Below are 55939 nucleotides of genomic sequence, written 5' to 3'. Positions count from 1 at the left end.
CGCCGCGCTCGCGCGCTTCCGAGTAAGCAAGTCGAGCGAGGGCCTGTCCTCCTCCCCGAAGGGAGGAGAACAGGCCCTCGCTGACACATATTTCAGTTCTCGGCTCTATTCTCCTGCGAGAAAATCGCAGCGGGAGAGCCGGCAATGGTCTTCGATCTCCTCATCGTCGGCGGCGGCGTCAATGGCTGCGCCATAGCGCGCGACGCCGCCGGGCGAGGGCTGAGCGTCCTTCTGCTCGAGCAAAAGGACCTCGCCGCCGCGACCTCCTCCGCTTCCACCAAGCTGATCCATGGCGGACTGCGCTATCTCGAGCGCTATGAGTTCCGCCTCGTCCACGAGGCCTTGGCCGAGCGCGAGCTGCTGCTGGCCGCCGCGCCGCATATCATTCATCCGCTGCAATTCATCCTGCCGCACGAAGGCTCGATTCGCCCCGCCTGGCTGGTGCGGCTCGGGCTCTTTCTCTATGACCATCTGGCGCGGCGAAAGCGCATCCCCGGCTCCACGACCGTCGCGCTCGCCGGAACGCCTTTCGGCGCGCCGCTCACCGCCGATCATCGCCTCGGCTTCTCCTATTACGATTGCCGCGTCGACGATTCGCGCCTCGTCGTGCTGGAGGCGCTCGACGCATTCGCGCGCGGCGCGGACATTCGCATCGGCGCGCGGCTCGTCGGCGCGCGGCGCGCGGGCGGGCGATGGCTCGCCAGCGTCGCCGCCGCCGATGGAAAGCTGGAGGACATAAACGCCCGCGCGCTGATCAACGCCTCCGGCCCTTGGGTGTCGGAGACGCTGGAGCAGCGTCTCGGCCTGCGCTCCCGCAAGCATGTGCGGCTGGTGAAAGGCTCGCATATCGTCACGCGCAAGCTCTATGAGGGCGCGCAGGCCTATATGCTGCAGCGGCCGGACAAGCGCATCATCTTCGCCATTCCCTTCGAAGAGGATTTCACCCTCGTCGGCACCACCGACATTCCCTTTCCCGGCGCGCCCGGACCGGTGGCGATCGACGCGGCGGAGACCGATTATCTTCTCGCGGCGGCCAATCATTTCTTCAAAGAAAAGATCACGCCCGGCGATGTGGCGTGGAGCTATTCGGGCCTGCGCCCGCTCTATGACGATGGCGCGCTCGAGGCTTCCGTCGTCACGCGCGATTATGCGTTCGATCTCGACAACGCCGACGGCGGCGCGCCGGCGCTGTCGATCTTCGGCGGCAAGATCACCACCGCGCGCCGCCTCGCCGAACATGCGCTGGATACGCTCGCGCCCTTCTTCCCGCATATGCGCGCAGCCTGGACGGCGGGCGCCGTTCTGCCCGGAGGCGACATCGGCCCCGGCGGCTTCGACGGCTTCGTCGCGGAGCTTTGGCGCGCGAAGCCGTTTCTCGCGCCGCGCCTCGTGCGCCGGCTGGCCGGCGCTTATGGAACGCGCGCGTGGCGCTTTCTGGAGACGGCGCGATCACTCGCCGATCTCGGCGCGGATTTGGGCCGCGGCCTGACGGAAGCGGAGCTCGATTATCTGCGCGCGCAGGAATGGGCGCGCACGGCAGAGGACGTGCTGTGGCGTCGCTCCAAGCTCGGCCTGCGTTTCGACGCCGCGCAGACGGAGAGACTGACGCGCGCCCTCGCGCAGCGCAGCGTGTGAAGCTCGCGCTTCAACTCATCGATCACGCCGCCGGAGCGAATCGCAGACGATCGAGAATCCTTGCCGTGAGCGCGGCCTTTCGACGGCGGCGCAGCGCTCACGGCGGCGCATTTCGGCGCGGCGCGCCGAGCGGCTGCAGCGTCGCCGACAACATCTTGCTTTTTATCGAAATTTTCGACGCTTCGCAGCGCTGTGCAAACATGGGCTTCACCACTGTTTCCGCGGCGTTTCGTCCCTGTCGGGACGATAGGTGATTTGTGTCGCGATCATGTATATAAGACGACACGGAATGTGAAACCGTCGGTCCCTGTTCCGGCCGGCGTCATGCGAATGGCCGAGGCCAGCCACATTTCGGCCGCCAAGGCGCTGGAACGTGGCGACCGAACGGCGATGTTCCAGAGCGGCGCAGTCAGCGAGCCGCCGCGCAGGCGTGTAGAGAAAAGCGCGCGCCTTTCGATTCGAACATCGAGCCCGATATCGGACGTAACAGTAAAGGTTGAAGATGCCGACAATCGCTCTCGTCGACGACGACCGCAATATTCTCACCTCCGTCTCGATCGCTCTTGAAGGCGAGGGCTACCGCGTTCAAACCTACACCGACGGCGCCGCGGCGCTCGACGGTCTGCGCGCCAATCCGCCGGACCTCGCCATTTTCGACATAAAGATGCCGCGCATGGACGGAATGGAGCTGCTGCGCCGTCTGCGGCAGAAATCCGACCTTCCGGTGATCTTCCTCACCTCCAAGGATGAGGAGATCGACGAATTGTTCGGCCTCAAAATGGGCGCCGACGATTTCATTCACAAGCCGTTCTCGCAGCGCTTGCTGGTGGAGCGCGTGAAGGCCATTCTGCGCCGCGCCAATCCCAAGGAAGCCGCCGCGCAGAAGGAATCAGAAGCCAAGGTGCTGGAGCGCGGCGCGCTGGTCATGGACCCGGAGCGCCATACCTGCACCTGGCGCGGCGATCCCGTCGTGCTGACGGTGACGGAGTTTCTCATCCTGCAAGCGCTGGCGCAGCGCCCCGGCGTGGTGAAGAGCCGCAATGCGCTGATGGACGCCGCCTATGACGATCAGGTCTATGTCGACGATCGCACCATAGACAGCCACATCAAGCGGCTGCGCAAGAAGTTCAAGGTCGTCGACAATGAGTTCGAGATGATCGAGACGCTCTATGGCGTCGGCTATCGCTTCAAGGAAGCCCCATAACGGCTCATGACAGTCACGATCGACAATGAACATGGCGTCGCCGAGACGCAGGCGCGGCAAAAGCGAATCGGCCGCGCCGCGTCGGTTCGCTTCGCGCGGCTCACGCGCGCCATTCAGTCACGCCTGTCGTCTTCGCTCACGCGTCGCATCGTCGTGCTCAATCTCGGCGGCCTCGTGGCGCTGCTCGGCGGCTTCCTCTATCTCAACCAATTTCGCGAAGGCCTGATCGACGCGCGCGTGCAGAGCCTGCAGACGCAGGGCGAGATCATCGCCGCGGCGATCGCCGCCTCCGCGACGGTGGACACCGACGCCATCACCATCGATCCCGAGAAGCTGCTGCGGCTCGCGCCGGGCGAGAGCTACAGCCTCGCCGAGGGCAGCCAGCCCTCTATGGAGTTTTCGCTCAATCCAGAGCGCATCGGCCCGCTGCTGCGGCGTCTCGTCTCGCCGACGCGCACGCGCGCGCGCATCTATGATCGCGACGGCTATCTCCTGCTCGATTCGCGCTCCGTCACCGGACGCTCCAATATTCTGCGCTTCGAGCTCGGTCCCGCCGGCGGCGCCGAATCGTCGAGCTATCTCGAGCAGGCGATCAATGCGCTGCGCCGCTGGACGCGGCGGCCGGAACTGCCGCTCTATGAGGACATCGGCGCCGGCAATGGCAAAGCCTATCCCGAGGTGGCGGCGGCGCTCACCGGCGGCGCGCTCTCGGTGGTGCGCGCCAACGCCAAGGGCGAGACCATCATCTCTGTCGCCGTGCCGGTGCAGCGCTTCCGCTCGGTGCGCGGCGCGCTGCTGCTTTCCACGCTCGGCGGCGACATAGACGCCATTCTCGCGCAGGAGCGCTGGGGCATCATCCGCATCTTCCTGGTCTCGGCCGGCGTGATGCTGCTGCTGTCGCTATTCTTCGCCGGCACCATCGCCGAGCCCATGCGCCGTCTCGCCGAGGCCGCCGAACGCGTGCGCCGCGGCGTCAAATCGCGGCAGGAGATTCCCGATTTCTCGCAGCGCCAGGACGAGATCGGCCATCTCTCCGGCGCGCTGCGCGACATGACGCGCGCGCTCTACAATCGCATCGAGGCGATCGAGCATTTCGCGGCGGATGTCGCGCATGAGCTCAAAAATCCGCTCACCTCTCTGCGTAGCGCGGTGGAGACTCTGCCCATCGTCAAGGACGAGAATGCGCGCTCGCGCCTGCTGACCATCATCAAGCACGACGTCGGACGTCTCGATCGTCTCATCAGCGATATTTCCGACGCCTCTCGTCTCGACGCCGAGCTGGCCCGCGCCGATATGGACATTGTCGATGTCGCCGGCGTGCTGAAAACCGTCGTCGGCATGGCGCAGGACGTCGACCGCGGCGACGGCGTCACCATCACGCTCGACATTCAGCCCGCCGATCCGCGGCGGCGCTGGCGCATCCTCGGCCATGATTCGCGGCTCGCGCAAGTGTTCGACAATCTCATCGCCAACGCCCGCTCCTTCTCGGCGGAGGGCGGCGATGTGCGCGTCCTGCTGCGGCCGGAGCAGGCGCTGGGGCCGGGCGGGCAGCCGATCGACGGCTATGAGATCATCGTCGACGACGACGGGCCGGGCATTCCCGCCCATGCCTTCGAGCGCATTTTCGAGCGTTTCTACACGGATCGGCCGGAGCAGGGCTTCGGCCAGAATTCCGGGCTCGGCCTCTCCATCTCCCGCCAGATCGTCGAGGCGCATAATGGCCGCATCCGCGCGATGAACCGCACGCGGGCGGAGCCGGAGGGAACCGACGAGATCGAGCCGGACGATGTCGTGCTCGGCGCACGCTTCGTGCTGTGGCTTCCGGCGGCCAGATGACCGGCGCGCCTCTCCCACAGGAGCAGGCCGGCGACCGCGTCATGATTCACGCCAATGCTCTGCTCATCGGCGCCGCCGGCGCGCTGCTGCGCGGCCCCTCCGGCGCCGGCAAGAGCGGCCTCTGCCTCGAGCTGATCGATTTTGCGCAGGGGCGGGGCGTCTTCGCCCGCCTCATCGGCGACGATCGGATCGAGATCGTCCGCCGCCACGGCCGGCTGGTGGCGCGCCCGCATCCGGCCATCGCCGGGGCGATAGAGGAGCGCGGCAGGGGCGTCGGGCCCACCCCTTACGAGCCCGCCGGGACGCTGCGCTGCCTGGTCGATCTGCGCGGGCCGCGCGACGAGGCCCCGCCGCGATATCCGCAGGAAGGCGAGGCCGAGGCGATTTTATGCGGCGTAGCGCTGCCGCGGCTCGCCGCGGACGCCCGCGAGGCCGGGGCGACGCGAAAGATTTTTTCGTTTGTTCATCAGTTTGCGGCATTTTAACGAGGATAGGAGGTTTTCGCTTGCCAATTTCGCCGCAACGCACAAAATGGCGCCCGAAACGCTGCGAACGTCGGGGCGACATTCGCGTTAGTGAATTGGTGAGCCGCAATGCCGGTCTGCTTCGGTTCTCCGGTTTCGACGATCTCGTTCTCTCGCGAGACGGTCTTCATGAGCGGTAGCTGCGAATGATCGGAATGGTCCTGGTGACCCATGGCCACCTCGCCACGGAGTTTCGCGCGGCCCTCGAGCATGTGGTCGGCCCGCAGAAACAACTCGTGTCTATCTCGATCGGCCCCGAGGACGACATGGAGCGTCGGCGCCGAGACATTATCGACGCCATCGCCGAGGCGGACAGCGGCGACGGCGTCGTCGTCCTGACCGACATGTTCGGCGGCACGCCCTCCAATCTGGCGATTTCCGTGATGAACGGCGGCAAGGTGGAGGTGCTGGCGGGCATCAACCTGCCCATGCTGATCAAGCTGGCCTCGGTGCGCGAATCGGCTCCGCTCGAGCAGGCGGTGTTGCAAGCCCAGGACGCCGGGCGCAAATATGTCTATATCGCCAGCCGAGTTCTCAACGCGAAATGACCGATCAATCCGTTTCCGCCATCGAAGGCGGGCGCATCGCCCGCGATCTCGTCATCGTCAACCGCAAGGGCCTTCATGCGCGGGCGACGGCCAAATTCGTCCAGTGCTGTGAGGCTTACGAGGCCGAGATCACCGTCTCCAAATGCGGGGACACGGTCGGCGGAAGCTCCATCATGGGCATATTGACGCTGGGCGCGGCGCAGGGCTCCACCATCACCGTGACCGCCGCCGGCCCACAGGCCGCGCAAGCGATAGAGGCGCTGGCGGCGCTGGTGGGCAACCGCTTCGGAGAGGACGAGTAGAAGCTGCGGCGCCCACCCTCCCCTTGAGGGGGAGGGTCGCCGGCGATAGCCGGACGGGGTGGAGTCCACCAGCAAAGACTCGGGGCGTCGCCCCGTCCCGAGCGCCTACGCCGCTCGACCTCCCCCTCGAGGGGGAGGTAGAATCGGCTTTCCGGCGCGCATCCAGTTCGCCCGGTCGGCCTCCGCTACGCGTCCCCCCGCCTCGGCTTGGACAATTCGCTCAAATCCGGTTCCCCGCAGCGCGCGAGGATGGCGGCGCGGACATGGTCGCGCAGCCGCAGCGCGCAGAGAAAATCGCTCCCGCCCGCCCGTATCGGCGGCAGAATGGCGAGCGACAGAGCCGAGCGGCGCGGGAACCATTGCTCGCCGCGCAACATGCCGCGGGTTCCACGCAAGACGCCCGGAAAGACCGGCAGCTCCGCCTCCGCGGCGATCTTGAACGCGCCGAGATAGAAGCCGCAGAGCCCGGCGCGGCGCGTGAATGTCCCCTCCGGGAAGAAAACGAGATTGCGCCCCTCGCGCGCCGCCGCCGCGAGCTTCTCCGCGTCGGCCACGCTCGCCGCAATGTCGAAGCGCTCGACGAAAAGGGCGCCGAGCCGGCGCAGGAACGGCCCGGCGAAAATCTGTCCGGCCAACTCCTTCTTGGCGACGAAAGCCGGCTCGCCCGGCAGGCGGGCGGCGAGCAGCATCACATCGACATAGCTCGAATGGTTGAAGGCGAGTACGGCGCCGCCTTTCGGCAGACGCTCGAGCCCTTCGGTCGTGACCTTCGCGCCAATGGCGCCGAGCATTGTCCCGGCGATCTTGCGGACGGCGGGCCAGCGCGAGCGGCAGGGCAGAGTCATGACCGCCCACCAGGCGGCGAAATAGCCGGCGCAGACGACGATCCACCACCAGGACGCGTAGGCGAGCTCGCCCACGCTTTTCGCCGCGCCGCGCATCGCCGGCCATAGGCCGAGCAGCGCCAGCCGGCCGATCTGCAGCCACACCGGGCCGCGCGGCTCGCCGAGCCGGCCCTCTTCGAACAGCGCCTTGGCGGCGCTGCGGCGAATCTTGCCGCTCGAGGTTTTGGGAGTCGAGCGTGGCGGCAGGAAGCGGACCTCCTCCGCCGGCGCGCCGCAAACTGCGGCGACCGCGGCCTGAACCTTGGTCTCGAGCGCGCCGAGGGCCTCCGGCGCGGTCTCATAGGTCTCGGCGACGACGATCAGCCGCTCCGTGCCGGTCTCGACGTCGGGCGCGCCAAAAGCGGCGACGCAGCCTTTGCGGATTCCGGGGAGCGTGGCGACGGCCTCTTCTATCTCCTGCGGATAGAGATGACGCCCGGCGCGTATGACGATGTCCTTCACCCGCCCGGTGACATAGACCTCGCCGCCGGCCGTGTAGGCGCGATCGCCGCTGTCGAGCCAGCCGTCCCGAATCAGCGCCTTGCTCTTCTCCTCATTGCGGAAATAGCCGGCGGTGGCGGAAGGTCCGCGGAACTCGAGCCGGCCCTCGCGCCGCTCGGCGAGCTCGCGGCCGGCGCCGTCGACGACGCGGATTTCATGGCCCGGCAGCGGCGCGCCGCAGGAGACGAACTCAAGAGCCGCCGTCGCGTCCCCGGCCGGCTCCGCGCGACCGTCGGTCGCCAGCAAATCACGGGAGATGCGGTCTATCAGCGGCGCGCGGCCGGGCGGCGGAAAGGCGAGGCCGACGGAATTTTCCGCGAGACCATAGACAGGCGCCATGGCCTCCGCCCGGAAACCATATTTGGCGAATTTCTCGGCAAATCGCCGGATGGTGCGCGGGGAGATGGGCTCCGCGCCATTGGCGACCATGCGCAGCGAGGAGAGATCGAGTCCCTCGATCTGGGCCGGATCGATCTTGTCGAGGCAGAGCTCGAAGGCGAAATTGGGCGCGGCGCTCAGCGTGCCGCGATGGCGGTCGATCGCCTCCAGCCAGCTCGCCGGCCGCGACAGAAAGGTCAGCGGCGACATGACATAGAGCGGCGCGCCGAAATGCAGGCAGCCGAGCCAGGCGCCGATCAATCCCATATCGTGATAGAGCGGCAGCCAACTCACGAAAGTGTCGGCCGAGGTCGCGCCTATGGCGAGGCCCATGGCGCGCACATTGGCGAGAAGATTGGCGTGGCTCAGCACGACGCCTTTGGGATCGCCCGTGCTGCCGGACGTATATTGCAACATGGCGGTCGCGCCCGCCTCGCGCGTCGGCGGCAAAGGCGCGCCATCGGCGCCGCTCACAAGATCGGCGACGGCGACGATTTCTTCCAATGTCTCCACCCGGCGGCGGGCGAGGCCGGCGAGACGAATCCCCTCGGCGGCCGTGATGAGCAGCTTCACCCCGGCGTTGCGCAAAATGCCGATCTGGCGGGTGAGATGCTCCTCGATCTGCGCCATGCGCATCGGCGGATAGATCGGCACGGGAATGGCGCCGGCGTAGAGCGCTCCGAAAAAGGCCACGAAGAAATCGAGTCCGGTGGGCAGCATCAGCGCGATGCGGTCGCCGGGCGCGACGTCGCGGGCGACGAGGCCTTCCGCCGCCCGGCGCGCCTCGTCGGCCAGCCGCCAATAGGTGAACGCGCCGGCCGGCGTCGCCGCGTCGCGCAGAAAAGTCAGATGCAGCCGCTCGGGATTATGCGCGGCGTGCCAGTCCAGCGCTTCGGTCAGCGTCCTCGCCTCGAAGGCGGCGCGAATATGCGGCAGCGCCTCGCCCGCGGCAGGCTCGACGACGGGCGGCGGCTCGGCGCCGGGCGCTTTCTCCAGCGCCGTCAGCAGATCGCCGACCGTATCGGCGCGGCCGAGCTCCTCGATCGGCAGATGCGCATGAAAAGCCTTTTCGAGCCGCATGTTCAATTCGGCGCGCGCCAGGCTGTCGACGCCGAGATCCTGCTCGAGCCGGCTGGACAGGGAGATTTCCGCCGGAACGCTGCGCTGCGGATGCATTTCGCGCGCGAGCGAGCCGACGACGGCGAAAACCTCGCGCCGCGCCGCCTCCTGCGTCGCGCGGCGACGCCCCGGATAATTGGAGACCGCATACATTCGCGCCCCTCCTGCTCCCGAGGCAGATAGAGCGAGGTCGGCGGCATTCGACTCTTTTCTATAACCCGGCGTCGAAGACGACCTGCGAATAATCGCTCTGGTTGCGCTGGCGTCAGCTTCGCGCAAGCCGGAAATTCCAATCTGCGCGCGCGTACGAAGCGACGCGCCATGGGTGTCACGAATCATGGTATCGCCGATTTCCGCCGTTACATCCCGAGCGCCCGGCGTGCGCGCGCTGTCGCGCGTCGCGCCTGTCACAGCAAAGGCCGAGCCGGTCGAAGACGCGAGCGTGGCGACGACGGCGGCCGTCAAAACACCGCCGCCCGGCCCCGGCCTTCGCGATGCACTTCCCGCCGGCTATCGAAATTTCGCCATGCCGCTCGGCGCCGCCTCCGGCGAAGAAATCAGCGGCGAGGACGCCAATCTGACCTCGGCCTATGGGCCGAGCGCGGCCGCGCTCTCCGACCTGCCGCGCCTCGTCGGCGAACGCGTTCCGCTGCGCATCATCGTGCGGAAGGCGCAGGCGGCGGCGCGCTCCGCCGCGGAGGCGCGCGGCGAAACGACGAAGGAATTCCTCGAGGAGGCGGACGTCGTTCCACGCTCGCGCCTGCCCTCGCGCAACGCCGACGATGCGGCCGCGACGATTCGCGCCGCTCTGCTGGTCCGCGACGGCGAGCGCGACACCGCCACCATCGACATCTATCTGGCCAAGACGGGGCCGGGCGCCTTCGAGGCGACCACCTATGACCGCGATTTCGCTTCGCCCTCCGGCGGCTTTCCCTATTCGGCGCCGCCGCTTTCGATCGATCGAATCATTTTCGATCCCGCCTATCAGGCGATCGTCTCGGCCGTCGCCGGCCAGCCGCGGCGGGGCAGCGCGACGGCAGCCGGCTCCGCCTCGCCGCTCGGCGCCTTCATCGTCACGTCGGTGATCGGCGTCGCGACCTTCGTCGCCGTCGTGCTGACGCTCGCCGCCGGCCAGCCGATCTTCGCCGCGACGATCGCGCTGCTCGGCGCCGCCGGCTTCGTCTACGCCCTGCGCTCGCGCTCGGCCTGAAGCGGCGCGGCGAGAACGGCGGCGAGAGAACGGCTTGCGCTCCGGCGCGTCGCCCGCTAACCCTGCGGCCAGCCCATTGCAGCCGAACCCCGAGAAAGCCGCCGCATGAAAGCCCGCGTCATCGTCACCTTGAAAAACGGCGTGCTCGATCCGCAGGGCAAGGCCATAGAGGGCGCGCTCGCCTCGCTCGGCGTCGCGGGCGTCGGCGGCGTGCGCCAGGGCAAAGTGTTCGACATAGAGCTCGAGGGCTCCGACCGCGCGCTCGCCGAGGAGCGGCTGCGCGCCGCCTGCGAGAAGCTGCTCGCCAACACCGTCATCGAGAATTTCCAGATCGAGATCGCGAGCCCATGAGAGCCGCCGTCATCGTCTTTCCCGGCTCCAATCGCGAAGGCGATATGGCGCGCGCGCTCGCTCGAGCCACCGGCCACGAGCCGGCCATGGTCTGGCATTCGCAGACCGAGCTGCCCGCGGGCACCGATCTCGTCGTGCTGCCGGGCGGCTTCTCCTATGGCGATTATCTGCGCTGCGGGGCCATCGCCGGCCGCGCCGCCATTATGGACGCGGTGCGCGCCCATGCCGCGCGCGGCGGTCTGACGCTCGGCGTCTGCAACGGCTTCCAGATTTTGTGCGAGGGCGGCCTGCTGCCGGGCGTGCTGATGCGCAACGCCAATCTGCGCTTCGTCTGCCGAATGCAGCATTTGCGCGTCGAGCGCGCCGACACCGCCTTCACCAGCCACTATCGCCAGGGCCAGACGATCGAGGTCGCCATCGCCCATGGCGAGGGCAATTACGAGGCCGACGACGAGACGATCGCGCGGCTCGAGGGCGAGGGGCTCGTCGCCTTCCGCTATTGTGATTCACTCGGGCGCGTCGGCGGCGAGGCCAATCCCAACGGCTCGCGCAACGACATCGCCGGTATTTTTTCAGAACGCCGCAATGTGCTCGGTCTGATGCCGCATCCCGAAAATCTCATCGATCCGCTGGTCGGCGGAATCGACGGCCGGGGATTGTTCGAGAGCCTCGCAGCGGCGTGACGCCGATCGGCAGTGCGCGGCGAGTGGGCGCGAGTTCCGCTAACCCTCGCGGCGCTTGATCCACATCAGCGCGAAAAAGGCCGCCGCCGCCGAGGCGAGGCAGAGCGCCGCCGCATAGAGCGTCCCCTGCTCATTATCGGCGAAGAACAGATTCTTCGTGTTCATGCCGAATATGCCGGAGACGAGAGTCGGCGGCATGAGCAGAGTGCCGAGAATGGTCAGCACATAGAGCTGACGATTGGTCTCCGCCGTGAGGTTGGAGACGATCTCGTCCTGCAGCAGGCGGGCGCGCTCCTCCACCGCCTGCAGCTCCTGCTGCAGCGAATCGAAGCGCTGCGTCAGCCGGCGCAGCGTCGCATGGGCCGGCGGCGAGACGCGCGGCGAGAAGGCGGCGCGCGAGAAGACGCGCTGGCCGTCGGCGAGCTCGCGCCGCAGCCGGATCGTCTGGCGGCGCAGCGCGCCGAGATCGCGCCGGTCGTCATGCGCCTCGTCGTCCAGCACGCGATCTTCGATCTTGTTGAATCTGGCGAGAAGCTTCTCGAGGCCGGTGTCCATGGAGACGAGGCTGCGCGTCACCAGCGCCTCGAAGAGATCGAGCGGCGCGCGCAGGCGCTGGCCGTCCAGAGCCGATTGCCGAATGGCGGCCGTCGATTCGACGGCGTAGCGGCGGGCGGTGACGATGCAGCGCTCGGTGACGACGACGCGCAAGGGACGCAGCACGTCTTCCTCACGCTCGAGATCGCGGCCGTAATCGGCGATCACGCCCCAGAGCGCCTGCTCGTCGGCGTCGAGCCGCTGATGGCTGTCCTGGTCGATGAGCAGGGCGCGCGCCTCGGCCGGCATTTGCCGGCGGCCGGCGACCCAATCGCGATAGCGCAGATCGGCGACATTGAGATGGACCCAGAAATAGCCGTCGGCATCCGAATCGAGCTGCGCGGAATCGTGGTCGGCGACGAGCGTCGCCGCGCCCTCCGCATCGAAGCGCATGACCCAGAGAAAGGGCGAATCGCCCACGATCGCGACGCTCGACGGCATCGTCTTCATTTTCGTGCGTCCCCGCGGGCGCGCGCCTTCGGCGGCCCGCCTCGGGTCCTCGCCATTAGAGGAGGGATGCGACGGTTCGTCGACAGAGGGCGGCACGGTTGACCTTCACAATCAGGCGTCGGCTTTTTGCGGCTCGCGCTCCAGCTCCTCGAGCGGCGGCGGGACGCGCCGGCGCCGACGCTCCTCCGCCGCCTCGAAGGCTCTGCGCAGCGCGCGCCGCGCGGAATTGGTGTGCGCCTCGGTGACGCGCGAGAAGAGGAAGCCGAAGACGACCGCCGCTGTCATCACCGCCGCCATCACCTGCCAATGGGCGGGCGTCGCCAGCTCGCGCGCCCATTGCGCGCCGAAGCGCTGATCGACGAAGGCGCGCGCCAGAATCAGCACCGGCATATGGACGCTGTAGAGCGAGAAGGAGAAATCGGCGAGCCGCCGATGCAGCTGCGGCTGGAACAGCGCCCAGCCCTGCTGCGGCCCGAAGCGCAGCGTCACCATCAGATTGAGGAAGAGGACGGCGCCCAGAAGATCGGCCGCGTCGGCGAGATAGGGATGAGCCTCGAGATTGGGGCCGCGCACCAGAAGGCGGATGGGGATGACCGCGACGACATAGAGCGCGAGCACGATCCAGCGCGATTGGACCAGTGGGCGCCGCGCCAGAGTCGCCAGCGCGCCGAGGCCCCAGAGCAGATAGCCGAAACGAAACCAGCCCCCGGAGGGGATGGACATGACCACCAGAATGGCGAGGCCGAGCGCGAATCCGACAGCGCGCGTTCGCAACGAATAGGCGCGGGCGAAGGGCAGCAGCAGCAGCGGAAAGGAGATGTAATACCAAAACTCGCAGGCGAGCGACCAGAGCGGTCCATTGGTGCCGAAGAAATCGCAATAGATCGCCGAGAGATTGGCCAGCGAGCCGAGGAAGAGATCGGCGCGATAATGGTCCTTGAACACCGGCCAGTCATAGACGCCGCTGTCGCCGAGCCAGCCGCGGCCGATCCCATCCGCCACCACTGTGACCAGCAGCGCCGGCGCGAGCACGATATAGATGCGCGCGAACCGATGGATGAGATAGTCGCGCAGAAAGGGCTTGTCCCTGCGCAATTGCGCCAGCACGGCGCCGCCGACCAGATAGCCCGAAATGGCGAAGAAGCCGACGACGGCCTGATGACCGAGCTCGAAGCTGACGAAGAACCACCAGGCGTAGACGCTCGCCGCATGGGGAGCGCTCATTATGTCCGCGAGATTGACGAACATATTGGTGGAATGGACGGCGAGCACCAGCAGCGCGCCCACCCAACGACAGGCTTCGATGAATTGCGATAAGAGGATCGGCATGAGTCTCCGGTGGCTTTGGAGCGATCGGACTGCGCTCCAAACAAAAGCTGGGCGGGGCCGAGTTATAGCCCCTCGGCTCGACCATGGCCAATCCAGCGGGCGCGCAGGCCGAGCCGCGCGCGCCGGTCCAGCGCGGCGACAGCCGCATGCAGAAGCCGCCGCAGCGCCGGCGTATGCGCCTCGGTCACACGCGAGAAGACGAAGGCCGTCGCGACGGCGACGAGGAGCAGCGCCGCCGTGACGAGCCAATGCGTCGACGTCGGCAGAAGCTTGTGCCAGTCCACGCCGAAAATATGGCCGGCTCCGGCCCAGAAGAAGAAAACGATCGGCATATGCGTGGCGTAGAGCGAGAAAGAGAAATCTGCGAGCCGGCGATGCAGCGCCGAATCTCCGAGCGCAAAGCCGCTTTCCGAAAAGCGCAGCGTCGCCAGCAGATTGGCGAGCGTCGCCGCGGTGAGCGCGTCGGCGATGTCGTGCAGAACCGGATGCGCCTCGAAGAGAGGCCCGCGCGCGGCGAGGCGGGCGACGACGAGCGCCGCGAGAAAAATCCCCAGCGACAGATATTTGCCGGCGAAGAGCGGGCGCTTCGCGCGGGCCGCCAGCGCGCCCATGGCCCATAGCGCGAAGCCGAAAGGCACGCGCGAGGAGGGAAGCGAGAGGAGCAGCAGCAGCAGCGCGCCGAGGGCGAAGCCGGCGAGGCGCGCGGGTTCCGAATAGGCGCGCGCCAAAGGAAGCAGCAGCAGCGGGAACAAAAGATAGTACCAGAACTCGCAGGCCAGCGACCACAGCGCGCCGTCTGTGCCGGCCTGGCCGGCCCAGATATTCTGCTGCATGGCCAGCGTCGAGAGAATGCGCGAGGCCTCATAGGCGCCCTCGAGGCCGGGAAGCTCATAGACGCCTGCGCCGGCGAAAAGATCGCGGCCGAGCGCGTCGAGACCGAAGGTCAGCGCCAGCGCCGGGATCAGCACCAGATAGATGCGGGCGAAGCGATCGACGAAATAGGCGCGCAGGAAGGGCGTCCGCCGCTCCATGGCCACAAAGACGCGGCCGCCGACGAGAAAGCCCGACAGCACGAAAAAGACCGTCACCGCCTGATGCGAGAAGGCGGTGACGAACCACCACGCATAGACGAGCGGCCCATGCGGCGCGACCATCATGTCGCTCAAGGAGACGAGCACATTGGCGTGAGCGAGCAGAACGGCGAGAGCGGCGAGCCAGCGGGCGGCGTGAATGAAATCCGATAAAAAGACCGGCATGAAAAAAGCGCTCGTACGAAAAGGGCGCCGTCGAGGCTAGGGAAAGCGGGGGGCCGCGTCATCCTGCGGAAAGACCGCAGGTCCTGGCCGAGGGAATATGGTGGCGCTTCCGGTGGACGGGCAAAAGCTCGCCTCCGCGGGCTCACTCCTGTATAGCTGAGCCGCGCGGGGGAGCGGCGAGCAGGAGCCAGGCCAGTGGAGAATTGGACGCCCGGAAGCTGGAGAGGAAGACCGATCGAGCAGACGCCGGTCTATCCCGATCAGGCGGCGCTCGCCGATGTCGAGCGGCAGCTCGCCGGATTTCCGCCCCTCGTCTTCGCCGGCGAGGCGCGCAATCTGAAACGCTCGCTGGGGGAAGTGGCGGCCGGTCGCGCCTTTCTGCTGCAGGGCGGCGATTGCGCCGAGAGCTTCGGCGAGCATTCGGCCGACAATATCCGCGACTTCTTCCGCGTTTTCCTGCAAATGGCGGTGGTGCTGACCTATGCGGCGGCCTCGCCCGTGGTGAAGGTCGGCCGCATCGCCGGCCAATTCGCCAAGCCGCGCTCCGCCCCTACCGAGAAGCAGGGCGCGCTGGAGCTGCCGAGCTATCGCGGCGACATCATCAACGACATCGAATTCACCGCCGCCGCCCGCACGCCCGATCCGCATCGCCAGCTGATGGCCTATCGGCAATCCGCCGCGACGCTCAACCTCATCCGCGCCTTCGCCACCGGCGGCTTCGCCAATCTCGTCAACGCCCATCGCTGGATGCTGGGCTTCGTGCGCAACAGCCCGCTGTCGGACCGCTATTCGCAGCTCGCCGATCACATCAGCGAGACCTTGGGCTTCATGCGCGCCATCGGCCTCGATCCCGAGCATCATCCCGAGCTCAGGCAGACGGATTTCTACACCTCTCACGAGGCGCTGCTACTCGGCTATGAGCAGGCGCTGACGCGCGTCGACTCGCTCGAGGGCGGCTATTTCGCCACCTCCGGCCATTTCCTCTGGATCGGCGACCGCACGCGCCAGGAGGACGGCGCCCATATCGAATATCTGCGCGGCGTGCAGAACCCCATCGGCCTCAAATGCGGGCCGAGCCTGAAGCCCGACGCGCTGCTGCGCCTCATCGACAAGCTCGATCCGCAGAACGAGCCGGGGCGGCTGACGCTGATCTGCCGTTTCGGCTCCGACAAAGCCGCAGAGGCACTGCCGCCGATCCTGCGCGCCGTCGCCCGCGAGGGCCGCAATGTCGTGTGGTGCTGCGATCCGATGCACGGCAACACGATCAGCGCCGGCGGCCGTAAAACCCGGCCTTTCGATCGCGTGATGGCGGAAATCCGCAATTTCTTCGAGGTTCACCGCGCCGAGGGCACCTATGCCGGCGGCATTCACCTCGAGATGACGGGGCAGAATGTCACCGAATGCATGGGCGGCGCGCGCGATATCTCCGAGCAGGAGCTCGGCGTGCGCTACGACACGACCTGCGACCCGCGCCTCAACGCCGAGCAGGCGATAGAAGTGGCCTTCCTCGTCGCGGAATTGCTGAAGGCCGAACGGCTCGCGCGCGGCGCGCAGGAGCAGGACGCGGCCGAATAGGCCGCGTCCGATCGAAGGTCACTCCGCCGCGGCGTGGACATTGGCGGCGCCGGGCCGCGGAGCGGCGAGGCGCGTGGCGAGGAATATGCCCGCCAGCGTCGCCACATAGACGACGACCTGCAGCGCCGTCGGCTGGTCGACATAGCCGATCAACGTATGCAGCACACGCCCGACGAGGCTCGTATCGGGCAGCACGCCGGATGTGTCCCACATTGTCTGCGACAGAGCGGTGACGATCCAGGCCTGCTGCAGGAAGGCCGCGCATTGCGCCGCGAGGCCGGCGGCGAGCAGAGTGATCATCGCCGTCGTCACGGCGAACAAATGCCGCGCCGGAATGGTGACGAGACCGAAATAGGTGAGCGCGCTGACGCCGGCGCCGAGGACGAGACCCGAGAAACCGCCGAGGATCACATCCGCGCCCGATTCGCCGGAGACGAGCAGTCCATAGAGGAACAGCGCCACCTCCGAGCCCTCGCGCAGCACGGCGAGCGCGACGACGAGCGCCAGGCCGAAGAAGGATTTATCGCCGGAGACAGCGGCGCGGCCGGCCGCCGCCAGCTCGCTCGCCAGCTCGCGGCCATGGCGCGCCATCCATATGTTGTGCCAAGCGAGCATCACTACCGCCACCGCGAGGACGCCGGCGTTGAACAGCTCCTGCCCGCGTCCGGCGACGGCCTGCGACAGCGCATCGGCGAACAGCGCCACGAGCCCGGCGCCGAGCGCGCCCGCGACCACTCCGGCGAAGACGACGGTCCGCGAGCCGCGCGCCCCCTGCGTGACGGCGAGCACAATGCCGATGACGAGGCCCGCCTCTATGACCTCGCGAAAAACGATGACGAGAGCGCCCAGCATTGCTAAGTCCTCACTCGACGACGAGAACGCCCTTGGCCGTGGACTCGTGATATTCGCCGAAGAATTTATAGCTGCCCGCCTTCAGCGGACGCACGCGCACGGTGATCTCGGCGGAGCCGGCGACGACCTTCTCGATCTTGAGCGCCTTGCTCTCGAATTCTTCCGGCGTGGAATCGAGATTCTTCACGACGATGACGATGGGCTTGTCGGCCGGCGCATGAAGTTCTGCGGGCGTGAAACGATGGTCCTTGATGGAGACTTCCAGGGAGGTCTCCTCGGCCGCGACGGCGGCGACGACGCCCGCCGCGAGCGCGGCGGCGGCGAATAGAATTCGGGAGGATGTCATTTCACGCCTTTCGATGATCGTTCGAACGTCTTCGCCCATGCCCATGGCTCCGCCGCGTCGATCACGGCAAAGCAAGAACCGGCCCAGCGCCGCTGTGCGAAGCCAGTGGCGCAGGCGCGGCCGAAACGCGCTAGAGCTTGAATATCAAAGTAGTAAATGACGTGTCGGGCTACAACGCCGCAAGTTGAGATTGCTTCCAATCTGGGCTCGGCGAAATGTCGCGAGGGTCAGCCGGGATAGCCGTGCCGCGCCTTGCTCGCGCGCACCAGCGCGACGGCCTGGGCGTCTCTTCCCGCGGAGCAGGCCGCGGCGGCGGAGTCGATCTCTCCCTGGATAGTCGCATAGACGCCCTGATTCACGTGACCCATGGCGAGATCATTGTCCATGATCGCGCGATATCGGCCGATCGCATTGGCGCAGCCCGAGCCCGCCGGGAGATCGAAGCCCGCCGGAGTCGCGCTGCGCGTCGCGACCGCCGGCGCCTGCGCGACCGCGACGGGCTGCGCGGAATTGCAGGCGGCGAGGCACAGCGCCGCGATGATCGGGACGAAGAGCTTTGCGGATGTCATGGCGAAACCGAAATCCTTCACGATGCGGCGCATTTCCCGCTCTCCCCGCTCGCGGGGAGAAGGAAGGCGACGCGAAGCAAGACCCCCATCACTCGCTCAACAGACGCGCGACGAAAGCCTCTATGCCGGCGAGACGTCGCGGCCGGCGCTGACGCTCGGCGCGCAATATTGCGAGCAGATCGTCGAAGCTGCGCTGCAGATCGTCGTTGACGAGCACATAATCGTACTGCTTCCAACGCTGGATTTCGTTGCGCGCATTCTCGAGACGGCGCTCGATCGCCTCGCGCGAATCTTCCGCACGGCGCTCGAGACGCGCGCGCAGCTCTTTCATCGAGGGCGGCAGGATGAAGACGGTGACAGTGTCGGCGCCCATCTTCTCGCGCACCTGCTGCGTACCCTGATAATCGATATCGAAAAGCGCATCGCGGCCTTCGCCCAATATCTCGTCGACGGGTCCGCGCGGCGTGCCGTAATAATTGCCATGGACCTCCGCCCATTCCAGCAATTCGCCATTGTCGCGCATCGCCTCGAAACGGCTCTTGGAAATGAAAGAATAATGAATGCCGTCTACCTCGCTGGAGCGGCGCGGGCGCGTCGTCACCGAGATCGAGAGCGTGAGGTCGAGCTCGCGGTTCTGCAGCAGCATACGCGTCAGCGTCGTCTTCCCCGCGCCGGAGGGCGAGGAGAGAATGAGGACGATTCCACGGCGGTCTGGCGTTGTGGGCATATTTGGTCCAGCGAATAGCGAGTGGCGAATGGAGCGCGTCTTTCGCGCTACTCCCTATTCGCTATTTTCTCCTCACTCAATGTTCTGCACCTGCTCGCGCCATTGCTCCACCTCGATCTTGAGCTCGAGGCCGAGGGCGGTGAGCTCGCCATCATTGGATTTGGCGCAGAGCGTGTTGGTTTCGCGGGAGAGTTCCTGGGCGAGAAAGTCGAGCCGGCGGCCGATCGGCCCGCCCTTGTCGATGAGCGCCTGCGCGCTCGTCACATGCGCTTTCAGCCGGTCCAATTCCTCGCGAATGTCGGCCTTGACCGCGAGCAGCACCGCCTCCTGATGTAGGCGCTGCGAATCGAAGGAATGGCCCGTCTCCAGCAGCGCCGCGATTTGCGCGGCGAGCCGCGCGCGCACCGCCTCCGCCGAGCGGCCGGGCAACGCCTCCGCTTGCGCGGTCAATTCGCCGATGCGCGCGAGCCGCGCCGTCAGCACCTCGCCTATGGCCGCGCCTTCGGAGGCGCGCGAGGCGGTGAGAGCGTCGAGCGCCTGCGCCAATGTCGCCAGCACCTTTGCGTCGAGCGCATTGCGCTGCTCTTCGTCGTCTTCCGGCTCGATGACCTCGACAATGCCGCGCACCGCGAGCAATCCGTCGAGCGAGGCGGGCCGCAAGGATGCGTGCAAGGGCACGTCGTCGAGCGCTTTCAACAGCCGCTCCAGCGCGGCGCGATTGACGCGCGTCTCGACCAGCGCGTCGTCGCGCCGCGCGGTGAGATTGGCGAAGCAGGAGCCGCGGGCGATGCGGCCGGCGATCAGCGCGCGCGCCTTGACCTCCACCGCGTCGAAATTGGGCGGGACGCGCAGCCGCAGATCCAGCCCTTTGGAATTGACGGTCTTGATCTCCCAGGCGTAGCGCCACGGCCCGAGATTGTCATGGGCGCGGGCGAAGCCTGTCATGCTGGCGAGAGTCATTGCGATCCTTGCTAGGGCGCGTGGCGAGTAGACTGTCTCTCTACTCGCTACGCGCTTCCATCACCGAAATTTCGCCACATCGGGCACGATCTTCGCCGAGTTCAAGTCCCAGCCGCGGTCGCGCAGCGGATCGAGCGGCGTGCCCTCGGAAGCGTCGAAGGCGCGGGCGGCGCGCGGCGGCCGGCCGGCCTCCGCAGAGGCCGAGAGCGGCAATGGCCGTCCCTCGGGCCCGCCCTCGACGGGGGAAACGCCGAGCCGGGCCGCGCGAGCGCGCTGCTCGGCGCGCAGAGCGGCGGAGACGGGATAGCTCGTCGGCGAATCGAGCCCCTCGTCCTCGGCGAGATCGTCGGCGGCCGCCTGCGAATCCTCTTGCGCGGCATTGGCCAGCAGAGCGACCGCGGCGCGCGCCTCCGGCTGGGCGCGCTGGGCGAATGGCGTGGTGAACAGCGGCGGCGCAGAAGCCGCCACGGCGGCGCGCTCGGCGGCGAGACGCAGGCTCGCCTCATTGTCCCCGGCATATTCGAACGGAATGGCAGGCAGAGCGGCGCCGATTCGCTTCAGCGCGCCAGGACGCGGATCGGCGGCGGCGATCGGCTCCATGGCCGCATCGGCCAGCGCCACGAGCCGGCCGAAAGCCGCGTCGCCGCGCTTTTCCCGCGGGGCGGACTGCGTCGGCCCGACCACCGCGCCCGGCTCCAGCCGATCGACGCCCGAAGCCCGATCCTTCTCGATCTGCCGCCAGCGCTGGACGTTACGAGCATGTTGCTCGAGCGTCTCGGAGAAGACATGGCCGCCCGTGCCGTCTGCGACGAAATAGAGCTCTTGCGTGCGCGAGGGATTGGCGACCGCCTCCAACGCCGCGCGGCCCGGATTGGCGATCGGCCCCGGCGGCAGGCCGTCGATCGCATAGGTGTTATAAGGCGTCCATTTCTCGACCTCGGACTTCAAAATGCCGCGGCCGAGCGTGGCGCGCCCGCCGACGAGGCCATAGACGATGGTGGGGTCCGATTGCAGACGCATTCCCTTGCGCAGGCGATTGATGAACACGGCGGCGACGCGCGGGCGCTCATCGGCCTTGCCGGTCTCTTTCTCGACGATGGAGGCCAGCGTCACCAGCTCATAGGGCGTCTTGACCGGAAGGTCGGAATGGCGGCGCGCCCAGATCTGATCCAGCAGCTTGCGCTGATCCTCCTGCATCTTTACCAGCAGCTTGGCGCGCGGATAGCCGCGCGCGACCTTATAGGTCTCCGGCAGCAGCGCCCCTTCCTTGGGCAACTCCGACATGTCGCCGGCGAGAATGTCGTTCTCGCGCAGACGCGAGACCACCTGCTCGGTCGTCAGCCCTTCGGGAATGGTGACGCCATGCAGAATCTGCCGGCCGTTCACCAGCTCGTCCATCACCTCGCGCAGGCTGGCGTTCTGCTTGAACGCATATTCGCCGGGCTTCAGCTTGCCGCGGACGCCCTCGATCAAAAGGGCGACATTCATCAGCATTGGATTGTCGATGACGCCGTCGCGCTCGAGCTGCGCCAGAATCTCGGGAACGTCGCTGTGCGGGGCGATATAGACGATTCGCTCGGCGGCGAGCGGGCCGGGCTCGCGCAGCTTGTGCAGCACGGCGATGAGGCCGAAGACGCCGGCCACGGCGAAGACCAGCAGCAGGGAGAGAAGGCTGCTGAGCGCGGAGAGCGTTCCCTCCCGCTTGCGGCGCGGCGGGGGCGGCGGCGGCGCGTCCGGCTGCAAGGCTTCGCCGGCGCTGCGCAAGCTCGCACGGCGCCGGAAGAAGGAGGAGGAAGCCTGTCCCTCGGGCGGGCGCCCTTTGGGATCGGAATGAGATTCGGTCGCGCCGTCCTTCGGCGCTTCCGGCAAATTATCAGGGGGAGTATCGCTCATCGGGAAACTCCGTCTCTTGGGTTTCGGGCCGTGTCGTGATTCGGATCACATCCAAATTCGCCGACCAGAAAAACGCGACGGACCGACAAACAAAACGCTTCGAGAGCCGCCTCGCCGAACAGGATTGCGACGACTTTGCGGCGCTCGCTACCCTATCGTTCTTTGTGGCGAAATCAGGAACGGCCTCTCGTCCACAGGCGCGAGCGGCGGCGCGAAGCGCCGATCACTCCGGACGCCGGAAAACGAGAGAGGCGTTCGTGCCGCCGAAACCGAAGGAATTGGACAGGACGATATCGATCTTACGCCGCCGCGCCTCGTGCGGGACCAGATCTATGTCGGTCTCGACCGAAGGATTGTCCAGATTGCGCGTCGGCGGCGCGACGCCATGGGTGAGCGCCAATATGGAATAGATCGCCTCCACTGCTCCGGCCGCGCCGAGCAGATGTCCGATCGCCGATTTGGTCGAGGACATGGACAGATTCGGCGTTTCATTGCCGACGAGGCGCTGCACCGCCTGCAGCTCGATCTCGTCGCCGAGCGGCGTCGAGGTGCCGTGGGAGTTCACGTAATCCACATCCGACACGCGAACGCCCGCGCGCTTCAGCGCGATCTCCATGCAGCGATAGGCGCCGTCGCCGTCCGGCGCGGGCGCCGTGATGTGATAGGCGTCGCCGGACATGCCATAGCCGATCAGCTCGGCGTAGATTCTGGCGCCGCGCGCCTTGGCGTGCTCATAGGATTCGAGCACGACGCAGCCGGCGCCCTCGCCCATCACGAAGCCGTCGCGATCGCGATCATAGGGACGCGAGCCCGCCTCGGGACGATCGTTGAAGCCGGTCGACAGCGCCTTGCAGGCGGCGAAGCCCGCGACGCCGATGCGATTGACCGGCGATTCGGCGCCGCCCGCCACCATCACCTCCGCCTCGCCGAGCGCGATCAGCCGGCCCGCGTCGCCAATGGCGTGCGCGCCGGTGGAGCAGGCGGTGACGACAGCGTGATTGGGCCCTTTGAGGCCGTGCATGATCGACACATAGCCGGAGGCCAGATTGATGATTCGGCCGGAGATGAAGAAGGGCGACACGCGTCGCGGGCCCTTCTCCTTCAGCGTGATGGAGGTCTCGTAAATGCCGCCGAGCCCGCCGATGCCGGAGCCGATCAGCACGCCGGTCGAATTCTGCTTCTCGGGCGTGTCCGCCGTCCAGCCGGCGTCGGCCAGCGCCTGCGTGGCCGCGGAGACTCCATAGATGATGAAGTCGTCGACCTTGCGCTGCTCCTTCGGCTCGAACCAGCCGTCGGGATCGAAGGTTCCATTGGTTCCGTCGCCGCGCGGCACGAAACCTGCTATCTGACACGGGAGATCAGACGCCTCGAAAGTGTCGATGCGGCGAAAGCCGTGCTCTCCGGCGATCAGCCGCCGCCAATTGACGTCCACGCCACAGCCCAACGGCGAAACGATGCCGAGTCCGGTGACCACCACCCTGCGCATGGATTCTCTCGAACGCTATGCCGTATATTTCAGTCGGTTTCTCGAAGTCGCGACAGCGCGGACCGTTCCACGATCCGCGTCGCGAAGGCGTCTCGCCTCAAGCCGCCTTGGCTTTTTCGAGATAGGTGATGGCGTCGCCGACCGTGTTGATCTTCTCGGCCTCTTCGTCCGGGATCTCGACGCCGAACTCCTCCTCGAAGGCCATGACCAGCTCGACGGTATCGAGAGAATCGGCCCCGAGATCGTCGACGAAAGACGCCTCCGGCTTCACCTCTTCTTCTTTGACGCCGAGATGTTCGACAACGATACTCTTAACGCGCGGGGCGATATCGCTCATCTTCTCTGATCCTCGTTCGATCGATCTGCTGACACCGATTTGGCGGATCCATAGCTCGGCTCGGACCACGCTCGATCGTTTCAGGGGTAAACTACGTCACATTTCTGCGGTTCCGCTCGCGCGATCCACCGAAATGTCGCCATCGGGAGGCGAGCTTTTCGCCGGCCCGAATTGCTCTCGCGGCGTCGCCCCCGGCCAGCGTCGCGTCTGGTAGCATAATTAATTCGCCGTGGCGAGGGGCGCCCCACGGCAAATCCCGAGCTTTCAAATCATCGCCATGCCGCCGTTCACATGCAGAGTCTGGCCTGTGACATAGGCCGATTCGTCACTCGCGAGATAGACGACGGCGGCGGCGACATCGGCGCCCGTGCCCAGCCGACCCGCCGGCACGGCGCGCAGAATCGTCTGCTTCTGCGTCTCGTTCAGCGCGTCGGTCATGGGGCTCTCGATAAAGCCGGGCGCCACGCAATTGACGGTTATGCCGCGCGAGGCGACCTCGGCCGCCAGAGATTTGGTCATGCCGATCATGCCCGCCTTGGCGGCGGCGTAATTGCCCTGGCCGGCGTTGCCGGTGACGCCGACGACCGAGGTGATGCCGATGATTCGCCCGAAGCGCTTGCGCATCATGCCGCGCAGCGCCGCCCGCGACAGGCGGAAGGCGGAGGTGAGATTGACGTTCAGCACCGCGTCCCAATCCTCGTCCTTGAGGCGCATGAACAGCATGTCGCGGGTGATGCCGGCGTTGTTGACGAGAATGTCGAGCCCGCCCATGGCCTTTTCCGCCGCTGGGACCAGCGCCTCGGCCTGCGTCTTGTCGGACAGATCGCAAGGCAGGATATGGACGCGCTCGCCGAGCTCGGAAGCGAGCGCCGAAAGCGCCTCTTCGCGCGTGCCCGACAGCGCCACGACCGCGCCGCTCTGATGCAGCGCGCGCGCGATGTCCCGGCCGATGCCCCCGCTCGCGCCCGTCACCAGCGCCGTCTTGCCGGTCAGATCGAACATCTCTCCTCCCTCGCCGCCGCTTTCGTCGCGCAGCTTCGCGAAAACATGAATGCGTCTCTATAGGGCGCCGGCCGCGCAGCGCGCAATCGGAGGGCGCGGCGGCCTTCTTTGTCGCATTAAGTGGTATTGCGGAGAGAAAGCGGCTGCGATTTGTAGTACAAATTCAGCGTTTTCTGACTACGTAAGGGTGCTTTTTTATCACACCGCAGCAAATAAGCGCGTCGGCGGGACTTATACGGGCATATTTGACGTTTACAGTCTCGGCGATTTACGAAATCTTCGTCTGCAGGCGGTCGAATGCTTTCGTTCGCGGGGTCGAACAGCGTGGATTGGCGTGCTGCGCCGGATTTTAGAGAATTGAAGGAGCCATCGATGAAAAACACAATTTCCGTTCTGGCGATCTTTTCGGCGCTGTTCGGCGGCTCGGCCTTCGCGGCCGATCTTCCGGCGCGCACGGCGCCTGTCGTCGCCTTTGTCCCGCCGCCGTCTTTTTCCTGGACCGGGCCTTATATCGGTCTCAACATCGGCGGCGGCTGGATCGACCGCAACCACAACAACAACAACAATTGGGGCTGGGGTTGGAACAACAACAACGGCAACAATAGCGGCGGCGTGGTCGGCGGCGCTCAGCTCGGCTGGAACTATCAGCTCTCGCCGCTCTTCGTCGTCGGTCTCGAGACCGATATTCAGGGCACCAGCATCGGCAGCGGCGGCGGCAACAACAATTGGTGGGGCTGGGGCGATTTCAATCGCGTCCGCGTGCCCTGGTTCGGCACGGTGCGCGGCCGCGTCGGCCTGGCGCTGCTCGATTCGCGGCTCCTGATCTACGGCACGGGCGGCTTCGCCTATGGCGAGGTGAACCGGCCCACGATCGGCTGGTGGGGCAATAATGGCAATGACGTGCGCAGCGGCTGGACGGCCGGCGGCGGCGTCGAATGGGCCTTCCTGCCCAATTGGTCGGCCAAGGTCGAATATCTCTACACCGAGCTGAACGACAATGCGAACAACAACAATAATTGGCTGCTGCTCGCGCCGATCGTCCAGCCGGGTATCGTCGGCATCGGCGGCCTGACCTGGAACCGCCGCACCCAGATCAGCACCGTGCGCGCGGGCGTCAACTACCACTTCAATCTCTTCAACCCCGCTCCCGTGGTGGCGAGATACTAAAAACCGTCCTCCCCTCCCGGACGAAGAGCCCGGCCCCTACGGCCGGGCTTTTTCGCGATCAGACGAAGGCGCGAAAAGCGTCCAGATCCTCGGGCGCGCCGACGGCGACGCCTTTCGCCTCGGAAGCGATTCGCTTCAAAAGCCCGGTCAGCACCTTGCCGGCGCCGCATTCGACGAATCGGTCGACGCCCTCGCCGGCCATATAGGCGACGCATTCGCGCCAGCGAACCGTGCCCGTCACCTGCTCCACCAGAAGACGACGAATATCGTCCGGCGACACGATCGGGCTCGCGGTCACATTGGCGACGACGGGAAGTTTGGGCGCGAGAATCGTCGTCGTCGCCAGCGCCTCGCGCATGGCCTCGGCCGCCGGCTGCATCAGCGCGCAATGGAAGGGCGCGGAGACGGGCAGCGGCACGGCGCGCTTCACGCCGCGCTCCTTGGCGATGAGAATCGCCTTTTCCACCGCCGCCTTGGCGCCGGAGACGACGATCTGGCCGCCGCCATTGTCATTTGCGATCTGGCAGACTTTTCCTTCCGCCGCGGCGGCGGCCTCGGCGATCTCGCGCGCAGCGTCGAACTCGACGCCGATGAGCGCCGCCATCGCGCCCGCACCGACCGGAACCGCCGCCTGCATGGCCTGGCCGCGCAGCCGCAACAGCCGCGCGGTGTCCGCTATGGAGAGCGCCCCGGCGGCGGCCAGCGCCGAATATTCGCCGAGCGAATGGCCGGCGACGAATTTGGCGTCGCGGGGGAGATCGAGCCCGGCCTCGGCTTCCAGCACGCGGATGGCGGCGAGCGAGACCGCCATCAGCGCCGGCTGGGCGTTGGCGGTGAGCGTCAACTCGGCTTCCGGACCTTCGAACATGATGTTGGAGAGCGGCGCGCCGAGCGCGGCGTCAACTTCCTCATAGACGGCGCGCGCCTGAGGAAAGGCCTCGCCGAGCGCCTTGCCCATGCCGACCGCCTGCGACCCCTGTCCCGGAAACACGAATGCCTTCGCCATGCGCTGCTCGTCCCCTCATTTTGGATTGACGAGCGCCGAGTGGCGCAGGCGCGAGAGCCTGTCAAGTCGAGAGACGCGGGCTCGGCGGGGCATCGGGGGCTTCCCTCGTCCCGATCCCTGCCCGAGCCGCCAGCTCGCTCGCAGTCGAGCGAGCGCTCCCCGCGAGCGAGCTGGCGGCAGAGATCGACGACGGCCCCGGAGAGTCGAGGCGGGCACGTTCCGAGCACGTCATCGGAAGCCGGATCAGGCTTTGCCCTGGCGCGCCTTGCGCTTCTGCTTGAGGCAGCCGTTGCCGAAGGTTCCCCATTCGGCGGGATTCTTCTTGCCGCATCGCCAAGCGAGACCGGCCAGCTGCACGTCGCCCTGAGGCGTCACGTCGCCCCGAGAGGTCACATCGCCCTGAAAGCTCATGGAGGCGTTGCGCACCGGCGCGGCGTTCACATCGACGTTCAGGGAAGTCGCCGCGATCGCGACGGCGAGAGAAAATGCCATTTTCATGAAAATTGCTCCTGATAGATCGTCTCGTTCTCGATGAGACGAGACGACCCTATCAGGCGCCGACGATCGGCCGCCGTGCGCTCCGGCACAGCGCGCGCCGACATCACCCCGCCGGCCTGTTCTTGATCAGATCCTCCACAACGCTCGGATCGGCGAGCGTGGACGTATCCCCGAGCGCGCCGAATTCATTCTCGGCGATCTTGCGCAGAATACGCCGCATGATCTTGCCGGAGCGCGTCTTCGGCAGGCCGGGCGCGAATTGGATCACATCCGGCGAGGCGATGGCGGAAATCTCCTTGCGCACGAAATCGACCAGCTCCTTGCGCAGACGCTCGGAAGCCTCGACTCCGCCCATCAAGGTCACATAGGCGTAGATGCCCTGGCCCTTGATCGCGTGCGGGAAGCCGACGACGGCCGCCTCCGCGACCTTCTCATGGGCGACGAGCGCGCTCTCGATCTCCGCCGTGCCGAGACGATGGCCAGAGACATTGATGACATCGTCGACGCGGCCGGTGATCCAATAATAGCCGTCGGAATCGCGCCGGCAGCCGTCGCCGGTGAAATATTTGCCCGGATAGGCGGTGAAATAAGTCTGCACGAAACGCTCGTGATCGCCGAACACGGTGCGCGCCTGTCCCGGCCAGCTATCGGCGATGACGAGATTACCCTCGCAGGCGCCCTCCAGCACATTGCCGTTCGCGTCGACGATCTCCGGCTGCACGCCGAAGAAGGGCTTGGTCGCCGAGCCCGGCTTCAGCGCCGTCGCGCCCGGCAGCGGCGCAATCAGAATGCCGCCCGTCTCCGTCTGCCACCATGTGTCGACGATCGGGCAGCGGCCCTCGCCGACGACGCGGTGATACCATTCCCAGGCTTCCGGATTGATCGGCTCGCCGACCGAGCCGAGCAGGCGAATGGATTTGCGGCTGGTCTTCTTCACCGGCTCCTCGCCGGCGCCCATCAGCGCGCGGATCGCCGTCGGCGCGGTGTAGAAGATGTCGACCTTGTGCTTGTCGATCACTTCCCAGAAGCGCGAGACGGTCGGATAATTCGGCACGCCTTCGAACATCAGCGTCGTCGCGCCATTGGCGAGCGGGCCATAGACGATATAGCTGTGGCCCGTCACCCAGCCGACATCCGCCGTGCACCAATAGACATCGCCCTCGCGATAATCGAAGACCAGCTCATGGGTGAGCGCGGCGTGGACGAGATAGCCGCCGGTCGTGTGCAGCACGCCCTTGGGCTTTCCGGTCGAGCCCGATGTGTAGAGGATGAACAGCGGATCCTCGGCGCCGACCTCGGCGTAAGGGCAATCCTCGGGAACCTTCTTCGCCTCGTCCTCGTAACGGAAATCGCGGCCGGGCTTCATATCCACCTTGGCGCCAGTGCGCGTGACGACGATGACGGTCTTGGCCGAGACCTTCTCCAGCGCGGCGTCGACATTGTCCTTGAGCGGCGATTTGCGGCCGCCGCGCACGCCCTCATCCGCCGTGATGACGACATCCGATTGCGCATCCTCGATGCGGCCGGCGAGCGCATCCGGCGAGAAGCCGCCGAACACCACCGAATGCACGGCGCCGATGCGCGCGCAGGCGAGCATGGCGTAGGCGGCCTCCGGAATCATCGGCAGATAGATCGTCACGCGATCGCCTTTGCGCACGCCATGCGCCTTCAGCACATTGGCGAAGCGGCACACCTGCTCGTGCAATTCGCGATAGGTGATGTGGCGCGAGAGCGAAGGATCGTCGCCCTCCCAGATGATCGCGACTTGATCGGCGCGATGCGGAAGATGCCGATCGATGCAATTCATCGCAATATTGGTGGAGCCGTCGCCGAACCATTCGATCGCGACATTATGCGTGTCGAAGCTGACCTCTTTCACGCGCGTGAACGGCGCGATCCATTCGATGCGCTGCGCCTGCTCTCCCCAAAAGCCGTCGGGGTCGGCGACGGAGCGCCGGTAGAGCGCGTCATATTTCTCGGCGTTCACGCGCGCTTCATTGCGCCAAGCTTCCGGCACGGCATAGATCTTTTCCGACATCGAGCGTTCCCTCGGGTGACTGCGGCGCTTTGGCGCGCCGTCCGCTTTGGCGGCAATATGACCTTTTTCATCGTCTCGGGCTATGGCGTCCTTCGCCCGGGGCGCCCGCCATTTCGGCGCCCGAACGCGCAGAGCGCTCTGTGACGAGGCGCCGCGCCGGCGCGACATCACGTCGCAGCTCGCTTCGAACTGCTACGTATTACAGGAGCGGCGCGCATACCGCGAGCTGAATCTCTCATCGACGCCGGACTGGTCGGCGCCGGATTTGCGGCTCTTTTAGAGCGCGTTCCGCTCGAACGGATTCGATCGATCAGATTCGCTCGAATGAAAGAATGCTACAGCGCGACCCCGACCCCTCGAGGAGCGAAGATGAGGAAAAAACTGTTGTTCGACGATGTTCGTGAACTCTGCCTTCGCCGTTGCGACACGATTTTCTATTCCCTCGTCGCCATCGTCGCCTTCGCCCGCGCGATCGTCGATTTCCAGAACGGCGCCCTCAGCCTCGAGCTCTACTCGACCTTGGTGAACATCGTCGGCTATCGCGAATTGCTGCGCCTCTTCCTGTGGGCGCGCGTCAATCCGCGCTATGCGATCGCCTCGCTCTACGGCGCCGTCATCGCTTCGGCTCTGCCGGTGATGTTCTCGCATCCGAGCTCCTTCCTCTTCGAATGCACGGTCTATCTGCTGCTGCGTGTCGCCGCCCATATTCTGGTCGGGCTCGACGAGAGGAGCGTCATCAAACTCTATCGCGAAGTGCTGTTCGATTATTACAATCGCAAGCCGCCACAGAAGCGTGACCGCAAGCGGCGCAAATCGCTGCTCGAGCGTCTCGGCCTCGAGGAGGGCTTCGCGCCCGGAACGGCTTGAGCGGAGGAGTCAGCGCTTCGGCCCCGTCTCGGGCATGGCGACGAGGACCAGCGCGAGGCCCGCGAGCGCGACCGCGGCGAGCGCCAGAAAGGTCGGCGCATAGCCGACCGAGGTGACGATGAAACCGGCGACGGACAGGCTCGTCGCGCCGCCCACGCCCTGCACGAAGCCGAGCCCGCCGCGCGCGAGGCTGTAATGGCCCGTGCCGCGCATAATGTCCGCGAGCACGAGCGGCAGCAACGCATCGAAAAGACCGCCGCCGACGCCGTCCAGCAATTGCGCCGCGAGCAGATGCAGCGGCGTCTCCGCGAAGACGCAAGCGAGATCGCGCGCGAACAGCGCCGCGAAAGCGAGGACGATGAGCGGCTTTCGGCCGATGAGATCGGCGCGCTCGACGATGAGCGCCATGCCGATCGTCGAGAGCTGAGCCAGAATGATCGCCGCCGAGGTGACGCCGCTCTCGAAGCCCGGATTTTCCGAAGCGAGCTTCTGCGCGATCAACGACAATGTCGGCGCATTGGCGAAATTGAACAGCGCCGCCGCCGCCGCATAGACGAGCAGCGTGCGGTAATGCAGGAGATCGCGCAGCTTGCCCGGCTGCGGCGGATGCGCGAGATCGACATCCTCGAGCCCGCGGGCGCGGTTATGATCTATAGCCTCGGCCGGAATGGCGAAGGCCGCGCGCGCCGCGAGCGCGGCGAAGATCGGCGTGAGATAGAAGGGCGCGGTCTGCGACGCCAGCACGCCGACGAACCCGACGATTCCCGCGATAAAAATATTCCCTGCGCGATCGAAGGCGGCGTTGCGGCCGAGCCTCTCGGCGAGCCTGTCGCGGCCATAGAGGCCGAGCGTGATCGCCGCCACTGTGGGCGCGAAGACGGCGCCGAGCGTCGCCATGACGATGTCGGCCGCGACGACGACGGGAATGCTCGGCGCATGAATGATGGCGAGGCCGCAGCCGCAGAGCACGAAGCTCGCGACGACGAGAAGCTGGCGCTTGGCGCGCGTGCGATCGATGAAGGCGCCGACGGCCGGATGCGCCGCTATGCCGACGAGCCCGCTCACTGTCAGCACGGCGCCGATCTCGGCCTGGCTCCAATGCGCCTGCGTGAACAAAAACACGCCGACGAAAGGTCCGAGCCCGCCGCGCACATCGGCGAGAAAAAAATTCAGCCGATCGAGAGCGTCGAAGCGCATGACGGCGATCGTCCCCACAGATTCTCCTCAGGGCAAACGCCCGGGCCCGGGATAATCGCCGTTTCCGAAACTGCGCTTTTGGGCTAGGAGCGACTATCGAGCAGGCGGAGGGGCGGCGTATGGGGCAGTTCTTTCGAGACAGGCTGCGGCGTCTTCGCGATCGGCTGATCTCCAGTCCGCGCTTCCAGCGCCTCGCCGCCGCTCACCCGCTGACCCGCGCGAAGGCGCGGCGCCGCGCGCGGGAGATGCTCGATCTTTGCGCCGGCTTCGTCTATTCGCAGGTGCTGCTCGCCTGCGTGCGGCTGAAGCTGCTGGAGCTTCTGCTCGAGCAGCCGCGCAATGTGGAGCAAATCGCCGAGAAGCTCGATCTCTCGCCGGACGCCGTAGCGCGGCTGCTCGACGCCGCCGCTTCGCTCGGCCTCGTCGAGCGGCGCGGCGGAGAGCGCTTCGGCCTCGGCGAGCTCGGCGCGGCGCTCATCGGCAACAAAGCCGCGCTCTCGCTCGTTTCGCATCAGCCCATGCTCTACGCCGATCTCGCCGATCCGGTCGCGCTGCTGCGCGGCGACGAATCGGCGGAGCCGCGGCTCGCCGATTACTGGCCCTATTCGGCGGCGGAAAATCCCGCCGCGCTCTCGGCCGAGGAGGTCGCGCCCTATAGCGCGCTGATGGCCGCCTCGCAGCCGCTGGTGGCGCAGGAAGTCCTCGACGTCTATCCGATCCGCCGGCATAAGAAGCTGCTCGACGTCGGCGGCGGCGAGGGCGCCTTTCTCATCGCCGCGGCGGCGCGGGCGCCTCGGCTGCAACTGATGCTGTTCGATCTGCCGGCGGTGGTCGAGCGCGCCCGCGCCCGGCTCGAGGAAGCGAGGCTCGCCGAGCGCACGACCTTCTTCTCCGGGAATTTCCTCACCGATCCGCTGCCCAAGGGCGCGGATGTGATAACCTTGATTCGCATCGTCCATGATCACGACGACGCCTCCGCGCTGGAGCTGCTGCGCAATGTGCGCCGCGCCCTGCCGCGCGACGGGACGCTGCTGATCATAGAAGCCATGTCCGGCGTCGAGGGCGCGGAGCCGCTCGACGCCTATTACGGATTCTACACGCTGGCCATGGGCCGCGGCGAGCCGCGAACTGTCGCCGAGCTGCAAAAGCTCGCCAAAAAGGCGGGCTTCGGCCGCTTCCGCCTGCTGAGCAATCCTATGCCGATCGTCGCCAGCATTCTGCTGGCGAAGCCGGACCCCGATTATCACGGCCCCTGAGCGGCGCCCCCCGACTTGCCGGGGCGGAACCGAGCAGCCATGTCGCCGTTGGGGGAGAATCTCCCATGGAGGAGAAAGGCCGGCCGATGACGATCGAACCTCTGCTTCTCACCACGGCGCGCGTGGGCACATTCAAAGGCGACGCCCCGCTCACCAACGCCAGCGGCTTCTTCTTCGCGCGCGACGAACGGCTTTTCCTGGTGACGAGCCGCCATGTGCTGAGCGACGCGGCGACCGGGCATTGCCCCGACCGTATCGAGATCGAGCTGCATATCGACGCCGAGAATATGACCCAATCGACCGGCTTCTCGATGCTGCTCTACGAGGACGGCAAGAGCGTCTGGCGCCAGGGCCTCGACGCCGGCGGCGAAATCGATGTGGCCGTCATAGAGATCGAGCGGCAGGCTCTGCCGGAGTCGACCGTCTATCGGGCCTTCACGCCGGCGCATCTCTGCGGTGAGTTCGACACGGTGGAGGTCGGCTCCTCGCTGCTGATTCTCGGCTTTCCCCTGGGCTTCCACGACACGCTGCATCATATGCCGGTGGCGCGGCAGGGGGTCGTCGCCTCCTCCTTCGGCCTGCGCTTTCAGGGCCAGGGCTATTTTCTCACCGACGCGCGCACCCACAGAGGCGCGAGCGGCGCGCCCGTGGTGGCCCGCGTGCCGGCGCTGGAGGCGCGCCAGGGCGATCTTCCCTGGACGCTGCTCGGCGTCCATTCGGCGCGGCTGGACGTCGGCCGCGACCTCCAGCAGGACGAGGCGCTGGGCCTCAACTGCGCCTGGTACGCCGATATTCTGCTCCCGCTCACGGAGTAAGGCGCGACGAGGCCTCGGCGAGCGCGTCGAAGGGCAGCAGGATAGACCCGCGCCGCATCGGGAAGGCGCGCGCCGCAGCGAATATCTCCAGCTCCCGCCACTTCTCGGGAAAGCCGACGTCGGCGCCGTCCAGAAGCTGCACCAGCGCTTCGCCGGCCATGAAGACATCGGCGAGCGTTTCGCCGATCGCCCCCACGACGACGATCGCCGTCGCGGCCATTCCGAGCGTGCAGGCCCGCGCGCGATGGCCGAGAGCGACGATGCGGCCGTTCTCGCAACGCAGATCGAGCGTCAGCCTGCTGCCGCAGATCGGGCTCGTCCGCGTGACGGAGACGTCGGCGTCGGCGAGGCGCAAATCGTCGCGCGCTCGCCGCGCCCAATCGCGCACGCGTCGCTCATAGAGCGCGGCGAGCGCTATGTCGGTCATGCCGGCTCGTCGCGCGTCTGCCGCCCGAGCACGGCGAGGAACAGCAGCGCGAAATGCAGCCCGCGCCGCACATCCTCGTCGCCCGCCGCGCGCAGCAGGCCGAGCAGGGACGGAGTCGGCTTGCGCGACGCCTCATTGGCGGCGAAGCGGGCGGCGTTGCCGAGCGTCCAGGCGGCGCCGATCGACTCCTCATAGGCTTTCATCAGCTTTTGGATCATCGCGTCGTCGGCCATGTCCACAGCGTCGGAAGCGAGAGAGAGAAGGTCGACGATATTGTGAAAGCGCCGGCCCTGAAGCAGAGGCGAGGCTTTCTCGAGAAGATCGGCGATTCCCTTTCGCGTCGCCTCGTCGAGCGTCGGCGAGGCGCTTTCATTGCGCATGTCGAGTTCGGTCGTGCTCATCGCTCATCCCTCGCTTTTTCAGATCACGCCGCGCGCGACGGACCAATAGATTCCGCGGTTGAAAGCCTTGCGGAGAAGCCCGCCGAGCTTGGTGGGCGGCGTCGGATGAACGTCCTCGTCATAGTCGTACCAGAGCGGCATTCCGAGCTCGAGGCCCATTTGCGCCACGGCCTGGACCTTGCCGTCATAGGCGTCGACCGTGCGGCCGATGCGAATGTCGCCGGCGATATTATTGGCGATGACCGGGCATTGGTTGTGACAGGAGCCGCCGGCCTTGCTGATCGGCAGATCGACCGTGTCGCCCATCACATAGGCGTTGGCGTAGCCTTCGATCTGCAACGTTCGGCGGTCGGTGGGCAGCCAGCCTTCATTGTTCATCGCCTGCGAGACGCCGCTTTCGATCACCGCATCGACCGCACGAATCGGCGGCGTGCACATCAGCAGATCGAAATTTTCCTCTTGTCCTTCCGCGGAGCGCGCGATCTTGCGATCGGGATCGACCGAATCCAGCGTGAATCCGCGCTGGAATTTGATTCCCTTGCTCTCGAAGACGGAGGGCAGCACCTCGCAGACCTCCTGCTGGAGGAAGAGGCAATTGCGCAAAAGCTGCGAGACGGTGGGATAGGTGTAGACGATCTCGACCTGATCGCGCACGCCTTTGCGGCGCAGATATTCGTCGAGCATCAGCGTCGTCTCGATCGGCGCTATGCCGCATTGATGCGGAACATTGGGCGTCTTGGGAAAATTGACGGTGATGAAGATGCGGCCCTTCTCGAAGCCGCGGAGCTTGTCGGCGAGGCGACGCGCCGGCTCATATTGATAGAAATAATCGCCCGCCTCTTTCAGTCCCGGGATGCGTTCGGGCGCCGGCAGGCATCCGGTCGAGACGACGATATAGTCATAGCCGATTTTCCGGCCGCTCTTCGTCGTCACGCTGGAGCCGACGAAATCGAATCGGTCCACCTTGTCGACGATGAACTCGATCTCCGGTCGCAGCAAGGAGCTCTGCTTGCGGCGCAGCTCGCCCTCGAAGAACATGTCGAAGGCGACATACATGAAAGCCGGCTTGTAAAAATGCCAGGGCGAATCGGAGAGCATGGTCACCTGGACCGAGCCGTCCGATATCTCGGGGTAGAGCTTCGCGACGATGCTATTGGCGGTCATCGTTCCGCCTATGCCGCCGCCGACGACGAGTATGCGCTTGGCCACTGCTTCCTCCCTTTTTTCCGCAGGGCTTTTGCGCCCACGGTTTTTCGACGCGCTCTGGGCGCGGCGGCTCCTCCGGGGCGGTCGTTCGCCTCGGACTCGACCTCTTTTAAAATGACCGGTCGTCTCAAATCCGGGCAAAAAATCAGGCGCGGAAATAGCCGTTCAGCAGCATGTCGCGGAACTGGGTCAGCGGACGGACGGAGCGCTCGATCTTCATGCGCAGAAGCGAGCCCTGCCACGCGTCCACGAGAAAGTCGGCCATTTCCTTGGCGTCGAGATCGCGGCGGAAGCAGCCCTCCGCCTGGCCGCGCGCGACTCCCTCCCGCAGCTTGTCTCTATAGCGCCGCACCGCCTCGCGCAGCGATGTCTGGCACAGATCGCTGGTGTCGCCGATCTCGCCGATCAGATTGCCGAGCAGGCAGCCGCCTTTGAAATCCCGACGCTCCGTATCGGCGATCAGCTCGTCGAAATATGCCCGGAGCGCCGCATCTGCGCCGACGTCGGTGCGCGCGAGATGCGCGTCGAGCTGGGCGATGAAGGGGTCGATATAATGCTTCACCACCTCGGCGCTGAACGCTTCCTTGCTGGGGAAGTAATTGTAGAACGAGCCCTTGGGCACGCCGACGCTCTGCACCAGCTCGTGCAGGCCGGTGCCGTGATAGCCCTGCTCCATCAGCAAAGCGACGCCCTGATCCAGGAGCTTGCGCCGAATATCGTTCACGTCCCGTCTGCTCATGACGGTTTTATACGACCGATCGTCTCGTACAGCAAGCGGCTGTCGGCGCGACCGCCGCCGCCACAGGATTGCCTGCTTTGCGCCTTTTGCGACGATTTGCTAAAGGGCGCCGGAAAGCGCCCCGCGCGCCCGAGGCCCTGTAGGACCCATCCGCATGGAAAAATTCGTCACCCTCACCGGCGTCGCCGCGCCGCTGCCGATCATGAACATCGACACGGACATGATCATCCCGAAGCAATATCTGAAGACGATTGCCCGCACCGGCCTCGGCAAGGGTCTCTTCTCGGAGCTGCGCTATAAGGACGACGGCTCCGACAATCCCGATTTCGTGCTCAACAAGCCGGCCTATCGCGACGTCAAGATTCTGGTGGCGGGCGATAATTTCGGCTGCGGCTCGTCGCGCGAGCACGCCCCCTGGGCGCTACTCGATTATGGCGTGAAGGCGGTGATCTCCACCAGCTTCGCCGACATCTTCTACAATAACTGCTTCAAGAACGGCATTCTGCCGATCAAGGTCTCGCAGGCCGAGCTCGAGGAGCTGATGGACGACGCCGCGCGCGGCGCCAACGCCACGCTGACGATCGACCTGCCGGCTCAGGAGATTCGCGGCCCGGACGGCGGCGTCGTCAAATTCGACATCGATCCTTTCCGCAAGCACTGCCTGCTCGAGGGGCTGGACGATATCGGCCTCACGCTGCAAAAGGCCGGCACGATCGACGCTTTCGAGGCCAAAACGGCCGCGGCGCGGCCCTGGGCCTGATCGCGGTCTACCGGATTGCAAAAAAGTAACGATGGTTTTTGCTCGGTAAGGCTTAGGATCGCGGCGGGGCGGCGCGCGATCTTCGCTGTCCGTCTCTCTTCTCCAGGGCGCCAGACTTGAGCTTCCGTTCCTACCCATCCGCGAGCGACGCGCGACCCGGCCTGCTGAGCCGGATCGCCGAGCGCCTGCGCTTGCGACGGCCGCCGGCCGGAGGGAGGGCGTCGCCGCGCTTTTCCGCGGAATCCGACCCCGAAAACGCGCCTTGGACGGGGGGCGGCGCCGAAAATTTAGGCGCCGACGAAGGGGAGGAATCCGCAGCCGCGGCGCATAAGGGCGTGCTGGCGATCCAGCATCTCGCCAAGGCCTATAAGACCCGGCGCGTCGTCGAGGATGTGAGCCTGCATGTGGCGCGCGGCGAGGCGGTGGGATTGCTCGGCCCCAATGGCGCCGGCAAGACCACGGTCTTCTACATGATCACCGGGCTGGTGAAACCCGATCGCGGCGTCATCGCGCTCGACGGCTATGACGTCACCGGCCTGCCCATGTATCGGCGGGCGCGGCTCGGCATCGGCTATCTGCCGCAAGAAGCGTCGATTTTTCGCGGCCTCACGGTCGAGGACAATATTCGCGCCGTGCTGGAGATCACCCAGCCGGACAAGCGCCTGCGCGAACAGGAGCTCGATGCGCTGCTCGAGGAGTTCAAGCTCGAGCGCCTGCGCCGCTCGCCCGCGGTGGCGCTGTCGGGCGGCGAGCGGCGGCGCTGCGAGATCGCCCGCGCCCTGGCCGGACGCCCCTCTTTCATGCTGCTGGACGAGCCTTTCGCCGGCATCGATCCGATCGCCGTCGGCGGCATTCAGGACCTCGTGCGGCATTTGAAAGCCCGCGGAATCGGCGTGCTGATCACCGACCACAGCGTGCGCGAGACATTGGGCCTCACCGACCGCGCCTACATCATCTACAACGGCCATGTCCTGACCGAAGGAACGCCCGAGGAAATCGTCGCGCACCCCGATGTGCGGCGCATCTATCTCGGCGAAGATTTCAGGATGTGATTTCGGACCGGAAGCGTCGCGGCGATTAACTGCTAGGCGGAATTTCCGGGGGGCGCCGAATAAATGGTCCTGCGCCAAATTCCTCCCCGTGCTATAAGCAAGAAACAGGCCGAGAACAGCCATTGCGACGGCGCAATGCCGCGCGTGCAGGCGGAAAGTTTCGAGTAGGCGGAAAATGGCTATTTCCACCAAACTGATGATGCGTCAGGGCCAGGCCCTGGTGATGACGCCCCAGCTGCTGCAGGCGATCAAGCTGCTGCAATTCTCCAATCTCGAACTTTCCGCATTCCTGCATGAGGAGCTGGAACGAAATCCGCTGCTCGAGGCGGTGGAGGCCGACGATTTCCCGGACGCCCCGCAGGAGCGCGGCAGCGACAGCGATGGCGGCGAGGCGAGTTTCGACGGGGTCGGCGAGCCGCGCGAAGGCGATTGGGCGCAGGAGAGCCTCGCGGTGGACGCCGGCCAGCTGGCGGCCGAGCTCGGCACGGAGATCGGCAACGCCTTCGAGCTCGAGGGTCAGCGTCCCGGCGCCGATACGTCCGGCTCGCTCGAGGGCGCGGGCCTCTCGGCCAATTCCTGGACCGGCGCCAGCGGCGTCGGCGGCGATGGCGAGACGCCCAATCTCGAGGCCTATGTCGCCGCGGACGCCAATCTGCACGATCATCTCGCCGAGCAGCTCGCCCTCGCCTCCGCCGATCCGCGCGACCGGCTGATCGGCCACGCCATCATCGACGCGATAGACGAGGCCGGCTATCTGCGCGAGGACATCGCCGAGATCGCCGCGCGGCTCGAGGCGGACCCCGATCGCGCCGTCGCCGTGCTGGCGGTGATCCAGAGCTTCGATCCTTCCGGCGTCGGCGCGCGCGACCTGCAGGAATGTCTCGCCATTCAGCTGCGCGAGCGCGACCGCTTCGATCCGGCCATGCAGGTCTTCGTCGCCAATCTGCCGCTGCTGGCCAAGCGCGATTTTTCCGCTCTGGCGCGGCTCTGCGGCGTGGACGAGGACGACATCGCCGATATGGCGTCGGAGGTTCGCCGGCTCGATCCCAAGCCCGGCCGCGCCTTCGGCGGCGCGCCGATCCAGCCTCTGGTCGCCGACGTCATCGTGCGGCCGGCGAGCGACGGCGGCTGGATGGTGGAGCTGAACTCCGACGCTCTGCCGCGCGTGCTGGTCAACCACTCCTATGCCGCGAAGGTGAGCGCCGGCGCCAAGCGCGACGGCGACAAGACCTTCATCTCGAGCTGCCTGCAGAACGCCAATTGGCTGACCAAGAGCCTCGAGCAGCGCTCGCGCACGATCTTGAAGGTCGCCTCGGAGATCGTGCGGCTACAGGACGCCTTCCTCGCCAAAGGCGTGGAGCATTTGCGGCCGCTCAATCTGCGCACCATCGCCGACGCGATCGGAATGCACGAATCGACCGTCTCCCGCGTCACCTCGAACAAATATATGATGACGCCTCGCGGCATATTCGAGCTCAAATATTTCTTCTCCGCCTCCATCGCCACGACGAGCGGCGGCGAAGCCCATTCGGCCGAGGCGGTGCGCTACAAGATCAAGCAGATGATCGACAAGGAGAGCCCTTTCGACGTGCTCTCCGACGACGCCATCGTCGCGCGTCTGAAAGAGATCGACATCGACATCGCCCGGCGCACCGTCGCCAAATATCGCGACAGCCTGCGCATTCCCTCCTCCGTCGACCGCCGCCGCGCCAAGCAGGCGATGGCGCGGGAAAGCGCGCCGGCGCTGTAGGGCGGAACGTCGACGCGCGCGCGTCGGGCCTGCCGGGAATGACGGCGCCCTTTCGCTCGAATCGCGCAGACCTTCGGCTCCGTATCAAAACGGAGGCGCCTCGGCGCCGTGGGAATGAGCAAACCGCTCGCCCATTGACTTCGATCGCCGGTCCACTTAGAGCCTGTCGCCGAAGCGGGCCGGGCGCGAACGCCTCCTCGGCCCGTCTTCCGCCACGTTCGAACGGCAGAGTGACGCTCGGACGCTGGACCAGGAATTTCGCCGGCGCCGCGGCGAAGACCGTAGGGGGACGGTCGAAAGCGACGCTCACGAAGCCATCATGGGATTTTTTTAAAAGGGAAGCGCTGCCGCGTCCGGCGCGAGCGCTCCAATGGACGAGGGCAGACCCGATATGTCGCTGCGAGTGTCCGGTAAGAACATCAATATCGGCGAAGCCTTGCGGACTCACGTCGCCGAGCGGCTGACCGCGGCCGCCCGCAAATATTTCGACGGCGAGCTCGGCGGCCATGTGACGATTTCGCCGGAAGGCTCTGGCTTTCGCGCCGATTGCAGCCTGCATCTCGCGGGAATCGACGTGCAGGCCGACGGCCGCGCGCAGGAACCCTACGCCTCCTTCGATCAGGCAGCCGAGCGCATCGAAAAGCGCCTGCGCCGCTACAAGAGCCGGCTGAAAGACCATCACGGCCCGCGCGAGAGCGAGGGCGAGGTGGCGCAGAGCTATGTGCTCGAGGCGCCGGATCAGGAGCAGGACGCGCCCAAGGAATTCGCGCCGACGATCGTCGCCGAGGCGACGTCGCGGCTGCGTCGGCTGACGGTCTCGGCCGCGGTTTTGGACCTCGATCTGACCGGCGCGCCGGTCGTCGTTTTCCGCAACGCCGATACGGGTCGGCTCAATGTTGTCTACCGACGCAACGACGACCATATCGGCTGGATCGATGCGCCGGGCGGCGAATAGGCGGCATATATCTTGCCTTTAGATCGAATGCAGCTGTGAGGGCGGCTATGCTCATTTTGCGCGATTGGAATTCGCTCTGCGGCCCGAAGAACGGCCCCGGCCGCGGGCCGCGTCGCGACAGCGCGACACGATGCGTCCATTGATGAACAGCGACCTGGCGCGCCGCGATTCGCGCGGCGGCGGAGCTCGGCCCGGACAGGGCCTCGAATGGGATAGACGCCACATGCGGCTCGCGGATTTGCTCTCCACCGAAGCGGTCATTCCCTCGCTCAAGGCGAACAACAAGAAGCAGGCGCTCCAGGAGCTGAGCGAGAAGGCGGCCGAGATTTCCGGTCTGCCGGCCCGCGAGATCTTCGACGCGCTGCTGCAGCGCGAGCGCCTCGGCTCGACTGGCATAGGCGACGGCGTCGCCATTCCGCATGGCAAGCTGGCGCGGATCAAGACGATTTTCGGGATTTTCGCGCGGCTCGAGCGGCCGATCGACTTCGACGCGCTCGATGGCGCGCCGGTCGATCTGGTGTTTCTTCTCGTGACGCCGGAAGCCTCCGGCGCCGATCATTTGAAAGCGCTGGCCTGCGCGGCGCGCGTGCTGCGTGATCCATCGATCGTCGCGACGATTCGCGCGACGAGAGACGCTTCCGCCCTCTACTCGATCATCGCGCAAACCTCTACGCCCCACGCCGCCTGAGGCTTTTCGCGCCGCTGACGTCAGCCGGCCGCGATTTACGGCGAGAGAAAAGGCCGCGGATTACTCCGCGGCTGTTCTCGGCTTGCTGTGGGAGGCGTGGCCGCCCTTGCGTCCGGCCTCGGACGCGAGCTGGTGATCGCGGGAAAAGCTCCGCTTCGTCGGGTCGACGCTCTGCCCGCCCTTGCGTCCCGCCTTGGCCGCGAGCTCGGGGTTCTGGGAGAAGCTGCGCTTTTCATCGGGGACGTTCTGGCCGCCCTTGCGCGCGATCGCCCGCTGCTTCTCAGGGTCCATCGAAGCAAAGCCACGGTTCGACTTTTTCGGTTCATGGATCGCCGTCATATTGTCTACCTTCTCTTGTCCCCCGGGAGTCAACGCCCGAGTCAAGACAAGGTTGCGCTCTATTCGCTTCGGATAGAAGTTTTTTTTGCCGCAATTCGGCCTGTGGTCTTTACGTACGAAAAGTAGCCATTACCTTCGCTATGGTCTAATTATTCACTTGTGCTTATCATTGTATTTGAGATGGGACCGTCTGTCGAAAAATAAAGCTTGGCTGATGATCGCCTTCAGACTGTCGACGCTGAAAGGCTTGGCGATGAGAAACGCCGGCTCCGGCGGCTCTCCGGTCAAAAACCGCTCGGGATAGGCGGTCACGAAAATCACCGGGGTCGAGAGCGAGCCCAATATTTCATTCACCGCCTCCAGCCCCGAGCTGCCGTCCGCCAGTTGAATATCGGCCAGAATCAGGCCGGGGGGAGTCTTGGATATGGCCTCGACCGCCTCTTTATGCGTGCGCGCCACAGCGACGACGTTATGGCCGAGTTCCTCGACCAGCCCACGCAAATCGAGCGCGATCAGCGGCTCGTCTTCTATGATCAATACATCCGTCGCCAATTGGCCGGCGATCTCGACGCTCGCCGTGTCGATGAGCGCCGCCGCGCGCGCCTCCGAGACGGCGAGCGCCCGGGCGATTTCGCCGAGCGAGAAACCTTCCAGCGCATGGAGCAGAAAGGCGATGCGAGGCTGTAGCGAGATCGCGTCGAGATTGCGCCGCGCGCTCGCCTCATCGCCGGGCGCGACCCCGGAGTGGTCGGTATGGGCATTGATCGGGCTCGAGGTCCAGATTTCCAGGAACAGCCGATAGAGGGAGATTTTCAGATCCTCGTCGGCGACGAGGCGGGTCGGATCGGCGACGGCGGTCTCGAGCGTCGCCAGCACATAGGCGTCGCCCCCTTCGCGGCTGCCCGATAGAGCGCGGGAGAAGCGCCGCAAATAGGGCACATGCCTTAGAATCGCCTGAGAAATGGACATCATGTCCCTCGTTTGCGAGTTGCGAATGTCGCGCCATCATGGCGCGTTCTGCTGCGTCAAATCGTCGCGTTATATTTGGGAACGAATTGGTAAAATTAAGCGTTGTGAGTTGGTCGCCGCAATGCAGTACTAGCGCGGCCGCGTCCGCTCGCCAGAGTCGGGCCTCACGAGAATTCTCGAGGAGCAGATGGGAAAAAGCAGCCGGAAGTCCATTGCAGCCGCCTCGAGCACGAGCGAATCTCCGAACATGGAAGACAGGATCAGCGACGGCGTTTTCGCGCCGCCGCCGCACGATGGCGAAGGGCTGGTGGTGTTGAGCTCCCACCGCCCGCGGCGGGCGCGGCCCGCCGAAGCGCAGCCGGACTCCGAGACGCCGCCGCACAATGACGTCGGCGAGCAGATCGGCGAGCAGCTCCGCGGTCTTTACGACGACATCCTCAATCAGCCTATTCCGGATCGTTTCCTAGAGCTCTTGAACAGGCTCGAGAGCGACCCGATATCCCCGCAGCGGTCGAAGGCGCCCGGGGAGGGATAGTGTCGACATTCGAAGCGGCGAAAGCCCAAGGAAAGGGGACCAAAGCCGATCTCGTCGCGGCGATCCCCAATCTGCGCGCATTCGCGGTTTCGCTCTGCGGCAACGCCGACCGCGCCGACGATCTGGTCCAGGAGACCTTGGTCAAGGCTTGGAGCAGCCTCGCCTCCTTCACCGAAGGCACCAATCTCACGGCCTGGCTGTTCACCATTCTCCGTAACATCCACTACAGCGACTATCGCAAGCGGCGCCGCGAGGCGCCCGACCCGGACGGCGCCATAGCCGCGCGGCTCGTCTCGCTGCCGGCGCAGAACGCGCATATGGATTTTCTCGATTTTCGCAGCGCGCTGCAGAAGCTGCCGCTCGATCAGCGCGAGGCGCTGATCCTGGTCGCCGCCTCGGGCCTCTCCTATGAGGAAGCCGCGGCCATCTGCAATTGCGCGCCGGGCACGATGAAAAGCCGGGTCAATCGCGCCCGCAACCGCCTCGCCGAGGTTCTGGCGCTGCGCTCGACGAGCGACATCGGCGATTCCTATTACATCGGCGATCAGTCGATTCTCCCGCGCACGGGCAATGATTGATAGACGGGCGGAAATGCCCCATAGGGAAGCTCGAGCCCGATAATTTTCCGCGAGCGAGACCAATGACCGAGAAGACCGAATTCCGAACCGAGCGCGATTCCTTCGGCGACATAGAGGTTCCTGCCTCCGCCTATTGGGGCGCTCAGACGGAACGGTCGCGGCAGAATTTCCCGATCGGCGTCGGCCGGATGCCGATCGAGATCGTCCATGCGCTCGCGCGGGTGAAGCTCGCCGCCGCCGAGGCCAATCTCGAGAAGGGCCTGCTGAAGAGCGACGTCGCCGCCGCCATTTCCGCCGCCGCCCGCGACGTGATCGACGGAAAGCTCGACGAGCATTTCCCACTCGTCGTCTGGCAGACCGGCTCCGGCACGCAGTCCAATATGAACGTCAATGAGGTGATCGCCAATCGCGCCAATGAGGCGCTGGGCGCAGGCCGCGGCGCCAAGGCGCCGGTCCACCCGAACGATCACGTCAATCTCGGCCAATCCTCCAACGACAGCTTCCCGACCGCCATTCACGTCGCCGCGGCGATCACCATCTCGCAGCGCCTGCTGCCGGCGGTGGAGCGGCTGCACGCGGCGCTGGCCGCCAAGTCCAAGGCGTTCGAGCATATCGTCAAGATCGGCCGCACCCATTTGCAGGATGCGACGCCGGTGACGCTCGGCCAGGAATTTTCCGGCTATGCGGCGCAGGCCGAGTTCGGCGCCAAGCGCATCCGCCAGGGTCTCGAGGATTTGTTCCTGCTCGCCCAGGGCGGCACCGCCGTCGGCACGGGCGTCAACACATACAAAGGCTTCGCCGAGGCCGTCGCGGCCAAGATCGCGGCGCAGACCGGCCTGCCGTTCAAAACGGCGCCGAATAAATTCGAGGCGCTCGCCGCCCATGACGCCGCCGTCTTCGCTCATGGCGCGCTGAACGCGCTCGCCGCCGGGCTCTATAAGATCGGCTGCGACATTCGTCTGCTCGGCTGCGGCCCTCGCGCCGGCCTCGCCGAGCTGAAGCTGCCGGAGAACGAACCCGGCTCCTCCATCATGCCGGGCAAGGTCAATCCGACCCAGGTCGAAGCGCTGACCATGGTCTGCACGCGAGTCTTCGGCAATAATGCGACCATCACCTTCGCCGCCTCGCAGGGCCATCTCGAGCTGAACGTCTTGAAGCCGGTCATCGCCGCGGCGCTGCTCGAATCGACGATATTGCTCGCCGACGGCATCGACAGCTTCATCACTCGCTGCGTCGACGGGATCGAGCCGGACGAGGCGAACATCAAGAATTTCTTGGAGCGCTCGCTGATGCTGGTGACGGCGCTCGCGCCCAAGATCGGCTATGACGCCGCCTCCAAGATCGCCCGCGCCGCCCATCGCAATGGCACGACTTTGCGCGAGGAGGCGTTGAAGTCCGGCAAGGTGACGGATGCGGAATTCGACGCGCTGGTGCGGCCGGAGAATATGCTCGCGCCGAATGATTGAGGGCGGCGCGAGAGCGCCCCGTACTTTTCCGTCATTGCGAGGAGCGCAGCGACGAAGCAATCCAGGGGCCGCGTCACGGCTGAAGGATTGCTTCGCTCCGCTCGCAATGACGGCCCTGAACAAAAACTATTTTATCACGCAGGCGCGCGCGATGCGCTCGAGACGCGCGCGGCCTTCGTCGGTCGCAGCGTCGGGCAACGCATCTTCTCGCGCCGCCTCGCGCGCGGCGCAATCGCAAGCCGTCTCGCATTTCTGAGCGCTCGCTCCCGAGGCGACGCATTGCGCGCGGCAGGCTTCCTCGAAACGCGCATTGTGCATCGGCGCGGTCAGCATGGCGACGGCGGTGAAGCCCGCGAAGAACAAAGGCTGATGGACGAGATAGAGCGCGAGGCTATGCCTCCCGAGAAAGGCGACGCTGCGCGTCGCGATGTTGTGCGGCGAATTGGCGACCGCGGCCGGGCATAGACGCGCCAGCTTCGCCGCGCCGACGCCGAAGAACAGCGCGCCCGCCCAAGGCGCGAGCGGGCGATAATCATTGGTCATCGGCTCGAAGGTCGAAAGCCCCGTCCACCAGAGCCAAGGCGCATCGAAGACAGAGGCGCGCGCGAAGAAAGACGCGGCGACCAGCGCGAAGCCCGCGGCGAAAGCCGCCGGCCAGGGCAGAAACAAAAACGGCAGGGCGAGCAGGCTCGCCGCCGCTATGCAATGCAGAATGCCGAAAAAGACGAAGCTCGACGGGAAAGCGATATAGGTCCCGCCGCTCACCAGCAGCGCGGCGCCGATGAGCAGAGCGAGCCTGCGCCAATAAGCGCGCGCGCGAAAAACCGTCCCATGCGCGAGCGTCAGCGAGAGCCCGGCGATGACGAGAAAGCTCGCCGCGATCGCATGGCCGAACGCCTTATAGGCGTCCGTATAGGGGATGTCGGGGTCGATATGGCCGAAATGGCCGAGGTCCCAGCCGAAGTGAAAGGCGAACATCGCCAGCACGGCGAGGCCGCGCGCGACGTCCAGCCACAGGAGCCGCGCGGTCATTTGACCGCCGTGGCCGCCGTCGATTGGAACTTGCCGAACACCATATCGGGCGCCGAGAGATTGTGCCGCGAGGGCATATGCCGGCCGAGCCATATCTCCGTCGCCGGCGCGCCGGGAAAGCCGATGACCGGCGCCTCCTGCCAGCCTATGCCGCGCTTGGTGCGCCAGGCGACCAGCGCCGCGTCGCTCATCGATTGCGTGGTGTACATGGACCGCAGTGAGGCGAAGGGCAGGCCGTCCGGCATTCCGTCGCTATAGGAGACGTCGAGCACGATGCGATCCTGATCGATGGAGCCGAGACGAATCTTCGCCTCGCCGCCGCGGCGGAAGCGCAGGGTGAAGCTGCGCGTCTGCGGATCGAAAACGATCTCCTTCAGCGCGACGATGGGGCGCTCCTGCACCTCCACCGGGCCGATGAGGAAGGAGGAGCCATAGGCCGTCCAGCGCATATCCTCGAAAGGCAGCGGGCGCGCGCGCCAATAGCCGTCCGGCGGGTAGAAGACCAGGATTTCCTCCGCGCGCTCGCGATAGGTCATCCACAGCTGCACGAGATGAAAGCCCTTCTCCACCCGGTCGCCGACGCGCACGGGCACGTCATTGGGCCGCCAGAAAGAGGGGAAAGTATAGCCGACGAGCCAGAATTCCGGCGTCTCCCAAAAGGTGAGGCGGCGCGCGTCGGCGGCGAATTTCGGATCATGCGAGAGATCGCAGCTCGTCCAATCCGGCGCCCAGCGATCGGAGCCGATCATGCCGATATAGGAGGGATGAATCGCCTGCACGCGCATCCGCCGCACCTGCGGCGAGACGAAATCCAGCTCGATATTGTCCTTCTCCGCGCAGAGCTCGGGCGTGGATCGGTTCTCGATCCGCACTTGCAGATCCTCCTCCGCCTCCAGCGGCTGCTGCGCGAAGGACGGCCGGGCGAAAGGCAGGCTGGAAGCGGCGAGGAGAAGCCGGCGGCGATCGATCAGCGATGCGGACATGGGCGGTATCGGATTCCTGTTGTGGGCGTCGGATATTATTGCGCAGGACGCAGGGCGAAAACATGGAAAGGCGAGCGCTCGAGTGGGATTTTCTCGAGGAAGGGGAGGCTCTCGCCGCGCGCGAGGGCGGCCGCCAGCCCTTGGGGCGCACGTTCGATGAGGGCGTCGCCGGTCTCGCCGCCGTCGCACCAGAGCAGCAGCTCGGCGCCCGCCGCGCGCAGCAGGCGCTCGGCCGCGGCGGGCTCGGCCAGAAATGCGTCGACCGCGAGGCGATTGCCGCGATTGTCGCGATGATAGGGCGCGGCGAAGACATGATGCGGCGTGAAGGCGAGAATATGCGCGCCCATATCGACCGGCGCGACGATGCGCGCCGGCGGCAGCGCCGCGAGGCCCGAGAAGGCGCTCGCCTCGAGGCAGGCGCGGCGGGTCTCGCGCGGCGCGGCCTCGCCGTCCGATTGCAGCGCCAGAGCGAGGCCCATGGGCGAGACGAAAACGCAGAGCAGGCCGATCGTGAGCCAGCGCAGCAGCGGCATGACGTGAGCGAGGCGCGCCGATAGAGCGGCGGCTGCGCCGGCGAGCGCGACCATGGCCAGCGGCGTTACGGAAGAGAAGACGCGAATCTGCCAGAGCGCCGCGGTGAAACCGATGAGGATCGCCGCCGCTAGAATCGCCCAGCGGCCCCGCGCGAGGCCGCGCTCCCGCCAGGCGAGAGCGAGCGCCGCGACGAGGCCGAGCAGCACCGGCGCGGCGGTGGAGACCAGCAGGGCCGGATCGGAGACGAACGCCTTCAACGGCTTGGCCTCGGTGACATGGGAGAGCCAGAGATCGCGCAGCAGCGGATCGAGCGCGACGAGCGGATCACCGAGACAATGCGGCGCGCTGGCGAGAAAAGCGCCGAGCGCCGCCGCGCCGACAAGTCCGAGTCCAACGATGCGGCGCGGAAGCGTCTCGAGGCGCGGCGCGGCGGCGGCCAACGCCGCGAAGCCGAGCGCGCCGACGAGCACGGCGCGAATATGGACCGCCGAATAGGCGTCGCAGGCCGAGAGGCCATAGCGCGAGGGCGCGACGGTCGCCGCGAAAGTCAGCGGCGCGAAGATGAGCAGGCCGAGCGCGAATGACAGCAATCTCCGCGCGGCGGTCTTTCCTTCGACGAGAAAGAGGATCGCCGGCGTTGCGAGCGCCACGATGAAGAAAGGAATATTTTCGAGGCTGATGGCGAGCGACAGAGCAAGAGGCGCGGCGGCGGCCGCGAGCGCCAGAGGACGCTTGGGATGGAGGCCGAACGCGACGAGGCCGAAAGTCGCCATCAGCAGCAGAATCTGCGGCGCATGATGATCGATGCGGCCGGGCGTGAATTGCACGAACATCGGGGCCGAAAGAAAGACGAGCCAGACGGCGAACATCCGCGCCGAGCGATCGGCGAAGACCCGCGCGGTAAAAGCGGCGAGCGCGAAGAGCAGAGCGAGGCAGAGAAAGGGAAAGGCGAGCCGCGTCACGCGCTCCGCCATCTCCGGCGCGAGAAACAGCCCGAACAACAGATCGAGCGCGGCGAGCGGCGTATCGACGACGCGCGACCAATGCATGAAGAGCCCGTCCGGCGGATCGAGCCGTCGCGCCGTCATATCGAACCAGGCTTGGCCGGCGAGGAGATCGCGCAGCTGCACGGCGCGCATGGCGTCGTCGGAATCGTAGAATTCGCCGGCGCTCCACACGGCGCGCGCGCGAGGGAGCGTCAATAGCGCGGCGCCGGCGAGCGCCGGGACAATGGCGGCGAGAAGCGGAATTTCGCGACACGCGCGCGCGGGAAGCTCCGCCGCCTCGCCGGCGAGCGCGCTCACGCAGCGGCCTTCGCGGCCGGCGCCGAGAACAGAAGCGCGCGGCGCGCGGTGAAATTGAACAGGAAGACGACGCCCGCCGTCGGAATTTTCGCAAAGGCGGGATCGAAGCCGAGACGGCCGACGAGGAGGAGCATCAGCGCCTCGGTGACGAGCAAGCCGGCGAGGCCGATGACGCAGAAGAGCGTGAATTCCGACGCCGGCCGCACGCGGCGCCGATCGCGGAACACCACTGCGATGCTGAGCGCATAGACGAGCGCGAGCCCGCCGCAAAAGCCGATCGCCGCAGCAATGAGATAGGGCGCGCCGAGCGTCTTGTGGAAGAGCAGCAGCAGCCCATAATCGAGCGCCAGCGCCGCGCCGCTCGCCAGCCCATAGGCGACGAGATCGCGCAGCAAGCGCGTCGCCGCGAAGACGCGATGCGTCGACACGTCAAGCGACCCGCTTCGGCACGAGACGCTCGCTCGCCAGCGCCTGCTCGGCGCCGGACACGCCGGCTTCCGTATATTCGGCGTCCTCGTTCACGCCCCAGACGTCATAGAGCGCGCGTCCGGCGATGATGTTGAGCGCCGTCAACATGCCGGTCATCATCGCATGATCCTGGTTGTTGTATTTATGCATCCCATTGCGGCCGACGAGATGCAGGCCGGGATAGCGCGCCGCGAGCTCGAGACGAATGGCCTGCACATTGGCGGCGTAGGAATCGTCATAGACGGGATAGGCCTTGGCCTGACGCACGACGCAGGCGTCGCGCACATCCTCCGCCGTCATGAGGCCGATCTTTTCGATCTCGTCTTTGGCGAGCGCGATGAGATCGGCGTCCGCGGCGTTCCACAATCCATCGCCCTCGAAACAGAAATATTCGAGGCCGAGACAAATGGAGACGCCATCGGCGATCATCTCCGGCGACCAGGATTTGAAATTCTGCACGCGGCCGACCTTCACCGACGGATCATGAATGTAGATCCAATTGTCGGGGAACTCCTCCTGCGGCCGTCCGATCAGCACGACGGTGAGAAAATCGCGATAGGCCAGCGCGCGCGCGTTGAACAGGCTGAGCGGCGTCGGCGTCAGCGCATTCATCACCTCGCGCAGCGGCGCGGAGGAGAGCACATTGCGCGCGCGATGAGTCTCGCTCGCGCCATTGACGTCGCGCGTCGTGACGGTCCAAATTCCGCTCGCTTCATCGAAGGCGAGTTGCTCGACCTTGCAGCCCATTCGCAGACGGCCGCCGAGCTTCTGCATCTTGCGCGCGGCGGCTTCCCACATCATGCCGGGACCGCGACGCGGATAGCGGAAGGATTCGATCAGCGTCTTCGCGGCGCTGCTGGATTTGCGGAGCTTCAAAGAGCGGCGCAAGCCGTCGATGATCGCGGCGCCGAGGCTGAGACCCTTGATGCGCTGCGCCGCCCAATCGGCGGAGATATCGTCGCAGCTCATGCCCCAGACCTTTTCCGTATAGGTCTTGAAGAAAATGCCGAACAGCCGCTCGCCGAATTGATTGCGCACCCATTGATGGAAGGAGCGCGGCTCCTTCACCGGAAAAGCCTTGGCGAAGGCGAAGGAAGCCATGCAGCGCGCGCTCTCGAAGAGCCCGAGATTCTTCAGCGCTTCGAAGGCCTTCAGCGGATAGGCGTAGAATTTTTCGCGATAGAAGATGCGCGACAGGCGCGGACGCTCGATGAAATCATGCGGAAGCAGTTCGTCCCACAGATCGACGATCTCTTTCGATTTCGAGAAGAAGCGGTGTCCGCCTATGTCGAAGAGAAATCCCTTGTAGCTCGCGGTGCGGCTGATGCCGCCGACATAAGTCTCGTCCTGCTCGAGAACGAGAACCTCGCGTCCGTTTTTCGCCAGAATATGAGCGGCGGTGAGGCCGGCGGGCCCCGCGCCGATCACGATGGATTCGATAATCTCGCCCATGACGGCCCTGAAACTGCGTGGCGTGCGCCGGCCGGCCGCGTCACGCAGCGAGGCTCACGGCACTTAGGGGCACTATGGACGCGCTTTGGTTAATGCGCTGTTACGCACGCGAGGCGAGCGACGTCTGCTCATGCTGCTCGCCGGCGAAAATGACGCGATTGCGCCCCTCCGCCTTGGCGCGATAGAGCGCGTCGTCGGCGACGCGCGTCATAGCGGCGAGATCGGGCGTCTCACCCTCTATGACCGTGACGCCGACGCTGACCGTCGCCGCGCCGTCGGCGAGATGCTTCGCCTCGCGAACGAAAGCCGCGCGAATGCGCTCGGCGATCGCCAAAGCGCTCGTTCGGTCGGCCGGCGAGAGAATGGCGACGAATTCCTCTCCGCCGATCCGCGCCAGCAAGTCGTTGGCGCGGATGCTTCGCGACGCCGCGGCGCCGAAGGCCGCCAGCACGCGGTCGCCGACCGCATGGCCGAAGCGATCGTTGATGAATTTGAAATTGTCGAGATCGAAGACCAGCACGGCCGTGGCGCGCGGCGTGGCCCCGCGCCTCGCGCGCTCGACCGCGCGATCGAATGCGCGGCGATTGGGAAGACCGGTCAGCGGATCGATCAGCGCGGCCACTTCTCGTCGGCTCGCCAAGCGCTCCTTGGACAGGGTCGCCACCAGAAAGCCGAGAATGGCGACGAAGCCCGAGAGCTCGAGAAAACGAGCCTTGAGGTAAGGGCTGGTGAGAAAGCTCTCATTGTCCACCACGAGAAAGGGCGCGGCGACCGCGAGCGCGAAATCGAGCGCGGCCTGGAGAGCGATGATCCAGGCCGTCACGCGCGACGAGACGAGACGCTGCTCGCGGATCTGATTGTAGCGGAACAATTCCCAGGCGGCGGCGGCTTCATAGACCGCCGAGATCGCCGCAGTTTCGGCGATGCGCATGTTGAGGTCGGCCTGCCAGAGGCCGGCGATCCAGATCGCGCCGCCGAGAAGCGCGAGCGGCAGCCGAACAGGCTTCTCGACGAAGACGACGACGCCCGTCCAGAGCAGGCCGCAGGACCACATATTGAGCGCATTGCCGAAAATGATCGACAGCCATTCGGCCTCGTTGCGGAAGGCGTAGGTGAGCGCCGCGGCGCCGGCCGTCGCGAAAACGGCGGACCACCACCAGAGCTCTTGCGCCTCTTCGTCTCCTCGCCAGATCGCATAGAGAAAGACGCCCAGCAGCGACAGCATGAAGGCGCCGAATAAAAACAAGGTCGGCGCCAATTCGATCATCGCGGTTCACGGTCCCGTGAGCTTCAAAAATGTGGGGGGCGGCAGAATCCAGCTGGAGCGTAGCATCGACTATGCCATGCTCTCGAAGTCATAAAAAGCCGAGTCTTCGCGCTCCGAGCCGGCGAAGACGCATCGGGGTAAAGAAATTCCGGCGGGTCCCGCCGTCTCCTTCGACTTGGCGTCGTCGCCTTTCGGCTGCGACGAATTCGGCGCGATCAGCCCGCCGCGGCGACGGCGCGCTCGGCTTCCTCTATCGCCGCCATCGTGCCGACATGCAGCCATTTGCCGTCGAGCGGAACGCCGAAGAGCCGTCCCTGCTCCGCCGCCCGGAAAAAGAAAGGCGCGAGCGGAAACGCTTCCTGCTCCACGCTCTCGAACAATTGCGGCTTGACGACGCCGACGCCGGCATAGACGTAATCGGCCGTCTCGCCGGCGGCGCGCTTCGTCAGCCGACCGTCTGCGGCGCGGTGGAAATCGCCGTCCCAGTCGACGCCGACGCTGCCCAGTCGCGGCGCCAGCAGCAGAGCGATATCCATGATTTCCGGATTCCACAGCGCGGCGAGGCGCTGCAGATTGTCGCAGCCCGCGCCGATCCAAAAGGCGTCCGTATTGGCGATGAAGAAAGGACGGCCCTCGAACAGCGCCAGCACTTTTTTGACGCCGCCGCCCTGGTCGAGCAGCTTCTCGCGCTCGTCCGAGAGGATTATGCGCGGAGTCCGCCGGCCCTCGAGATGCGTCTCGATCTGATCGGCGAGGTGATGGACATTGACGACCGCCGTCGCGACGCCGGCCTCGTCGAAAGCGTTCAGCGTGCGATCGAGCAGAGTGACGCCGGCGATCGCGACCAGCGGCTTCGGCAGCCGGTCGGTCAGCGGCCTCATGCGCGAGCCGAGCCCGGCCGCGAAGACGAAGGCCGCGTCAGGCACGGAAGAGCGCGGGGAGGTTGGCGACATACCAGGCCTCGAGATCGGCGAGCGCGGGATGGCGCAGGCCCTTGCGCAGATAGGTTTCCACGCGCGGCAGATGGACGAGATATTGCGGCTTGTGGTCGCGCTGGTCGAGCCGCGCGAAAATGCCGAGGATTTTGGTCGCGCGCTGGGCGCCGAGAATGGCGTAGGCGCGCGCGAAAGCCGCCATGTCGAACAGCGGATCGGCCTCGCGGCGTTTGCGCGCATAATGGCCGAGCAGCCGCATCTCCAATTCGTCCGGCACGTCGACGCGCGCGTCCTGCGTCAGCGACACCACGTCATAGGCCGGATGGCCGAGCACAGTGTCCTGAAAATCGATGACGCCGACGCGCGCGGTTCCCTCGCGGTCCGGCAGCCAGATGAGATTGGGCGAGTGGAAATCGCGCAAGGTCCAGGTCGGCGCCGACATCACGATCTCGATCAGCGCCTGGCGCCAGAGGTTGACGAAGGTCGCCTTGGAGCCCGACGAGATGCCGCCGCCGCCGACCCGCGCCGCATACCATTCCAGCAGCAGCTCCACCTCTATGAGCAGCGCGTCGAGATCATAGGGCGGGATGTGGTAAGGGCCGGAGCCTTCGACCGGAAGAACGTCCGGCAGACGGCGGGCATGGAGCGGCGCGAGCGCCGACAGCGCCTCGACATAGCGATCGGCGATCGGCGCGCCGCCGGCCACGACGCCGTCGCGGCCGAGATCCTCCAGCAGCACGAAGCCGGCCGAGAGATCATAAGCATAGATTTGCGGCGCGGAGAGGCCTTGTGCGCGCAGCGCCTCCGCCATGGCGACGAAGGGCTTCACTGTCTCGGCGAGCCGCGCGATGGCGCTATAGGGCTTGCCGTAGCGAATGGGCGGGCCGTCCGGCCGCGCCGGCGAGATCATCAATATGGCCTGGGCGCCATCCGGTCGACGCAGCGCCTCATAGATGCGCGAGGAGGCGTCGCCCTGCAGATAATCGCGCGCGGCGTCGCTCCACCCGGCGCGCTCCAGAAACTCCCGCATGGTGCGAAAGGCCTTGAGCCGCCCCGCCGCCTTGCCATGGGCGAGAATGCCGATGCGGCGCGCGTCGGGCGTCTCCGGGGAGGCGAAGGAGAGCCGCACCTCCAGCCGCTCGCCGGCAAAGAGGCTCGGCGCGCGCTCGGGCCATTCGACCAGCACCAGAGCATCCTCGCTGGCCTCGTCGAAGCCCATGGCCTCGAGCTCCGCCTCGCCCCCCGCTATGCGGTAGAGATCGGCGTGCAATATGCGGCAGCCGGGAGTCTCGTAGATCTGCATCAGCGTGAAGGTGGGGCTCGGCGCCTCCAGCGCCGGATCCTGCGCCAGGGCGCGGATCAGCGCGCGCGCGAAGGCCGTCTTGCCGGCGCCGAGATCGCCAGAAAGGGTGACGAGCCGCACCGTGTCGCGAATGAGCGGGGCGAGCTTGGCGGCGAGCGCGGCGGTCTGCGCCTCGTCGGCGACGTCGATCAGCCATTCGGCCTCTTCACTCATGAGGCCTGTCCTTTTTCACGCGGGGCGAGACCCTGCTGGCCGCCGCTCTCGCGCGCCGGGAAGATGCAAGTGACCGTGGTGCCCTCGCCGAGCGCGGAATCGATGAGCACGCGCCCGCCATGCAGCTCGGTGAAGGCGCGCACGATGGAGAGGCCGAGCCCGACGCCCCTGTGGCGCGAGCCCGAGGTGTGCGACTCGAAACGGTCGAAGACTTTCTCGAGGACCTCCGGGGCGATGCCCCGCCCCCGATCGGCGACCTTGAACACGATTTCCCCCTCCCGACGCATCGCCGCGAGGGTAATGCTTTGTCCCGGCCGAGAAAAGCCGATCGCATTGGCGAGCAGATTGAACAGGATCTGGCGGATGCGCTTGGCGTCGCCGGGGAAGCGGCCGACCTCGCCGGTGGCGACGATCTGCAGCTCTATGTCGTTCTCCGCGAGGCGATCCTGCACGCCCTCCGCCGCGGCGCGCATGGCGTCGGCCGCGTCCACCTCCTCGAGCTCGAGCTCCATGGCGTCGCTGTCGATTGTGGCGAGATCGAGAATATCATTGATGATGGCGAGCAGCGCCGCCGAGGATTTGCCGACATAGCCTAGATATTCGAGCTGCTTGGCGTTGAGATCGCCGGTCGTCTTTTCGCCGAGCAGATGGATGAAGCCGATGATGTTGTTGAGCGGCGAGCGCAGCTCGTACGACACATGATGGACGAAATCGTTGCGGATCTTCTCCGCCGCGATCAGCGCCTGATTGCGCTCGGTGAGCGCACGCTCGACATTCACGCCCGCCGTCACATCGACGAAGGTGAGCAGCGCCGCGCCTTCCGGCAGCGGCTGCGCGGTGCAATCGACCACGACGCCGTCCGAACGCTCGATGCGCCGCGTGAAGCCCTGCCGCATGTCCTGCAGCCCGGTGACGAAGCCGCGCAGCTCGCTCCAGGTCTCTTCGTTGAGATGCAGCGGCCGGCAGAGATTGGCGACGGCGTCGAAACGCGGCTTGTCGTCGAGAATGCTTTTTTCCAGCGCCCAGAGCGCGAGAAAGGCCGGATTGCAGAAGCGCAAGCGGCCGTCGGCGCCGAAGACGGCGACGCCCTCGCGCAAATTCTCCAGCGTCTCGTTCTGCATTCGGTCGAGCGCATGGAAACGCGATTCGAGGAAATAGCGCTCGCTCACATCGTCGTAGAGATAGGTG

General features: G+C 66.1%; 55 protein-coding genes (2 of these 55 cut by a window edge). 23 read left to right on the top strand and 32 right to left on the bottom strand.

The window, feature by feature from the left end; translation table 11 throughout:
• From C5689_RS01865 to C5689_RS01835, 7 genes are all read left to right on the top strand, one after another.
• A protein-coding gene (locus C5689_RS01865; RefSeq protein WP_108915535.1) for a DEAD/DEAH box helicase crosses the window boundary here: on the top strand, positions 1 to 26 show its 3' end. Its footprint begins 1369 nt before the window's first position; 26 of the gene's 1395 nt are visible here — the last part of the coding sequence; its start codon lies off the left edge, out of view; its stop codon occupies positions 24 to 26.
• 118 nt (positions 27 to 144) lie between these two features.
• Entirely contained in the window at positions 145 to 1635 is a 1491-nt protein-coding gene (locus C5689_RS01860; RefSeq protein WP_108915534.1) for a glycerol-3-phosphate dehydrogenase, read from the top strand.
• Between the two features lie 502 nt (positions 1636 to 2137).
• Entirely contained in the window at positions 2138 to 2839 is a 702-nt protein-coding gene (locus C5689_RS01855) for a response regulator transcription factor (RefSeq protein ID WP_018267279.1), read from the top strand.
• A gap of 6 nt (positions 2840 to 2845) precedes the next feature.
• Positions 2846 to 4675, top strand: a complete 1830-nt coding sequence (locus C5689_RS01850; RefSeq protein WP_108915533.1) for a stimulus-sensing domain-containing protein — start codon at positions 2846 to 2848, stop codon at positions 4673 to 4675.
• Positions 4672 to 5160: an HPr kinase/phosphorylase gene (locus tag C5689_RS01845; protein ID WP_108915632.1), complete on the top strand. Its 489-nt coding sequence runs from the start codon at positions 4672 to 4674 to the stop codon at positions 5158 to 5160. The genes C5689_RS01850 and C5689_RS01845 overlap by 4 nt, the downstream gene beginning before the upstream one ends.
• A gap of 185 nt (positions 5161 to 5345) precedes the next feature.
• On the top strand, positions 5346 to 5747 hold the full coding sequence (locus C5689_RS01840; protein ID WP_036293661.1) for a PTS sugar transporter subunit IIA: 402 nt from the start codon (positions 5346 to 5348) through the stop codon (positions 5745 to 5747).
• Positions 5744 to 6049 carry an HPr family phosphocarrier protein gene (locus C5689_RS01835; protein WP_108915532.1) on the top strand — a complete coding sequence of 102 codons (306 nt, stop codon included), beginning with the start codon at positions 5744 to 5746 and terminating at the stop codon, positions 6047 to 6049. Before C5689_RS01840 ends, C5689_RS01835 begins: the two co-directional genes overlap by 4 nt.
• A 185-nt stretch (positions 6050 to 6234) precedes the next feature.
• Here the strand turns inward: C5689_RS01835 and C5689_RS01830 are convergent, their stop codons facing one another.
• Positions 6235 to 9084 (bottom strand): AMP-binding protein, encoded by a 2850-nt coding sequence (locus C5689_RS01830; protein ID WP_108915531.1) that lies wholly within the window; start codon positions 9082 to 9084, stop codon positions 6235 to 6237.
• A 184-nt stretch (positions 9085 to 9268) separates the two neighbouring features.
• On the opposite strand from C5689_RS01830, the gene C5689_RS01825 reads away from it, so the two are divergent.
• The 3 genes from C5689_RS01825 (at position 9269) to purQ (ending at position 11175) form a co-directional block, all read left to right on the top strand.
• Positions 9269 to 10141 carry a hypothetical protein gene (locus C5689_RS01825; protein ID WP_146188301.1) on the top strand — a complete coding sequence of 291 codons (873 nt, stop codon included), beginning with the start codon at positions 9269 to 9271 and terminating at the stop codon, positions 10139 to 10141.
• A gap of 105 nt (positions 10142 to 10246) precedes the next feature.
• Positions 10247 to 10492, top strand: coding sequence for a phosphoribosylformylglycinamidine synthase subunit PurS (gene purS / locus C5689_RS01820; RefSeq protein WP_108915529.1), 246 nt, complete (start codon positions 10247 to 10249; stop codon positions 10490 to 10492).
• Entirely contained in the window at positions 10489 to 11175 is a 687-nt protein-coding gene (purQ, locus tag C5689_RS01815) for a phosphoribosylformylglycinamidine synthase subunit PurQ (RefSeq protein WP_108915528.1), read from the top strand. Before purS ends, purQ begins: the two co-directional genes overlap by 4 nt.
• Positions 11176 to 11214: 39 nt before the next feature.
• On the opposite strand, the gene C5689_RS01810 is transcribed toward purQ, so the two are convergent.
• From C5689_RS01810 to C5689_RS01800, 3 genes are all read right to left on the bottom strand, one after another.
• Positions 11215 to 12219, bottom strand: coding sequence for a CorA family divalent cation transporter (locus C5689_RS01810; protein ID WP_108915527.1), 1005 nt, complete (start codon positions 12217 to 12219; stop codon positions 11215 to 11217).
• Between the two features lie 111 nt (positions 12220 to 12330).
• A complete protein-coding gene (locus tag C5689_RS01805) occupies positions 12331 to 13548 on the bottom strand; it encodes an acyltransferase family protein (protein ID WP_108915526.1) in 1218 nt (405 codons plus the stop codon).
• Positions 13549 to 13610: 62 nt separating this feature from the next.
• The gene (locus C5689_RS01800; RefSeq protein WP_108915525.1) at positions 13611 to 14804 is read right to left on the bottom strand and encodes an acyltransferase family protein; all 1194 of its coding nucleotides are present in this window, start codon (positions 14802 to 14804) and stop codon (positions 13611 to 13613) included.
• Positions 14805 to 14999: 195 nt separating this feature from the next.
• Between C5689_RS01800 and C5689_RS01795 the strand changes: the two genes are divergently transcribed.
• Entirely contained in the window at positions 15000 to 16379 is a 1380-nt protein-coding gene (locus C5689_RS01795; RefSeq protein WP_108915524.1) for a class II 3-deoxy-7-phosphoheptulonate synthase, read from the top strand.
• Positions 16380 to 16397: 18 nt separating this feature from the next.
• Here C5689_RS01795 and C5689_RS01790 read toward each other — a convergent pair whose 3' ends face one another.
• From C5689_RS01790 to fabG, 9 genes are all read right to left on the bottom strand, one after another.
• Complete coding sequence (locus C5689_RS01790) at positions 16398 to 17231, bottom strand: FTR1 family iron permease (protein WP_108915523.1); 834 nt, start codon at positions 17229 to 17231, stop codon at positions 16398 to 16400.
• A gap of 10 nt (positions 17232 to 17241) precedes the next feature.
• Positions 17242 to 17577, bottom strand: coding sequence for a cupredoxin domain-containing protein (locus C5689_RS01785; RefSeq protein WP_108915631.1), 336 nt, complete (start codon positions 17575 to 17577; stop codon positions 17242 to 17244).
• 227 nt (positions 17578 to 17804) lie between these two features.
• Complete coding sequence (locus C5689_RS01780) at positions 17805 to 18179, bottom strand: hypothetical protein (RefSeq protein WP_244594531.1); 375 nt, start codon at positions 18177 to 18179, stop codon at positions 17805 to 17807.
• 55 nt (positions 18180 to 18234) lie between these two features.
• Entirely contained in the window at positions 18235 to 18873 is a 639-nt protein-coding gene (gene gmk / locus C5689_RS01775) for a guanylate kinase (protein ID WP_108915522.1), read from the bottom strand.
• Between the two features lie 72 nt (positions 18874 to 18945).
• The gene (locus C5689_RS01770) at positions 18946 to 19833 is read right to left on the bottom strand and encodes a YicC/YloC family endoribonuclease (RefSeq protein ID WP_108915521.1); all 888 of its coding nucleotides are present in this window, start codon (positions 19831 to 19833) and stop codon (positions 18946 to 18948) included.
• Between the two features lie 60 nt (positions 19834 to 19893).
• Positions 19894 to 21726: an endolytic transglycosylase MltG gene (gene mltG, locus C5689_RS01765; protein WP_108915520.1), complete on the bottom strand. Its 1833-nt coding sequence runs from the start codon at positions 21724 to 21726 to the stop codon at positions 19894 to 19896.
• 223 nt (positions 21727 to 21949) lie between these two features.
• A complete protein-coding gene (fabF, locus tag C5689_RS01760; RefSeq protein ID WP_108915519.1) occupies positions 21950 to 23212 on the bottom strand; it encodes a beta-ketoacyl-ACP synthase II in 1263 nt (420 codons plus the stop codon).
• Positions 23213 to 23309: 97 nt separating this feature from the next.
• Positions 23310 to 23549 (bottom strand): acyl carrier protein, encoded by a 240-nt coding sequence (locus C5689_RS01755; RefSeq protein ID WP_108915518.1) that lies wholly within the window; start codon positions 23547 to 23549, stop codon positions 23310 to 23312.
• Between the two features lie 264 nt (positions 23550 to 23813).
• Positions 23814 to 24551: a 3-oxoacyl-[acyl-carrier-protein] reductase gene (gene fabG / locus C5689_RS01750; RefSeq protein ID WP_108915517.1), complete on the bottom strand. Its 738-nt coding sequence runs from the start codon at positions 24549 to 24551 to the stop codon at positions 23814 to 23816.
• A gap of 372 nt (positions 24552 to 24923) precedes the next feature.
• On the opposite strand from fabG, the gene C5689_RS01745 reads away from it, so the two are divergent.
• Positions 24924 to 25718 (top strand): outer membrane protein, encoded by a 795-nt coding sequence (locus C5689_RS01745; RefSeq protein ID WP_108915516.1) that lies wholly within the window; start codon positions 24924 to 24926, stop codon positions 25716 to 25718.
• 58 nt (positions 25719 to 25776) lie between these two features.
• On the opposite strand, the gene fabD is transcribed toward C5689_RS01745, so the two are convergent.
• From fabD to acs, 3 genes are all read right to left on the bottom strand, one after another.
• The gene (fabD, locus tag C5689_RS01740; RefSeq protein ID WP_108915515.1) at positions 25777 to 26724 is read right to left on the bottom strand and encodes an ACP S-malonyltransferase; all 948 of its coding nucleotides are present in this window, start codon (positions 26722 to 26724) and stop codon (positions 25777 to 25779) included.
• A gap of 243 nt (positions 26725 to 26967) precedes the next feature.
• Complete coding sequence (locus C5689_RS01735) at positions 26968 to 27222, bottom strand: hypothetical protein (RefSeq protein WP_108915514.1); 255 nt, start codon at positions 27220 to 27222, stop codon at positions 26968 to 26970.
• 103 nt (positions 27223 to 27325) lie between these two features.
• Positions 27326 to 29260 carry an acetate--CoA ligase gene (gene acs, locus C5689_RS01730; protein ID WP_108915513.1) on the bottom strand — a complete coding sequence of 645 codons (1935 nt, stop codon included), beginning with the start codon at positions 29258 to 29260 and terminating at the stop codon, positions 27326 to 27328.
• Positions 29261 to 29629: 369 nt separating this feature from the next.
• Between acs and C5689_RS01725 the strand changes: the two genes are divergently transcribed.
• On the top strand, positions 29630 to 30127 hold the full coding sequence (locus C5689_RS01725; RefSeq protein ID WP_244594530.1) for a hypothetical protein: 498 nt from the start codon (positions 29630 to 29632) through the stop codon (positions 30125 to 30127).
• A gap of 9 nt (positions 30128 to 30136) precedes the next feature.
• On the opposite strand, the gene C5689_RS01720 is transcribed toward C5689_RS01725, so the two are convergent.
• Positions 30137 to 31342 (bottom strand): MFS transporter, encoded by a 1206-nt coding sequence (locus tag C5689_RS01720; RefSeq protein WP_146188300.1) that lies wholly within the window; start codon positions 31340 to 31342, stop codon positions 30137 to 30139.
• Between the two features lie 101 nt (positions 31343 to 31443).
• Between C5689_RS01720 and C5689_RS01715 the strand changes: the two genes are divergently transcribed.
• Both C5689_RS01715 and C5689_RS01710 read left to right on the top strand, forming a co-directional pair.
• The gene (locus C5689_RS01715; protein WP_108915510.1) at positions 31444 to 32580 is read left to right on the top strand and encodes a methyltransferase; all 1137 of its coding nucleotides are present in this window, start codon (positions 31444 to 31446) and stop codon (positions 32578 to 32580) included.
• Between the two features lie 86 nt (positions 32581 to 32666).
• Positions 32667 to 33395, top strand: a complete 729-nt coding sequence (locus tag C5689_RS01710; protein WP_108915629.1) for a S1 family peptidase — start codon at positions 32667 to 32669, stop codon at positions 33393 to 33395.
• Here C5689_RS01710 and C5689_RS01705 read toward each other — a convergent pair.
• The 4 genes from C5689_RS01705 to C5689_RS01690 all read right to left on the bottom strand — a co-directional run bounded on the left by C5689_RS01705 (position 33385) and on the right by C5689_RS01690 (position 36168).
• Positions 33385 to 33822 (bottom strand): iron-sulfur cluster assembly scaffold protein, encoded by a 438-nt coding sequence (locus C5689_RS01705; protein WP_108915509.1) that lies wholly within the window; start codon positions 33820 to 33822, stop codon positions 33385 to 33387. The genes C5689_RS01710 and C5689_RS01705 overlap by 11 nt on opposite strands.
• A complete protein-coding gene (locus C5689_RS01700; RefSeq protein WP_108915508.1) occupies positions 33819 to 34223 on the bottom strand; it encodes a DUF1641 domain-containing protein in 405 nt (134 codons plus the stop codon). Before C5689_RS01700 ends, C5689_RS01705 begins: the two co-directional genes overlap by 4 nt.
• A gap of 18 nt (positions 34224 to 34241) precedes the next feature.
• Complete coding sequence (locus tag C5689_RS01695; RefSeq protein WP_108915507.1) at positions 34242 to 35432, bottom strand: NAD(P)/FAD-dependent oxidoreductase; 1191 nt, start codon at positions 35430 to 35432, stop codon at positions 34242 to 34244.
• Positions 35433 to 35574: 142 nt separating this feature from the next.
• Positions 35575 to 36168, bottom strand: a complete 594-nt coding sequence (locus C5689_RS01690; protein ID WP_108915506.1) for a TetR/AcrR family transcriptional regulator — start codon at positions 36166 to 36168, stop codon at positions 35575 to 35577.
• A gap of 154 nt (positions 36169 to 36322) precedes the next feature.
• On the opposite strand from C5689_RS01690, the gene leuD reads away from it, so the two are divergent.
• The 5 genes from leuD to ptsN all read left to right on the top strand — a co-directional run bounded on the left by leuD (position 36323) and on the right by ptsN (position 41373).
• The gene (gene leuD, locus C5689_RS01685) at positions 36323 to 36928 is read left to right on the top strand and encodes a 3-isopropylmalate dehydratase small subunit (RefSeq protein WP_108915505.1); all 606 of its coding nucleotides are present in this window, start codon (positions 36323 to 36325) and stop codon (positions 36926 to 36928) included.
• A 116-nt stretch (positions 36929 to 37044) separates the two neighbouring features.
• Positions 37045 to 37980, top strand: coding sequence for an LPS export ABC transporter ATP-binding protein (gene lptB / locus C5689_RS01680; RefSeq protein ID WP_244594529.1), 936 nt, complete (start codon positions 37045 to 37047; stop codon positions 37978 to 37980).
• A 175-nt stretch (positions 37981 to 38155) separates the two neighbouring features.
• Positions 38156 to 39730, top strand: coding sequence for an RNA polymerase factor sigma-54 (gene rpoN, locus C5689_RS01675; protein ID WP_108915504.1), 1575 nt, complete (start codon positions 38156 to 38158; stop codon positions 39728 to 39730).
• Positions 39731 to 40121: 391 nt separating this feature from the next.
• Complete coding sequence (hpf, locus tag C5689_RS01670) at positions 40122 to 40685, top strand: ribosome hibernation-promoting factor, HPF/YfiA family (protein ID WP_108915627.1); 564 nt, start codon at positions 40122 to 40124, stop codon at positions 40683 to 40685.
• 223 nt (positions 40686 to 40908) lie between these two features.
• A complete protein-coding gene (gene ptsN, locus C5689_RS01665; RefSeq protein ID WP_108915626.1) occupies positions 40909 to 41373 on the top strand; it encodes a PTS IIA-like nitrogen regulatory protein PtsN in 465 nt (154 codons plus the stop codon).
• Positions 41374 to 41433: 60 nt separating this feature from the next.
• Here the strand turns inward: ptsN and C5689_RS01660 are convergent, their stop codons facing one another.
• Together C5689_RS01660 and C5689_RS01655 are read right to left on the bottom strand one after the other, a co-directional pair.
• A complete protein-coding gene (locus C5689_RS01660) occupies positions 41434 to 41712 on the bottom strand; it encodes a con-10 family general stress protein (protein WP_108915625.1) in 279 nt (92 codons plus the stop codon).
• Between the two features lie 153 nt (positions 41713 to 41865).
• Complete coding sequence (locus tag C5689_RS01655; RefSeq protein WP_108915624.1) at positions 41866 to 42681, bottom strand: response regulator; 816 nt, start codon at positions 42679 to 42681, stop codon at positions 41866 to 41868.
• Positions 42682 to 42868: 187 nt separating this feature from the next.
• Between C5689_RS01655 and C5689_RS01650 the strand changes: the two genes are divergently transcribed.
• The 3 genes from C5689_RS01650 to fumC all read left to right on the top strand — a co-directional run bounded on the left by C5689_RS01650 (position 42869) and on the right by fumC (position 45260).
• Complete coding sequence (locus tag C5689_RS01650; protein WP_146188299.1) at positions 42869 to 43216, top strand: NepR family anti-sigma factor; 348 nt, start codon at positions 42869 to 42871, stop codon at positions 43214 to 43216.
• Entirely contained in the window at positions 43216 to 43794 is a 579-nt protein-coding gene (locus tag C5689_RS01645) for a sigma-70 family RNA polymerase sigma factor (protein ID WP_108915502.1), read from the top strand. The genes C5689_RS01650 and C5689_RS01645 overlap by 1 nt, the downstream gene beginning before the upstream one ends.
• Positions 43795 to 43856: 62 nt before the next feature.
• Positions 43857 to 45260, top strand: coding sequence for a class II fumarate hydratase (gene fumC / locus C5689_RS01640; protein ID WP_108915501.1), 1404 nt, complete (start codon positions 43857 to 43859; stop codon positions 45258 to 45260).
• A gap of 126 nt (positions 45261 to 45386) precedes the next feature.
• On the opposite strand, the gene C5689_RS01635 is transcribed toward fumC, so the two are convergent.
• The 9 genes from C5689_RS01635 to C5689_RS01595 all read right to left on the bottom strand — a co-directional run.
• Positions 45387 to 46292, bottom strand: coding sequence for a heparan-alpha-glucosaminide N-acetyltransferase (locus C5689_RS01635; protein ID WP_108915500.1), 906 nt, complete (start codon positions 46290 to 46292; stop codon positions 45387 to 45389).
• Positions 46289 to 47275, bottom strand: a complete 987-nt coding sequence (locus C5689_RS01630) for a hypothetical protein (protein WP_108915499.1) — start codon at positions 47273 to 47275, stop codon at positions 46289 to 46291. Before C5689_RS01630 ends, C5689_RS01635 begins: the two co-directional genes overlap by 4 nt.
• A 35-nt stretch (positions 47276 to 47310) precedes the next feature.
• Complete coding sequence (locus C5689_RS01625) at positions 47311 to 49113, bottom strand: hypothetical protein (RefSeq protein WP_108915498.1); 1803 nt, start codon at positions 49111 to 49113, stop codon at positions 47311 to 47313.
• Positions 49110 to 49541 carry a GtrA family protein gene (locus C5689_RS01620; protein ID WP_108915497.1) on the bottom strand — a complete coding sequence of 144 codons (432 nt, stop codon included), beginning with the start codon at positions 49539 to 49541 and terminating at the stop codon, positions 49110 to 49112. Before C5689_RS01620 ends, C5689_RS01625 begins: the two co-directional genes overlap by 4 nt.
• Position 49542: 1 nt before the next feature.
• Positions 49543 to 51033: an NAD(P)/FAD-dependent oxidoreductase gene (locus C5689_RS01615; RefSeq protein WP_108915496.1), complete on the bottom strand. Its 1491-nt coding sequence runs from the start codon at positions 51031 to 51033 to the stop codon at positions 49543 to 49545.
• Positions 51034 to 51133: 100 nt separating this feature from the next.
• Positions 51134 to 52300, bottom strand: a complete 1167-nt coding sequence (locus C5689_RS01610; protein ID WP_108915495.1) for a GGDEF domain-containing protein — start codon at positions 52298 to 52300, stop codon at positions 51134 to 51136.
• A 215-nt stretch (positions 52301 to 52515) separates the two neighbouring features.
• The gene (locus C5689_RS01605) at positions 52516 to 53253 is read right to left on the bottom strand and encodes a nucleotidyltransferase family protein (RefSeq protein ID WP_108915494.1); all 738 of its coding nucleotides are present in this window, start codon (positions 53251 to 53253) and stop codon (positions 52516 to 52518) included.
• Positions 53219 to 54751, bottom strand: a complete 1533-nt coding sequence (gene tsaE / locus C5689_RS01600) for a tRNA (adenosine(37)-N6)-threonylcarbamoyltransferase complex ATPase subunit type 1 TsaE (protein WP_108915493.1) — start codon at positions 54749 to 54751, stop codon at positions 53219 to 53221. The genes C5689_RS01605 and tsaE overlap by 35 nt, the downstream gene beginning before the upstream one ends.
• Positions 54748 to 55939: the final stretch of a sensor histidine kinase gene (locus C5689_RS01595; RefSeq protein ID WP_108915492.1), read on the bottom strand. Its footprint extends 1343 nt past the window's final position; only the last 1192 of its 2535 coding nucleotides appear in the window; the start codon falls outside the window, past its right edge; the stop codon is at positions 54748 to 54750. Before C5689_RS01595 ends, tsaE begins: the two co-directional genes overlap by 4 nt.

The sequence above is a fragment of the Methylosinus sporium genome, assembly GCF_003113265.1.
Classification (GTDB): Bacteria; Pseudomonadota; Alphaproteobacteria; order Rhizobiales; family Beijerinckiaceae; genus Methylosinus; species Methylosinus sporium.
Note: the sequence above shows the minus strand (reverse complement) of the source record. Positions and strands in the feature narration are given on the sequence as shown.

Coding starts and splice junctions, on each gene's coding strand:
- C5689_RS01860 (WP_108915534.1), top strand. CDS start 145: ATGGTCTTCGATCTCCTCATCGTCGGCGGCGGCGTCAATGGCTGCGCC.
- C5689_RS01855 (WP_018267279.1), top strand. CDS start 2,138: ATGCCGACAATCGCTCTCGTCGACGACGACCGCAATATTCTCACCTCC.
- C5689_RS01850 (WP_108915533.1), top strand. CDS start 2,846: ATGACAGTCACGATCGACAATGAACATGGCGTCGCCGAGACGCAGGCG.
- C5689_RS01845 (WP_108915632.1), top strand. CDS start 4,672: ATGACCGGCGCGCCTCTCCCACAGGAGCAGGCCGGCGACCGCGTCATG.
- C5689_RS01840 (WP_036293661.1), top strand. CDS start 5,346: ATGATCGGAATGGTCCTGGTGACCCATGGCCACCTCGCCACGGAGTTT.
- C5689_RS01835 (WP_108915532.1), top strand. CDS start 5,744: ATGACCGATCAATCCGTTTCCGCCATCGAAGGCGGGCGCATCGCCCGC.
- C5689_RS01830 (WP_108915531.1), bottom strand. CDS start 9,084: ATGTATGCGGTCTCCAATTATCCGGGGCGTCGCCGCGCGACGCAGGAG.
- C5689_RS01825 (WP_146188301.1), top strand. CDS start 9,269: ATGGTATCGCCGATTTCCGCCGTTACATCCCGAGCGCCCGGCGTGCGC.
- purS (WP_108915529.1), top strand. CDS start 10,247: ATGAAAGCCCGCGTCATCGTCACCTTGAAAAACGGCGTGCTCGATCCG.
- purQ (WP_108915528.1), top strand. CDS start 10,489: ATGAGAGCCGCCGTCATCGTCTTTCCCGGCTCCAATCGCGAAGGCGAT.
- C5689_RS01810 (WP_108915527.1), bottom strand. CDS start 12,219: ATGAAGACGATGCCGTCGAGCGTCGCGATCGTGGGCGATTCGCCCTTT.
- C5689_RS01805 (WP_108915526.1), bottom strand. CDS start 13,548: ATGCCGATCCTCTTATCGCAATTCATCGAAGCCTGTCGTTGGGTGGGC.
- C5689_RS01800 (WP_108915525.1), bottom strand. CDS start 14,804: ATGCCGGTCTTTTTATCGGATTTCATTCACGCCGCCCGCTGGCTCGCC.
- C5689_RS01790 (WP_108915523.1), bottom strand. CDS start 17,231: ATGCTGGGCGCTCTCGTCATCGTTTTTCGCGAGGTCATAGAGGCGGGC.
- C5689_RS01785 (WP_108915631.1), bottom strand. CDS start 17,577: ATGACATCCTCCCGAATTCTATTCGCCGCCGCCGCGCTCGCGGCGGGC.
- C5689_RS01780 (WP_244594531.1), bottom strand. CDS start 18,179: ATGCGCCGCATCGTGAAGGATTTCGGTTTCGCCATGACATCCGCAAAG.
- gmk (WP_108915522.1), bottom strand. CDS start 18,873: ATGCCCACAACGCCAGACCGCCGTGGAATCGTCCTCATTCTCTCCTCG.
- C5689_RS01770 (WP_108915521.1), bottom strand. CDS start 19,833: ATGACTCTCGCCAGCATGACAGGCTTCGCCCGCGCCCATGACAATCTC.
- mltG (WP_108915520.1), bottom strand. CDS start 21,726: ATGAGCGATACTCCCCCTGATAATTTGCCGGAAGCGCCGAAGGACGGC.
- fabF (WP_108915519.1), bottom strand. CDS start 23,212: ATGCGCAGGGTGGTGGTCACCGGACTCGGCATCGTTTCGCCGTTGGGC.
- C5689_RS01755 (WP_108915518.1), bottom strand. CDS start 23,549: ATGAGCGATATCGCCCCGCGCGTTAAGAGTATCGTTGTCGAACATCTC.
- fabG (WP_108915517.1), bottom strand. CDS start 24,551: ATGTTCGATCTGACCGGCAAGACGGCGCTGGTGACGGGCGCGAGCGGG.
- C5689_RS01745 (WP_108915516.1), top strand. CDS start 24,924: ATGAAAAACACAATTTCCGTTCTGGCGATCTTTTCGGCGCTGTTCGGC.
- fabD (WP_108915515.1), bottom strand. CDS start 26,724: ATGGCGAAGGCATTCGTGTTTCCGGGACAGGGGTCGCAGGCGGTCGGC.
- C5689_RS01735 (WP_108915514.1), bottom strand. CDS start 27,222: ATGAAAATGGCATTTTCTCTCGCCGTCGCGATCGCGGCGACTTCCCTG.
- acs (WP_108915513.1), bottom strand. CDS start 29,260: ATGTCGGAAAAGATCTATGCCGTGCCGGAAGCTTGGCGCAATGAAGCG.
- C5689_RS01725 (WP_244594530.1), top strand. CDS start 29,630: ATGAGGAAAAAACTGTTGTTCGACGATGTTCGTGAACTCTGCCTTCGC.
- C5689_RS01715 (WP_108915510.1), top strand. CDS start 31,444: ATGGGGCAGTTCTTTCGAGACAGGCTGCGGCGTCTTCGCGATCGGCTG.
- C5689_RS01710 (WP_108915629.1), top strand. CDS start 32,667: ATGACGATCGAACCTCTGCTTCTCACCACGGCGCGCGTGGGCACATTC.
- C5689_RS01705 (WP_108915509.1), bottom strand. CDS start 33,822: ATGACCGACATAGCGCTCGCCGCGCTCTATGAGCGACGCGTGCGCGAT.
- C5689_RS01700 (WP_108915508.1), bottom strand. CDS start 34,223: ATGAGCACGACCGAACTCGACATGCGCAATGAAAGCGCCTCGCCGACG.
- C5689_RS01690 (WP_108915506.1), bottom strand. CDS start 36,168: ATGAGCAGACGGGACGTGAACGATATTCGGCGCAAGCTCCTGGATCAG.
- leuD (WP_108915505.1), top strand. CDS start 36,323: ATGGAAAAATTCGTCACCCTCACCGGCGTCGCCGCGCCGCTGCCGATC.
- rpoN (WP_108915504.1), top strand. CDS start 38,156: ATGGCTATTTCCACCAAACTGATGATGCGTCAGGGCCAGGCCCTGGTG.
- hpf (WP_108915627.1), top strand. CDS start 40,122: ATGTCGCTGCGAGTGTCCGGTAAGAACATCAATATCGGCGAAGCCTTG.
- ptsN (WP_108915626.1), top strand. CDS start 40,909: ATGCGGCTCGCGGATTTGCTCTCCACCGAAGCGGTCATTCCCTCGCTC.
- C5689_RS01660 (WP_108915625.1), bottom strand. CDS start 41,712: ATGACGGCGATCCATGAACCGAAAAAGTCGAACCGTGGCTTTGCTTCG.
- C5689_RS01655 (WP_108915624.1), bottom strand. CDS start 42,681: ATGTCCATTTCTCAGGCGATTCTAAGGCATGTGCCCTATTTGCGGCGC.
- C5689_RS01650 (WP_146188299.1), top strand. CDS start 42,869: ATGGGAAAAAGCAGCCGGAAGTCCATTGCAGCCGCCTCGAGCACGAGC.
- fumC (WP_108915501.1), top strand. CDS start 43,857: ATGACCGAGAAGACCGAATTCCGAACCGAGCGCGATTCCTTCGGCGAC.
- C5689_RS01635 (WP_108915500.1), bottom strand. CDS start 46,292: ATGACCGCGCGGCTCCTGTGGCTGGACGTCGCGCGCGGCCTCGCCGTG.
- C5689_RS01630 (WP_108915499.1), bottom strand. CDS start 47,275: ATGTCCGCATCGCTGATCGATCGCCGCCGGCTTCTCCTCGCCGCTTCC.
- C5689_RS01615 (WP_108915496.1), bottom strand. CDS start 51,033: ATGGGCGAGATTATCGAATCCATCGTGATCGGCGCGGGGCCCGCCGGC.
- C5689_RS01610 (WP_108915495.1), bottom strand. CDS start 52,300: ATGATCGAATTGGCGCCGACCTTGTTTTTATTCGGCGCCTTCATGCTG.
- C5689_RS01605 (WP_108915494.1), bottom strand. CDS start 53,253: ATGTCGCCAACCTCCCCGCGCTCTTCCGTGCCTGACGCGGCCTTCGTC.
- tsaE (WP_108915493.1), bottom strand. CDS start 54,751: ATGAGTGAAGAGGCCGAATGGCTGATCGACGTCGCCGACGAGGCGCAG.